At 36.4% G+C, this 46233-nt stretch carries 58 protein-coding genes (1 of these 58 cut by a window edge); 6 read left to right on the top strand and 52 right to left on the bottom strand.

Annotated elements, in window-relative coordinates; genetic code table 11:
* Together H6791_03550 and H6791_03545 are read right to left on the bottom strand one after the other, a co-directional pair.
* Positions 1-706, bottom strand: a 706-nt coding sequence (locus H6791_03550) for a phenylalanine--tRNA ligase subunit alpha (GenBank protein USN94804.1), incomplete at its 3' end; no start/stop codon positions are given.
* Positions 691-1692 carry a rhodanese domain-containing protein gene (locus tag H6791_03545; protein USN94803.1) on the bottom strand — a complete coding sequence of 334 codons (1002 nt, stop codon included), beginning with the start codon at positions 1690-1692 and terminating at the stop codon, positions 691-693. The genes H6791_03545 and H6791_03550, both read right to left, overlap by 16 nt.
* 78 nt (positions 1693-1770) lie before the next feature.
* On the opposite strand from H6791_03545, the gene H6791_03540 reads away from it, so the two are divergent.
* Positions 1771-2649 carry an alpha/beta hydrolase gene (locus H6791_03540; GenBank protein ID USN94802.1) on the top strand — a complete coding sequence of 293 codons (879 nt, stop codon included), beginning with the start codon at positions 1771-1773 and terminating at the stop codon, positions 2647-2649.
* Positions 2650-2810: 161 nt separating this feature from the next.
* Here H6791_03540 and H6791_03535 read toward each other — a convergent pair whose 3' ends face one another.
* Positions 2811-3185, bottom strand: a complete 375-nt coding sequence (locus H6791_03535; GenBank protein ID USN94801.1) for an MGMT family protein — start codon at positions 3183-3185, stop codon at positions 2811-2813.
* A 48-nt stretch (positions 3186-3233) separates the two neighbouring features.
* On the opposite strand from H6791_03535, the gene H6791_03530 reads away from it, so the two are divergent.
* Positions 3234-3512 carry a hypothetical protein gene (locus H6791_03530; GenBank protein ID USN94800.1) on the top strand — a complete coding sequence of 93 codons (279 nt, stop codon included), beginning with the start codon at positions 3234-3236 and terminating at the stop codon, positions 3510-3512.
* Positions 3513-3531: 19 nt separating this feature from the next.
* Here H6791_03530 and H6791_03525 read toward each other — a convergent pair whose 3' ends face one another.
* From H6791_03525 to H6791_03330, 40 genes are all read right to left on the bottom strand, one after another.
* Positions 3532-6507 carry an ATP-dependent helicase gene (locus tag H6791_03525; protein USN94799.1) on the bottom strand — a complete coding sequence of 992 codons (2976 nt, stop codon included), beginning with the start codon at positions 6505-6507 and terminating at the stop codon, positions 3532-3534.
* Positions 6508-6542: 35 nt separating this feature from the next.
* Positions 6543-7325 carry a hypothetical protein gene (locus tag H6791_03520; GenBank protein USN94798.1) on the bottom strand — a complete coding sequence of 261 codons (783 nt, stop codon included), beginning with the start codon at positions 7323-7325 and terminating at the stop codon, positions 6543-6545.
* A gap of 12 nt (positions 7326-7337) precedes the next feature.
* A complete protein-coding gene (locus tag H6791_03515) occupies positions 7338-7907 on the bottom strand; it encodes a DNA-3-methyladenine glycosylase I (protein ID USN94797.1) in 570 nt (189 codons plus the stop codon).
* Positions 7897-8169 carry a hypothetical protein gene (locus H6791_03510; GenBank protein USN94796.1) on the bottom strand — a complete coding sequence of 91 codons (273 nt, stop codon included), beginning with the start codon at positions 8167-8169 and terminating at the stop codon, positions 7897-7899. Before H6791_03510 ends, H6791_03515 begins: the two co-directional genes overlap by 11 nt.
* Entirely contained in the window at positions 8162-8422 is a 261-nt protein-coding gene (locus tag H6791_03505; GenBank protein ID USN94795.1) for a hypothetical protein, read from the bottom strand. Before H6791_03505 ends, H6791_03510 begins: the two co-directional genes overlap by 8 nt.
* Before the next feature lie 106 nt (positions 8423-8528).
* A complete protein-coding gene (locus H6791_03500) occupies positions 8529-9569 on the bottom strand; it encodes a hypothetical protein (GenBank protein USN94794.1) in 1041 nt (346 codons plus the stop codon).
* Positions 9559-12495: a C39 family peptidase gene (locus H6791_03495; protein ID USN94793.1), complete on the bottom strand. Its 2937-nt coding sequence runs from the start codon at positions 12493-12495 to the stop codon at positions 9559-9561. The genes H6791_03500 and H6791_03495 overlap by 11 nt, the downstream gene beginning before the upstream one ends.
* A gap of 148 nt (positions 12496-12643) precedes the next feature.
* A complete protein-coding gene (map, locus tag H6791_03490; GenBank protein ID USN94792.1) occupies positions 12644-13414 on the bottom strand; it encodes a type I methionyl aminopeptidase in 771 nt (256 codons plus the stop codon).
* A complete protein-coding gene (locus H6791_03485; protein ID USN94791.1) occupies positions 13415-14011 on the bottom strand; it encodes a nucleoside monophosphate kinase in 597 nt (198 codons plus the stop codon).
* A gap of 46 nt (positions 14012-14057) precedes the next feature.
* Entirely contained in the window at positions 14058-15332 is a 1275-nt protein-coding gene (gene secY, locus H6791_03480; protein USN94790.1) for a preprotein translocase subunit SecY, read from the bottom strand.
* Positions 15333-15334: 2 nt separating this feature from the next.
* Positions 15335-15775, bottom strand: coding sequence for an uL15 family ribosomal protein (locus H6791_03475; GenBank protein USN94789.1), 441 nt, complete (start codon positions 15773-15775; stop codon positions 15335-15337).
* A gap of 26 nt (positions 15776-15801) precedes the next feature.
* Positions 15802-16449, bottom strand: coding sequence for a 30S ribosomal protein S5 (locus H6791_03470; protein ID USN94788.1), 648 nt, complete (start codon positions 16447-16449; stop codon positions 15802-15804).
* 10 nt (positions 16450-16459) lie between these two features.
* Positions 16460-16810, bottom strand: a complete 351-nt coding sequence (locus tag H6791_03465; GenBank protein ID USN94787.1) for a 50S ribosomal protein L18 — start codon at positions 16808-16810, stop codon at positions 16460-16462.
* Between the two features lie 5 nt (positions 16811-16815).
* Entirely contained in the window at positions 16816-17349 is a 534-nt protein-coding gene (gene rplF, locus H6791_03460) for a 50S ribosomal protein L6 (GenBank protein USN94786.1), read from the bottom strand.
* A gap of 5 nt (positions 17350-17354) precedes the next feature.
* Positions 17355-17741, bottom strand: a complete 387-nt coding sequence (rpsH, locus tag H6791_03455) for a 30S ribosomal protein S8 (protein ID USN94785.1) — start codon at positions 17739-17741, stop codon at positions 17355-17357.
* 30 nt (positions 17742-17771) lie between these two features.
* Positions 17772-17957, bottom strand: coding sequence for a type Z 30S ribosomal protein S14 (locus H6791_03450; protein USN94784.1), 186 nt, complete (start codon positions 17955-17957; stop codon positions 17772-17774).
* 147 nt (positions 17958-18104) lie between these two features.
* A complete protein-coding gene (gene rplE, locus H6791_03445) occupies positions 18105-18647 on the bottom strand; it encodes a 50S ribosomal protein L5 (protein USN94783.1) in 543 nt (180 codons plus the stop codon).
* A 31-nt stretch (positions 18648-18678) separates the two neighbouring features.
* The gene (gene rplX / locus H6791_03440) at positions 18679-18975 is read right to left on the bottom strand and encodes a 50S ribosomal protein L24 (protein ID USN94782.1); all 297 of its coding nucleotides are present in this window, start codon (positions 18973-18975) and stop codon (positions 18679-18681) included.
* Between the two features lie 135 nt (positions 18976-19110).
* Positions 19111-19494 (bottom strand): 50S ribosomal protein L14, encoded by a 384-nt coding sequence (rplN, locus tag H6791_03435; GenBank protein USN94781.1) that lies wholly within the window; start codon positions 19492-19494, stop codon positions 19111-19113.
* Positions 19495-19504: 10 nt separating this feature from the next.
* Positions 19505-19747 carry a 30S ribosomal protein S17 gene (gene rpsQ, locus H6791_03430; protein ID USN94780.1) on the bottom strand — a complete coding sequence of 81 codons (243 nt, stop codon included), beginning with the start codon at positions 19745-19747 and terminating at the stop codon, positions 19505-19507.
* A gap of 5 nt (positions 19748-19752) precedes the next feature.
* Positions 19753-19935: a 50S ribosomal protein L29 gene (gene rpmC, locus H6791_03425; protein USN94779.1), complete on the bottom strand. Its 183-nt coding sequence runs from the start codon at positions 19933-19935 to the stop codon at positions 19753-19755.
* A gap of 2 nt (positions 19936-19937) precedes the next feature.
* Positions 19938-20354 (bottom strand): 50S ribosomal protein L16, encoded by a 417-nt coding sequence (gene rplP / locus H6791_03420; protein USN94778.1) that lies wholly within the window; start codon positions 20352-20354, stop codon positions 19938-19940.
* A gap of 10 nt (positions 20355-20364) precedes the next feature.
* Positions 20365-21039: a 30S ribosomal protein S3 gene (gene rpsC, locus H6791_03415; GenBank protein USN94777.1), complete on the bottom strand. Its 675-nt coding sequence runs from the start codon at positions 21037-21039 to the stop codon at positions 20365-20367.
* A gap of 4 nt (positions 21040-21043) precedes the next feature.
* A complete protein-coding gene (gene rplV, locus H6791_03410) occupies positions 21044-21367 on the bottom strand; it encodes a 50S ribosomal protein L22 (GenBank protein USN94776.1) in 324 nt (107 codons plus the stop codon).
* 17 nt (positions 21368-21384) lie between these two features.
* Complete coding sequence (gene rpsS / locus H6791_03405) at positions 21385-21720, bottom strand: 30S ribosomal protein S19 (GenBank protein USN94775.1); 336 nt, start codon at positions 21718-21720, stop codon at positions 21385-21387.
* Positions 21721-21889: 169 nt separating this feature from the next.
* Entirely contained in the window at positions 21890-22729 is an 840-nt protein-coding gene (gene rplB, locus H6791_03400) for a 50S ribosomal protein L2 (protein USN94774.1), read from the bottom strand.
* 7 nt (positions 22730-22736) lie between these two features.
* Positions 22737-23066 (bottom strand): 50S ribosomal protein L23, encoded by a 330-nt coding sequence (locus tag H6791_03395; protein USN94773.1) that lies wholly within the window; start codon positions 23064-23066, stop codon positions 22737-22739.
* A 4-nt stretch (positions 23067-23070) separates the two neighbouring features.
* On the bottom strand, positions 23071-23739 hold the full coding sequence (rplD, locus tag H6791_03390) for a 50S ribosomal protein L4 (GenBank protein USN94772.1): 669 nt from the start codon (positions 23737-23739) through the stop codon (positions 23071-23073).
* 2 nt (positions 23740-23741) lie between these two features.
* A complete protein-coding gene (gene rplC, locus H6791_03385) occupies positions 23742-24347 on the bottom strand; it encodes a 50S ribosomal protein L3 (protein USN94771.1) in 606 nt (201 codons plus the stop codon).
* A gap of 102 nt (positions 24348-24449) precedes the next feature.
* Positions 24450-24809 carry a 30S ribosomal protein S10 gene (rpsJ, locus tag H6791_03380; GenBank protein USN94770.1) on the bottom strand — a complete coding sequence of 120 codons (360 nt, stop codon included), beginning with the start codon at positions 24807-24809 and terminating at the stop codon, positions 24450-24452.
* Between the two features lie 36 nt (positions 24810-24845).
* Entirely contained in the window at positions 24846-26039 is a 1194-nt protein-coding gene (tuf, locus tag H6791_03375) for an elongation factor Tu (GenBank protein ID USN94769.1), read from the bottom strand.
* 226 nt (positions 26040-26265) lie between these two features.
* On the bottom strand, positions 26266-26967 hold the full coding sequence (locus H6791_03370) for an SDR family NAD(P)-dependent oxidoreductase (GenBank protein USN94768.1): 702 nt from the start codon (positions 26965-26967) through the stop codon (positions 26266-26268).
* Positions 26968-27029: 62 nt separating this feature from the next.
* Positions 27030-27461 (bottom strand): hypothetical protein, encoded by a 432-nt coding sequence (locus tag H6791_03365; GenBank protein ID USN94767.1) that lies wholly within the window; start codon positions 27459-27461, stop codon positions 27030-27032.
* Between the two features lie 225 nt (positions 27462-27686).
* On the bottom strand, positions 27687-29843 hold the full coding sequence (fusA, locus tag H6791_03360; GenBank protein ID USN94766.1) for an elongation factor G: 2157 nt from the start codon (positions 29841-29843) through the stop codon (positions 27687-27689).
* A 218-nt stretch (positions 29844-30061) separates the two neighbouring features.
* A complete protein-coding gene (locus H6791_03355) occupies positions 30062-30655 on the bottom strand; it encodes a hypothetical protein (protein ID USN94765.1) in 594 nt (197 codons plus the stop codon).
* A 96-nt stretch (positions 30656-30751) separates the two neighbouring features.
* On the bottom strand, positions 30752-31222 hold the full coding sequence (gene rpsG, locus H6791_03350) for a 30S ribosomal protein S7 (protein USN94764.1): 471 nt from the start codon (positions 31220-31222) through the stop codon (positions 30752-30754).
* Between the two features lie 13 nt (positions 31223-31235).
* Positions 31236-31655, bottom strand: a complete 420-nt coding sequence (rpsL, locus tag H6791_03345; GenBank protein ID USN94763.1) for a 30S ribosomal protein S12 — start codon at positions 31653-31655, stop codon at positions 31236-31238.
* Between the two features lie 94 nt (positions 31656-31749).
* Complete coding sequence (locus H6791_03340) at positions 31750-33648, bottom strand: tail fiber domain-containing protein (GenBank protein ID USN94762.1); 1899 nt, start codon at positions 33646-33648, stop codon at positions 31750-31752.
* Positions 33649-33714: 66 nt separating this feature from the next.
* Positions 33715-35331 (bottom strand): hypothetical protein, encoded by a 1617-nt coding sequence (locus H6791_03335; GenBank protein USN94761.1) that lies wholly within the window; start codon positions 35329-35331, stop codon positions 33715-33717.
* Between the two features lie 162 nt (positions 35332-35493).
* Complete coding sequence (locus H6791_03330) at positions 35494-36096, bottom strand: site-2 protease family protein (GenBank protein ID USN94760.1); 603 nt, start codon at positions 36094-36096, stop codon at positions 35494-35496.
* A 60-nt stretch (positions 36097-36156) separates the two neighbouring features.
* Here H6791_03330 and H6791_03325 point away from each other — a divergent pair, with 60 nt between their 5' ends.
* The gene (locus H6791_03325) at positions 36157-36399 is read left to right on the top strand and encodes a 50S ribosomal protein L28 (protein USN94759.1); all 243 of its coding nucleotides are present in this window, start codon (positions 36157-36159) and stop codon (positions 36397-36399) included.
* Positions 36400-36425: 26 nt separating this feature from the next.
* Here H6791_03325 and H6791_03320 read toward each other — a convergent pair whose 3' ends face one another.
* The 3 genes from H6791_03320 to H6791_03310 all read right to left on the bottom strand — a co-directional run bounded on the left by H6791_03320 (position 36426) and on the right by H6791_03310 (position 39246).
* The gene (locus H6791_03320) at positions 36426-37589 is read right to left on the bottom strand and encodes a hypothetical protein (GenBank protein ID USN94758.1); all 1164 of its coding nucleotides are present in this window, start codon (positions 37587-37589) and stop codon (positions 36426-36428) included.
* The gene (locus H6791_03315; protein ID USN94757.1) at positions 37579-38091 is read right to left on the bottom strand and encodes a sigma-70 family RNA polymerase sigma factor; all 513 of its coding nucleotides are present in this window, start codon (positions 38089-38091) and stop codon (positions 37579-37581) included. Before H6791_03315 ends, H6791_03320 begins: the two co-directional genes overlap by 11 nt.
* Positions 38092-38364: 273 nt before the next feature.
* Complete coding sequence (locus H6791_03310) at positions 38365-39246, bottom strand: MBL fold metallo-hydrolase (GenBank protein ID USN94756.1); 882 nt, start codon at positions 39244-39246, stop codon at positions 38365-38367.
* Between the two features lie 82 nt (positions 39247-39328).
* Between H6791_03310 and H6791_03305 the strand changes: the two genes are divergently transcribed.
* The gene (locus tag H6791_03305; GenBank protein USN94755.1) at positions 39329-39910 is read left to right on the top strand and encodes a hypothetical protein; all 582 of its coding nucleotides are present in this window, start codon (positions 39329-39331) and stop codon (positions 39908-39910) included.
* A gap of 3 nt (positions 39911-39913) precedes the next feature.
* A complete protein-coding gene (locus tag H6791_03300) occupies positions 39914-40417 on the top strand; it encodes a hypothetical protein (GenBank protein ID USN94754.1) in 504 nt (167 codons plus the stop codon).
* Positions 40418-40654: 237 nt separating this feature from the next.
* Here H6791_03300 and H6791_03295 read toward each other — a convergent pair whose 3' ends face one another.
* The 6 genes from H6791_03295 to H6791_03270 all read right to left on the bottom strand — a co-directional run bounded on the left by H6791_03295 (position 40655) and on the right by H6791_03270 (position 45393).
* Positions 40655-41425, bottom strand: a complete 771-nt coding sequence (locus tag H6791_03295; protein ID USN94753.1) for a hypothetical protein — start codon at positions 41423-41425, stop codon at positions 40655-40657.
* A gap of 91 nt (positions 41426-41516) precedes the next feature.
* Positions 41517-42083: a hypothetical protein gene (locus tag H6791_03290; protein ID USN94752.1), complete on the bottom strand. Its 567-nt coding sequence runs from the start codon at positions 42081-42083 to the stop codon at positions 41517-41519.
* Positions 42084-42358: 275 nt separating this feature from the next.
* On the bottom strand, positions 42359-44170 hold the full coding sequence (locus H6791_03285; protein ID USN94751.1) for a redoxin family protein: 1812 nt from the start codon (positions 44168-44170) through the stop codon (positions 42359-42361).
* Between the two features lie 67 nt (positions 44171-44237).
* The gene (locus H6791_03280) at positions 44238-44735 is read right to left on the bottom strand and encodes a thioredoxin family protein (protein ID USN94750.1); all 498 of its coding nucleotides are present in this window, start codon (positions 44733-44735) and stop codon (positions 44238-44240) included.
* Between the two features lie 79 nt (positions 44736-44814).
* Positions 44815-45186 carry a hypothetical protein gene (locus H6791_03275; GenBank protein ID USN94749.1) on the bottom strand — a complete coding sequence of 124 codons (372 nt, stop codon included), beginning with the start codon at positions 45184-45186 and terminating at the stop codon, positions 44815-44817.
* Positions 45187-45189: 3 nt separating this feature from the next.
* Positions 45190-45393 carry a helix-turn-helix transcriptional regulator gene (locus H6791_03270; GenBank protein ID USN94748.1) on the bottom strand — a complete coding sequence of 68 codons (204 nt, stop codon included), beginning with the start codon at positions 45391-45393 and terminating at the stop codon, positions 45190-45192.
* 92 nt (positions 45394-45485) lie between these two features.
* Here H6791_03270 and H6791_03265 point away from each other — a divergent pair, with 92 nt between their 5' ends.
* On the top strand, positions 45486-46233 hold the 5' portion of the coding sequence (locus tag H6791_03265) for a magnesium transporter (GenBank protein ID USN94747.1). It continues 512 nt past the right edge of the window; only the first 748 of its 1260 coding nucleotides appear in the window; it begins with the start codon at positions 45486-45488; its stop codon lies beyond the right edge, outside the window.

Genomic DNA, 46233 nt, shown 5'->3' with positions numbered 1-46233 from the left:
AAAGTCTTACATCTGGAATATTCCATTTGACCATTACAATACGGTCTAGTCCTCCACCAAAAGCAAATCCAGTATATTTTTCTGGATCAAGTCCTAGGTTTTTTAGTACATTTGGGTGGATTATTCCCGCCCCCATTACTTCAAGCCATCTATCTTGAAACTTAAGCCAGACCTCTAGTCCTGGTTCAACAAACGGAAAAAAACTCGGTCTTAGTTGTATATCAACATCTTCTCCGAGCATTTTTTTATAAAAGTGTAGAAGTGTACCCTTGAGTCTAGAAACACTGGCCTCCTCTGCCATCTCATTTGGAACAACGAGCATCCCATCTATTTGGAAGAACATGGCTTCATGAGTTGCATCTGTCGATTCGTTTCTGAAAACTTTTCCGATAGAAACAAACGCACACGGAATCCTACCATCTTTGCCGGCCTTTTCTACTGCTCGCGCAGTTGCAGAAGTTGTATGTGTACGCAAAACAAAACTTTCTCTTGAGTCTTCAGACCTTTCTTTTGATTTTATAAAGAAAGTATCTTGCATATCTCTAGCGGGGTGGTCTTTTGGAACGTTTAATGCGTCGAAACAATACCACTCACTTTCAAGCTCTGGTCCAGAAACAAACTCAAAACCGATTTCAGAAAAAACACTTATGGCTTCTTTCATCGCCAGTGTCATCGGGTGAAGAGATTGTTTTAAGTCCTTTTCCATTTTGATTTTAATTCTTTATATATATTAGCAAATATATTCTTTTTTATCTCATTACCACTTCTGTCATAATGGCATCCTGTTGGGCAAGAAAGCTTACCTCCGTTTTTTTCTAAACATTCTTTGCAACATAAAAAGTGTGCGTGACACTCAACATCGCTACAGTTTGTGTATTGTTCACAAGACTTTCCGCAAGATTCACAAGCACCTATAATTTCGTGGCTTGTATCATCTGTATAAAATCCCATAGTCTTCCTGTTGTCGAAAACATAGAGCTTTCCTTTGAAATCTTCATTGGGATACTTTTCCATATAAGAAACTATTCCTCCATCTAGTTGATATACGTCTTTGAATCCTTGGGTTATCAAAAAACCAGAAGCCTTCTCGCATCTAACACCTCCCGTACATACAGTTAGAACAGTCTTATCTTTGAGGTGAGAAATTTGATCGATGATGTTAGGCAGGTCTCGGAAGTTTTTTAGTGGTGGACATATAGAACCTTCAAATCTTCCAACCTTGTGTTCGTATATGTTTCTCATATCTATAACATAAAACTCTCTACCCTCTTTTATCCCTAAACCATTCTCCGAATGGTCGGGCGACCCACCATTGTTTTGTGGGTTTAGCCAACTGTGGAGTTCTTCTGGTTTTAGTCTTTTTCCTGTAACTTGGTTTGGATCAACGTCGCAAACTCCAAGTTTGAGTGCGACTATTTCTGGTCTGACTTTTACTGAAATTTTTGGAAAAGCTCTTCCCGTGCCTTCGCTTTTTTTCCAGTGTATATTTTGAAATCTAGGGTCTTTCTCTACTTCCTTTATGTAGTTTTCTGTATCTTCTTTTTTACCTTCTAGAGTTACGTTTATACCTTCTTTGGCAACAATCGTTCTACCGCGTAGAGAAAAACGCTCTTGGAGTTCCCTCTGCCAAGAAGCAACCTCCTCTGGGTTTTCTATAAAAACGTATTTATAAAAAAGTAATATCTGATACATAAGATAACAAACATATTATCACAAAAAGCGTTTTATGTTGATTTGACTTTGAGACTTCTGTGTTTTATAATTGAGCCCATGAAAAAGACATTGATATCGTTAATTGTTCTCTCATTTATCTCCATATTTTTTGGAAATAAAGCCGAGGCGGTTTTCACTACAGACATTATAAGAGACATACCTTTTGGAGAAGCTAGCGGACAAACTCTTTATCTAAACGTTATATATCCAGTTGGCAAACCTACCCCTTCCCCAGTTGTTATATGGCTACATGCTGGCGGGTTTATCTCTGGAACAAAAGAAGAAGCTGAGGACGGTGGAGCATATGATTTGGCAGAAGCTGGATACGTTGTTGTACCTATAGACTACAGGATTTCTCCTGTAGCAGAATTTCCAGCTCAAATACACGACATCAGAGGTGCGGCTAGATTTATGAGAGCCAACAGCGAAACTTATAACATAGACCCAGAAAGAATCGGTGTACTAGGAGTATCTTCTGGAGGATACCTGGCAGCTTTTGCAGCAGTTACAAACGACGAACCAGAATATTTTGGTGAAGTTGGAGGAAATCTAGATCAAAGTAACGAAATAAAAACAGCGTTAAACTTCTATGGATCAATTTCTACTAGTCACCTAGATGAGCTTGCTTCAAGCAAAATAGAAAGAATAGAAGACCTACTTTGGTGTGGAGATGATCTGTTTGCCCCAGAATGCGCGGCAGACTTGGAAGAATTTACAATTGAAAACCACGCAAACCCCGGAGACGCACCAATACAAACATTTCACGGAACAAGCGATACAAGTATCCCGTATAGCCAAAGCAAATACATGACAAAAGCTCTACTTCAGCATGGAGTAAGTGCAAGACTGTTTCTAGCGCCAGGATATGAACATGAAATGGCAATATTTGTAGATTATTTTAACAAGGTCAAGAGGTTCTTAAAACAAACACTATAAAAAATGAAAAAACATTGGAAATTAATATCTTCAATAATTGTTCTTATAATTCTTGGCATATATATCGGCTGGCTTGATAACGGCCCAAGAAAAGTAAATGTAGACGAACTGCCAAGCAGATTAGATCCATAAAATAAAAACTCTCCGGCATCGGAGAGTTTTTATTTGAATTCAAGAAGTATATCTTCAAAGTTTTTTATTTTTCCGGTCTTGGTATCAATATCTATTCCTTCTTTTTTATAAAGTGCCATTCTTTCTTTCTTGTGCGAGTCATCAAGCCAAACTTTACCGCTTGCATATACGATACGGTGCCAAGGTATTCTGTGCTCGCCATTATTCCAAGCTTTTGAAAGTATAGAAGTTATACTTTGACTTGCCATAGGACCAGCACCGCAAGCTCGAGCAATCCTACCATAAGTTGTAACTCTGCCTTTTGGTATAGAAAGCGCAACTTCTACGACTTTTTCGGAAAATGTTCTTGTCCCGTTAAAAGTCGTGAGGGCTCGCAACGGTTTTTTACTTTTAATGGGATTCATAAAAACAATAATAACACTTTGTTTGACAATAGTGCCAATATTGTTAAAATGACAAAAAACGAACAAGTTATGAAAAGAATATTTCGTTTTATGCTGGGAATTATAAGCTTTTTCCTTGCATCACTTGTGATCATTCAAAATGCCCCTTGGAATCCGATAGCAACAATCAATAAATCTTGGGCAGTAAGCTATATCAATTGGCTAACTGAACAAAACAAGCTTTTGATTGGCCTTGTGTCGGGATCAGTATTCATACTTCTATTTATGGTGGGGGCATTCTTGATAGGTTTTGATCTAAAAAACAAAGCAAGAAAAAAGGGCTATTAACTTAGCCCGTTTTTTATTTTTAGAAACTTTTTTTGTATATCTCTTTTGCGAGAGAGCAGTATTCACAATCACCTCTTCCAAACCCAGTATTATTACACTTCCTGTCAGTCCAAGATCTAGACTCCAACAAATCTCGGTAATCCTTGATATCTCTTTTAAGTAAATCCAACTCTTCTTGCCCTATGTGTTTTTGGTAAATCATATTTTTGTCTCCGTCTTGTGCCTCTAGAAAATAAAGTTTAGAGAGTGCCACTTCTTTCTTTTCGCTTCCTTCTATTAGATAAGAATACATAGCAAGTTGTCTCATGTAGTCAGATAGTCTATTTTCGTCATCCATTTTTTCTATTTGTGACGCTGGCTTTGGCTTACCCGTTTTGAAATCTGTGACAAAAATCGATCCGTCTGAAAACCTCTCTGTTAAGTCTAGTTTTCCATACATATTGAGGCCAGAAAAATCTTTATCCGAAAAAGAAACACTTCTTTCACTTTGTCTATCACTAGACAAGTCAGGAAGCGATTTTTCTTTCCAGTTTTTTACGACTTCAAGTGCTTCTTTTGAAAGTCTTTTATCTTCTTTGAAAAACTCTTTTCTAATCGATTCATTTATAACTTTTTCTATATCTTCATTTTTTGATTTAGGATTTTTTATAACTTCTTCTATACCCGCGTGTACTGCCGAACCAAAAACAAGTGACTCGTTTTTTTCTTCTGGAAGTTTCAAGAAATTTCTAAAGTACCATTTCCAAGGACATTCAAAAAAGTTATTTAGCATAGAAACAGTGACATTTATGTTGTCATATTGATCTTTGACAAAAGAAGTCAGTTCTTCTTTCTCATTTTTATCTTCGAGAATTTCGTTATCTTTTATATATATATCTGGACCCGCTTTCAGGATTTCTTTTTCTGTTTCTTCGGCGCTTTTCATAACAAAGTGACCATCCTCTATCTCTCTTATAACCTCCGACAGTTCCAAGTCTCCGCCTCTTATGTCGTGCCTTGGATAAGAGAGCGTGCAGTGTTTCTTGGCTCTAGTTATAGCTACATATATTTCTCTTTTGGCTGTATCTTTGTCTTTTCTTTCTATTTTTTCTTTTATAGAAAGTGGTAAACTAAACGCCTCTTTTTTACTAGACATGACTGATCTATCGTCCATGTGCGCTATCCATACATCTTCAAACTCTAATCCTTTTGACCTGTGTAGTGTCATAACCGAAATACCACCACTAGATAGGAGTGTTGCGATAGGTATATCCATTCCATAAGACTCTATTTTAGAAAGATAATCTACAAACTCCTCTAATGTCTCGTTTTCATTTTTCTGCATTCTTATCTCTCCTAGGTGAATCAGTGTTCGCAGTATCTCTACGTTTTGATACAGATCTCCTTGACCATTAGATTTTTTGACTAACAAATCTTCTCCTATATAACTTATCAGTTGAACAAGGTTTTTTTGAGATGATTTTTCTATGTAGTCTTTTAGTTTTTCTCCAAACAACGCGACTTGATTTTGACCAGCAAAAAGTCCGTCTTCCTTGGAAGAACCAGTAAGGTCAGACACGCTAAAATCTTTCCCTTTGAACTTCTTCAGGAATTCAAACGCTTGCATTCTATCGATAGAAGAAATACTTGAAAGAACAGACCTAGACAAAGACACATGATTGTTTGGATCTGAAACGACAGAAAGAACTGTTTTTAGTTCTCGAAACTTTGAGGAAGAAAAAAGTGACTCATTTCCCCCACCAGAAACCGGAAGACCCATAGACCTTAGTGTTCCTATAGCAGTTTTTACGTTGTGGTTTTTAGGTAAAAGGAGAGCGCACTCTCTCGGATCTCTACCGTTCTTTATTTTTTCTTGAAAATATAGTCCCGCGGCAATTATTTCGTCTCTAGGATATGTATATTCGAGAAGACTTACATCGTGTGACTCTTTGAGATTACTCCTGAGAGAACCCTCTGCGAGAGAACTAGAAAGTAGGTTATCAGCAAGCTTTAGTATGGTACCAGTAGAACGATAATTCTCGAGAAGAGTTATGAGTTTTGCCTTTCCAAAACTGGTTTTGAAATTCTCAAAATAAGAAAGTGATGCTCCACCAAAACCATATATAAGCTGCCTATCGTCTCCCACAACAAAAATATTTGGAGACTCTGTATCAGACCAAACGGCTTGCAAAAACTCGTTTTGAATATTTGATGAATCTTGGTGCTCATCAACCAATATATACTGATAATCTTCTCTTATGTCACTTCTCGCATCATCTGACTCCCTAACTATTTCAAGTGCATATTTGAGCAAGTCATCATAATCAACAAGAGCTCTCATTTCTTTTTCTTTCTCATACAGTTCATAGAAATCGACAACTTCCATTGTTCTCTCCAGAGACTCTATTTTGCCTTGTGCATCTTTTTTGAGACTTCCTTTTGTTGGACCTCGAGAAGATATATTTTCAGGATCAGACTTTATAAAATCTATTTCTTTTGAAATCTCACTCTGAAACATCTCTGGTGTATAGCCCTCTCGTTTTAGAAGTGATATCAAACTCCTTATGTCAGAAAAATACTTGGCAGAATCATGTCTTGGTTTTAGATGTTTCCAGTCTTTTGAATCCAAAATATCAGAAAATATAAAACCAACTTCTCTGTCCTCTATTATTTCAGGAGCTCTAGTAAAACCTAAAACAAGAAAATACTTATCCAAAATCTCTTTTGAGAAACTATGAAATGTAGATATTTTTACCTTGTTTGCTTCAGATCCTATATAGCTCTGAAGCCTCTTTTTCATAGAAATAACTCCGGATCGTGTAAATGTAAGGCAAAGAACCCCAGAAGCTCCAATATCTACGGTATTCAGTATGTTGGCTATTCTAAGCGAAAGAACCTCTGTTTTACCTGTTCCAGGCCCAGCTATAACCATAACCGGCCCCTCGATAGAGTCGACGGCGGTTTTTTGCTCTTTGTTTAGGAGTTTGTATTTTTCCTGGAATAGTTCTTTGGACATGAGGGTAGTATACAGTAGAGCGGCAAAATAATAAATTATTGCCCCTCTTCAGTATTTTCTACAACTTCGGCGTTTACCACTGTACTCTCACCCATATTTTCTGACGGAGTTTCTTCTACTTCAACACTTTGGTTATCGCCTGTCATTTTTCTAAACAAGATACCAGTTGCAAGCATGGTCATAGGAATCGTAATTATAAGGCCAATTCCAAAGAGTATTGCGCCAGCAAAGTTCAGTAATCCAACAAGAACAAAATATAGTATAAGTTCCCACTCTTTGCCTCTCGTCATGTTCCAACAAAACTTTACAGTTTCTTTTGGAGTAGTTTTTCTATCGACTACCACAAACTGGTACATAAACATTCTTATAAGCACAAAAAACACTCCTAGAACAAAAGCTAGAAATGCGAGTATGATTGCAATAATTCCAATATAACCGTTGAGTAGATATAGTCCAAATGCGATAGCAAAAGGCACGGCAACTAAAAGTCCTATAACAATAGCAGCGCCAAGATACTTCCAAATTATTTCATTGATAGAACTATCATATATATCAGAAAACTTGTATTCTTTGCCATCTACAACTCGGAGACTAATCCTGATAAATGACGCTGTTAGATAAAGTTGAACGATTATCGCACAAAGTGTGTAGATAAAAAACAATATTCCACCATCTCTTTGGAATCCTTCTTGGAGTGCAGAAACAGCAAAGTAAACTATTCCGACAAATATGCTGATAGTTATGTACTTTTTAAAGTTACTTTTAAATAGAGCCCATGACTCCTTGAATATACTGGTTATATTTAGTTCGTTTTCCATACTATAATTTTATCAATTTTTCAGGTTTTTGTACAAAAAACAATCTTTTGTATGGTCATGCACTATCCCAATACCCTGCATAAAGGCATAACACATGACTGGGCCAGTAAATTTAAACCCTCTTTTTTTAAGGTCTTTTGACATTTTTTCGGAAATAGCGGTTTTTGAAGGAATAGATTTTATATCTTTGAAGTTATTGAAAATAACTTTTTTCGAAGTAAAAGCCCAGAAATAATCTGCCGCGCTGCCAAACTCTTTTTGGATTTGTAGAAAAGCTTTGGCGTTTTCTATAGTCGCCCTTATCTTACCTTCGTGTCTTATTATCCCAGAGTTTTTCATGAGTTTCTTTATATCACTTTCTCCCATTTTTGATATTTTCCTAGGATCAAAATTACAAAAAGCTTTTGCGAAGTTATCTCTCTTGTTAAGAATACATGACCACGAAAGTCCTGCTTGGTTTGTATCCAAAACGATTGCTTCAAATATATCTATATCGTTTTTCTTTGGCCTACCCCAAACCTTATCATGATATTCTTTCATCAAGATATCATCTCCGTTGGCCCAAGCACATCTATTTTTCATTTCTTTTTATGGGCTTTCCATTCCATTGCCATCTTGGCTTTTCACCTTTCTTGTAACAAATAAATATAAGAATAAAAATAGAAAGTATAAACTGAGCAAAAAACCTGATCAAAGTATCCGAAGAAGAATGACTTTCTAAATCAATTCTTCTAAAAACAAAAATGTTTATTCCAGCCCAAACAAAAATAGTAAGCCATCCTTCCCAAGAATATGGATACCAACCCCAACCAAAATATTTTCTTTTAAACCAAATTTTACTCATCTTCTATAATTAGAATTTGTTTTGTGTTAGTGAAACTTTGACCATCTCTGGTGATACATCTTTCTGGGTAACTTTCCAAAACAGGATTTCCAGCCCTTACACACTCTTCAAAATTATCGATAACCAAAGGATCTTTTCCTATAACACCCTTTCTCTCGAGATCTATTCTCCCCCACAATGTCACTGCAAAAACAATTGCGACAATAAGTAGGGCGAGCCATGTTGGCATCTTTTTTGTGGAGTTATCTCTCATAATAACCAAATTATACACCACTATAACCCCTAAACCAAAAAACATAAAAACAACCAAAAGATAACACAAAACTACGATCGTAGTTTTGTGTTATCTTTTTACTTTATTAATTTACTTTGTATTGTTTTACTTCCCCGCTAGGAACAGTGTATTCTAGAGTTTTTTCGTCTATCCATTTTTGTCCTGGGTACCAAATAGCGTCAGAAAACTGCTCTAAAAGAATTTCTTCTTTTGTAAAAATGTTATAAAGCTTAAAATTTACCAACTTGCCTTGATCCAACCATTCATTTTGGTATTCCTCGTCAATATCTGCAAAACCACTCCACGGTGCTCCGTCGTCATATGTAACCCAGCCAGTTTCTATATTTAAAGGATCTCCTCCCATGGTGCCTTCTGGTGCCTGGTAAATATCGTATTTTCTATTTTCTATATCTACTTTTACATATGCGAGTGTATAAGCTTGATCATATAAACTGAACCAAAAATATTTTCCGTCTTGTGACCAATCAATAAACTCTATATCTCCCACATAATCTGGATAATTTTTGAAAAGTTCAGGCATACTCAAGACATAGTAGTCTTCTTTTGTATCAAGTTTCTTTATAACCAAAGAATAATCTTCACTGCCTAAATAGCCTTTTATTAAGGAGATATATTTTTCGTTTGGATCAACGGAGAAAATAAAGCTGTAAAATAATTCTTTTCCGTTCTCTTCAACATAAGATAATTTTTGTATTTTTTGATCTGTTTCATTAATAACTGAAATCATTCTTGCTTCTAACAATCTACTATTTTCAAATTCTTCTATAAATAAATAGTAAATATTACAATTTAAAACCTGAAAAGGTCTGTAGTGATTTGGTGGAATATTTTCTATGTCAAATTGATTTATTAATTCTTCATTTTTAGAAAAAACATTTACGTGTAAAATTCCATTTCTTTTTTCAATTTCTTCTATTTTTGTTTCTATTCTTATCCCATCACTCTGGCAAATATCACTTTTTATTTCTTGTTGTGTATTTTCAAAAACATATCCTTCTTTTATTTTTTCTTTATTCGCCAAGAAAAAAAACATAGCCAAAGCTGTAAAGCAAAAAATGCCAAGTATAACTAAAACTATAAAATGTCTGTGATTTCTAATACTCATATTTTATATCTCCCTTATCTGTTTTGACCTTAAGAGTCTTTATCCCTTCATAATAGTATACAAAAGATTCACCCGTAAAGAAATTTATTTTTACTTGTGTTTTGTTTGTATTTTTATGATACTCAAGTCTTATATTATATTTCCCATGTACACACAAAATCTGAGTGAGTTGGTGAATATTTCCAGACTTAGATTTTTGCCAATCTACACCAAAAACATTCTTTGGATATTTATATATTTCTCCATCATAAACTACGCCCCTGATAGATCTTTTTATGTCGAAATCTGACAAATCACACCCTGCAAATCCTTGATTTTCTTCCAAAAGAAGAGTTGTTATATTATCTTCTAAATCTATGTTTATAAAATTTTCATTTTCAGAAATTTGAGCATTTTCAAAATTAGAACCATAGATACTAGTTTCGCTTTCTGGATCAAAATATATTTCTCCTTCCAAGAAGTTGGTCTTCTCTAGATCCATATTTTCATCTAGATCAAAATCTATAATTTCTCCGTTAGTTATATTTGATGAAAAAGAGCTATTTATATCTTCCCCGACTTCATTTTTACCAGAATACTCCAAGGTATATTCGCCATCTCCTGTACCAAAAACCTGTATATCGATATTTTCATCTTCCAAATCTTCTAAATAAACAAATTTCCACTCGTGATCAGATAAGTCTCCACCTTCTGGAGAATCGTAAACTTCTGAAACATAAGAAGACCCTGGTATTTCCCTATACTCTTCACCCGTACTGGAGTTTTTTCCAACTCTTCTACCATAACTATCTGTTACGAGAATATCTGCCGGAGAAGACATACTTATTGTTGTATAGTTTTGTGCGATACCATCGCTCGCCCTGAATAGCCTCAGACCGTCAAATCCGCCCTCATAATCACGAACTTTTACGGTGGCGCCACTTTCGCTAGTGTAGCCATCATTCAGGGTTTTTGTGTTGTACCATGCGGGATCAAGAACTTCGTAAGAAGAATCCAGCTTATTTGATATCACGACAAAGTGTTGTGAATTTGCACCTCTACCTCTATCCATCCGAGCAATCACTGGCATATCTGAATCCATATATTCATCTAGAAGTTCAAACTTGTCAGTATAGTTACCAGAACGATTGTCATAAGATAGAATGCCTCCTGAATACTCAGATACTTTATACCAAGACAAAGCACCGCCATGAGAATAGCCATTGTTTTCTTCTAGCCAAGTATTAAGAGTTCCTGGATCAGTATTTACACCATTTTTTTCAAGAATATCACTATATCTTAAAACCATAACAGCTGATGTTATAGCACATCCACAAGCACCAATATTTAAACCGCAAGAACTTGGCCCAGAAGCCTTACCTTCTGCATAAACTTCAGTAGACCACAAATCAGAATCCTCCAAAGAAGGATATATGGATCTCGTTTGCGTATAATGCGGAACAGTATTCGCAACAAAATCAGTATTTCCGGAAACCCCAAACTCTTCCCATTCACCTTCTTCTCCGGAATCCAAAACCGCACGACTTCTCCAGTGATAATTACCTCTTGGTATTTGTTCAACAAATATTTCGGCGACTTCACCAGCAGAAACAAAGTCCGACTCGTGTAAATCTAATCCATCGAAATCGCTATTCGATTCTTTTATTTCTATTTGCATTTTTGCAGGAGAATCAGAATTGAAAAGTTCTCCTTTAAAATAAAATCTACCGCTCATATTTTCACCCCCCTCTGGCACGACAGATGTCCCGTCAACTTTATATTGTCCCAATTCAGAAAAATGCGCACTTAGATAACCTTCACAATTATCATCATATATCGGGTCACAATTTAACCACGGATAAAAAACCTGTTTTTCAGAAACAGAAGCCACACTTAGACCTTTGGCTGTTTTATTAAAACTTGGATGATTTGGTCCAGCGGCATCACCCCACCAATTATATCTAAAATCTAGATTGGAAAGATCTGTATAATTTTCTACCCAGATTCCCCTATTACTGAGCTTCAATGTATTGTTTTTAAAATTAGTAGGTCTAGACTCATCAAAAGAAACGGCCGAATAATTATGCCCTTTGAAAACTGTATTGGAAACACTGTTTTCAACAAAACCCTCCGGGATAAAATTATCCGAATAATTAAAATCTATGCCACGTACAGGATTTTCAAAAAAAGAGTTTTTTATATCTATAGATCCATTGTCTGTAACATAAATACCCTTACTATCTACAAGAAATGTGTCTTGAATAAAACAATCATCACATACAAGCCTTCCATTTCCAGCAACCTTAAAATTGACCGTATTTGTTACAACATGAGCATCAAAAATATCTAGAAATCCTTCAACCAAAGCCCCGACCGGACCAGAGCTCGTCATCCAAAAATCACTTATGGAAACATTGGCATCCGGACCGACATATAATGAACCGTTACTACTTCCTATTGTCAAATCTGTTGAATCAAGTTCTCCAAAAACTCGAAGCGCCTGATCATACTCTGTGTCAAAACCTGGAACAAAAGCACCTCCGGAATATCTTATAAAAACACTATCCATTACATTATTTTGTCCGTATAAGAACAATCCTACCCAATAACCTTTATACTTGCTACCAAAAACCCCGTCTGTATTTCCACCATAATCATCGTCAGAATAAGCTGTAAAAACTATCTCAAAACCATCTACACCGTTAGCTATTATGTCTCCGTAAAAGACTAAAAGTGAGTTTTCTGTAAACTTTACAGTAACATCTGGATCTATGGTTACGATTGTCCCAAAATCAGTAGTAATTGCTCCATCTATAACATATGGGCTTCCCTCTAGTGTCCAGTGTTGATCTTCTGTTATGTCGGAATCGATAAAAGTAGCAGCTTCTGCTTTTTGAAAAAACAAAAGGCATAATATCAAGCAAAGTAAAAATAATACTTTTTTCATTAATAAAATTATAACAACAATATTTTGTTATATAAAATCTTTTCCCCAGTCAAATTTATTCAAAAGGTAACACAAAACTACGATCGTAGTTTTGTGTTATCTTTTGGTTTTAAACTTTATAAATTTGTAAAGTTTTAGTAATTAAATTTTAGACTTCCGTTAGTACTTCTACTCCATCGTCTGTCACTACAACCGTATGTTCAAAATGTGCCGACAAGGATCCGTCTTGTGTAGAAAGAGTATAGTCATCTTCTAGTAGTGATATTTGTGGTGAACCCAAAGAAAGCATGGGTTCTATTGCAATAACCATCCCCGGTGTAAGTTCTGGGCCAGTTCCACGCTTGCCTTCGTTTGGCACATAAGGGTCTTCGTGCACAGAATATCCAACACCGTGTCCAGCAAGATCTTTTACTATCTTGTAAGAAGTTCCCTTGATACACTCCTCTACCGCAGCACCTATGTCTCCTATGTGAGCGCCGGGTTTTACTTCCATAATTGCAGAATCTAAACATTCTTTTGTTTTTCTGAGAAGATCTATTTTTTCTGAAGAAACTTTTCCGACAGGAAGTGTAACGGCGTGATCTGTAAACATGCCAGAGTGATTCAATCCGAGATCTATAGTAACGATGTCACCCTCTTCCAAGATTCTGTCTTCGCTTGGTATACCGTGAACTATCTCTTCGTTTATAGAAACACAAAGAGCCGTAGGGTATGGGTAACTCGCCCCCTCCGGAGTGTAGCCTTTGAATGCTGGCTTGTCTCCAAGTTTTTCTATCTCAGAAATAGCAATAGCCTCCAGTTCAGAAGTTCTAATCCCGGGTCTCACTGACTCTCCGACTTTTTTCAAAATCGTACCAAGTCTTTTTCCGCCTTCTCTAAGTAATTCTATTTCTTCTTTTGTTTTTATACTTATAGTCATTTAAAAAATTTGTTTTATGATATCTTGATGAACTTCCTCTATTGTTTGCTCACCATTTATATCTAGAACTTCGTATCTTTTTGCATCTCTGAAGTAATCTACTATAGGTAGAACTTCTTTCTTGTACCAAGTTAGTCTTTTTTCAACTTCTTCTTTATCTTTGTCGTCGAATCTTCCTCTCTCACTAAGTCTCTCTCTAGACCAATCATCAGAAACGTTGAAGTGTATAACAAAAACTTTTTCTATCCCATAGAAAGAAAAAGCTCCATCCAAAACTTTGGCCTCATCTAGAAGTCTAGGTGTTCCATCGATTATAAGATGCTTGTTGTCATCCATTTGTTCAATCATAAGATGCGACCACACGTGTACAGCCAGAAAAGATGGTTGAAGCTCGCCAGTATTCATAACTTTTTTAGAAAGTTTAGCCGTATAACCACTTTGAGAAATAAAATCTCTAAAATGTTTACCTGACTCTAGGTAGAAAACAGATCTTTTCTCTTGATCATTTTCTTCCATATATTTTTGCAAGAGTCCTACCTGTGTACCCTTACCACATCCAGAAGGTCCGATAAATATTATTGTATATTTGCCATTCATATAAAAAGTATATCAACTGGTGAGAAATAAACAAAAGAGAGTACTTTTAGTACTCTCTCATTGTCACTTGTGCGTCTAGTTTCTTTAGGAAATCGGTTACCACGTTCACAACGATCAATATGGCAGTACCTCCGAGTGCTATGGCTGTAATACCCGTAACTTGCTGAACTATTATAGGCAAGACCGCGATAGTTCCAAGGAATAATGCTCCGACTAGAGTGACTCTAGTAACAATACTAGAAACATATTCTTCTGTAGCTTCTCCTGGTCTAATTCCCGGTATAAATGCTCCGCTTCTCTGAAGGTTCTTTGACATAGATTCTGGATCAAACGTAATAGCTGTATAGAAGTAAGTAAATAGTGCAACCAATACAAAGTAGATAACCGCATACCAAACAGAAGCTTGGTTAAATGCCATCATTTTTTGAGCCAAAGATGCAAGAGTCTGATTGTCAGAGTTTACTAGGAAGTTACCTATGATTTGGGGAAATGTCAGGATAGAAAGCGCAAAGATGATAGGCATAACACCCGCTTGGTTTATTCTTATAGGTATATATGAATTCACACCACCACTTGTTTTACCCATAGATCTAGATTGTCTAGCGTAAGTTACAGGAACAGATCTTTCTGCTTCTGAAATAGCAACTATTCCACCTATAACAAGTAGAGAAAGTAGACCGAAACCTATGTAAGTTGTTATCTGTGATGGATCATAAGCAAATACAAGTTGTCCAAGTTGAGTTGGAAATGATGCAACGATACCTGCAAAAATAAGAAGTGACACACCGTTACCTATACCGTATTCAGAAATAAGCTCACCGATCCACATTATAAGGATAGATGTCGCAGTTATAAGTATTATGTTTTGAATCTTGTCGAATAGAGTCAGATATTCTAGTATCCCTTGTCTTTCTAGGATGAAAAGAAGTGATGTACCCTGAACTACAGCAAGAGGTACTGTTATAATTCTTGAAAGTTGAGCGAATCTTCTTCTTCCTGTTTCTCCTTCCTCATGATAGAGCTCTTTTAGTCTAGGGATCATGATTGTCAAAAGCTGCATGATAATAGAACCTGTTATGTAAGGACCAACTCCAAGCATACCTATAGAAAGGTTAGCCAAACCACCTCCAGAAAAGATGTTTAGTATTCCAAATAGTTGATTTCCTTCTAGGAAGGATTGCAATCTAAATGTATCAACTCCTGGAACAGGTATAGATGTAAGTAGTCTAAAAAGGAAAAAGGCAAACACAACAAAAAGTATTTTGCCTCTTAGCTTTTTATCTTTAAAAACTTTTCCTGCTTTTTTGAAAAAATTGTTCATTTTTATGATACTTTACCTCCGCTTTTTTCTATCATTTCTTTCGCAGTCGCAGAGATTTCGCAACCTTCTACAGTAAGAGCTTTTTTGATCTCACCGTTGGCTAGGATTTTTACCTTTGGTATTTTAGCACCTTTCTTTTCGATTACACCCTTTTCAAATAGAGTCTTAGGTGTTACAACTTCTCCTTTGTCGAAGTTATTCTCTAGAACAGTAAGAGAAATAGGTATTCTCTTTTCTGTAACGCTAGTGTTTAGGTTTATTCCTCGTCCTCTTCTCTTTGGTATTTTCTTTAGAGTATCTCTTAGTTGTGGTCTTAGTTTTCTACCACTTCTAGCCTTTTGACCTTTCATACCTCTACCAGAAGTTTTACCACGTGTTCCACCTCTACCAACTTGTTTTGACTTTCTGTTTTTGCTATTTCTTTTTATTTCGTGTATTTGCATAAGCGTATTTTTAGGTGATTAAGGTTTTATTTCTTTTCTTCTTTTTGAGGAGCATCTTTTGGAGCCTCTTTCTTTTCTGGAGCTTTGTATCTTGTAGAGATTGGTTCAAGCGCCTTGATAGCTGCCTTTGCGTTGTTTAGTTTGTTTTTGCTTCCTGAGTGTATTTTTGAAGTAGTATTTTTTACTCCAGCAAGAGCTAGTATGTCTCTAACTGAGCTACCAGCAACAAGACCCTTACCAGCATTTGGGAAAAGAATAACAGATGAACTCTTGTATTTTGCCTTTAGTTCAAATGGGATTGAACCGTCCTTTCTAAGTTTAAGAGTAACCATGTTTTTCTTTGCTTTTCTAAGAGCTTTCTCTATCGCAAGTGCTGTGTCTATAGACTTTCCAGTACCTACACCGATAGAACCCTTTTTGTCTCCAACTGCCATAACAATCGCAAAAGAGAATCTTCTACCTCCGGCAACAACTCTAGTAACTCTTCTTATATCCAAAATCTTTTGTTCAAAATCACTTTTGAAATCATCTCTTCTCTTTCCTCTTGGAGAGAAAGGTCTTCTTGGAGATCTTTTGCCATCAAAAGGAGCTCTTTTTGTATCTTTTGAATCTGCAGCTGGCTTAGCTGTAGATACTGTTTCTATATTTTCTTTTTTTGTTGTATCTTCTGTCATAATATTTTGTTTAGAATTTTAGACCAGCACTTCTAGCCTCATCTGCAAGAACTCTTATACGACCTATATAAGAAAATCCATTTCTATCAAAAACAACCTTGCTTATTCCTTTTGCCTTAGCTGCGTCTGCTATCTTCTTTCCAACAAGCTTTGCTCTTTCGTTTTTTGTTCCTTTTGTTTCTTTGATATCAGAAGCTTCTGCCAAAGTAACCCCAGCCTGATCATCTATAATCTGAGCATAAATGTATTTGTTTGATCTAAAAACAGATAGTCTTGGCATTTCTGGTGTACCAAAAATCCTAGATCTTATCTTTCTTTTTATTCTTAGTCTTTTTTCTGTTTTTTTCTGTGAATTATTCATAAGCTTTATACAGATTTCTTACCTTGTTTTCTTCTGATAACTTCTCCGTCATATCTAAATCCTTTTCCTTTGTAAGGTTCAGGTTTTTTCAGTGCTCTTACAGAGGCAGCAAAGTTTCCTACCAATTCTTTATCTATACCAGATATAGTTATAACATTCTTTTCAGCTGTTGCAGTAATGCCTTCTGGAACTGGTACTCTAACTTGGTGAGAAAAACCTAGTCCAAACACAAGTTCTTTTCCTTGTAGTTCTGACTTGAAACCAACTCCTTCTAGGATCAATTTCTTTTCGTAAGGCTTTTGTACACCTTCAACCATGTTTTTTACATGAGAAGCATATGTACCCCATAGAGATTTTGAGAATTTGTCTTCTTTGTTTGGTGTAAATGTAACCATGTCAGAATTTATGTTTATAGTTACTTCATCTCTAACTTCTCTTTGTAGTTTTCCAAGTGGGCCTTCCACTGTCAAAACATTGTCTTTTAGTTCGACTTTCACTCCACTCGGTATTTTTATTTCTTGTTTACCTACTCTAGACATAAGCTTTACATTAGTTGGAATAGTGCTTCACCACCAACATTTTCTTTCTTAGCGACCTTACCTGACAAAACACCCTTTGGAGTTGAAAGAACCAAAATACCTCTTCCGGCCATAATTGGTCTTATCTCTTTTGCGCTCATATAAACTCTTTTAGAAAGTTTTGAAACTCTTTTGAAATCTTTTATTTTTGGTCTTCCGTCTACATAAAGAACCTCTACTTCAATAGTTGGGTGATTCTTTAGTGTTTTCTTTTCGTATCCAGAAACAAAGCCTTCTTTCTTTAGGCATTCTAGTATTCTTTCTTTTACGCCAGAATAAGGAACTGTTATAGTTTTCTTTCTAACCATTCCACCAGTCTTTATGGCGTTTAGCATGTTTGATATCTGATCCATAATTTCTTATCTTATAGTGAGCCTGCCGAACTACCAGCTAGACTTCTTAACTCCAGGTATTTGACCTTCGTTTGCCATTTCTCTGAAACAAATTCTGCAAATACCAAAATCTCTCATGAAGCCGTTTCCACGACCACATTTAAAACATCGGTTTTTTGACCTTGTAGAGAATTTGGGCTTCTTTTGCGCCCTTACATGTGTTGAAGTTTTTGACATAATTATTATTAACTAAAAATAGACCTATGAAGGAGCAATATCGCACTTAGTTTCTTGAACCTCCTCCTAGAAGGAAGTTCAAGGAGCAAAGTGGATTGACTCCCATAGGTAGTGCCTATACTAACAAAAAGACCGTTTTCTGTCAAACTAATCTTTTTTGAAAGGAACTCCTATTATTTCGAAGAATCTTATAGCTTCTTCCTTTGTTTTTGCAGTAGTTACGATAGTAACTCCTAGTCCAAAAACATCTCTCAATTCTTCATCTCCTGTCTCTGGGAATATAGTGTGTTCCCTTATACCGATAGTTATGTTTCCTATCTTGTCGACAGTTGTTTTTGCGATACCTCTGAAGTCTTTTGTTCTAGGTATTGCGATATGAACCAGCTTGTCTACAAAAGAGTACATTTTGTCACCTCTTAGAGTAACAACGACTCCAACAGGATCACCAGTTCTTATTTTGAAACCAGCAATTGATTTCTTTGCACTTCTTATAGAAGCTTTTTGACCTGTTATTTTTGATAGTCTGTCAGAAACAAAGTCATTTCTATTTCTATCTACTTTTTGTTCTTTTCCAGTACCAACTGAAACAACAACTTTTACAAGTCTTGGGGCTGAAAGGGCGTTTTTGTAACCAAACTCGTCCTTCATCAGCTCATATGCTTTTTTTTCTATCTCCTTGACGCTTTCCATACGTAAGTAATTATTGATTTATATTTATAATTTAGATCTTTTGACCGCTCTTTCTAGCTATTCTGATCTTTTTTCCATCTTCAACCTTGAATCCGATTCTTGTAGGTTTGCCACCTTTTGGATCAAGAATCATAACGTTTGATACACTGATTGGAAAAGATTTATCTATCACTTCTCCCTTACCTTCTCTTTTCTTGTGAACCTTTTTCATATTCACTCCAGAAATAAGAACCTTGTCTAGAGAAGTAAAAACTTTTTCTACAGTTCCCTTCTTTCCTTTGTCTTTTCCGACAGTCACTATTACATTGTCTCCTTTTCGTATTTTCATCCCGTTACGAAATCAAACGTAAACTTTTTAAAATTTTGTTTGATTATATTATTTATACATTCTTATAATTAATTATCAACCTTCCCGTATTTTTACAATATATTCGTTTACTATTTCGTACGGGATTCATAAGCTTTATATTACTTCAGGGGCTAGTGATGCGATTTTTTGAAAACCTCTTTCTGATATTTCTCTTGGTATAGGACCAAAGATTCTACCACCTACTGGTTCAAATCTGTTCTTTGTCTTTGCCTTACCAACGATCACAACAGCATTCTCATCGAATCTTATATAAGAACCATCTTTTCTTCTAAAAGCATTCTTTTGTCTAACAACAACAGCGTGGTGAACGTCTTTTTTCTTTACAGTCTTTCTAGGTTCAGCGCTTTTTACAGCAATAACAACAACATCTCCCAATTGAGCATATCTTCTCTTTGAACTACCAAGAACCTTGAAGACTTGAGCCATCTTTGCACCTGTGTTGTCTGCTACTTTTACCATTGTTTGAGGTTGTATCATAAGCCTTTTGTTATTTTATAACTATAAATTTCTTATCTTTTGAGATCGGTTTTGATTCGACTATCGAAACCTTATCTCCAACTTTGTGAGAGTTGTCTTCGTCGTGAGCTTTAAACTTCTTTGAGATGTTTATAAACTTACCGTATTTTGGATGCTTCACGAACCTGTTTACTTTTACAGTAACAGTCTTGTCCATTTTGTCTGAAACAACAACTCCTTCCAATATTTTCTTGTTATCTTTATCGTTTGTCATAAGCATTATCTTGTTTTTAGTTCAGTCAAAAGTCTAGCGATATTCTTTCTCATCATTCTAACCTCATGAGGTTTTTTCTCTTTTGCAGAACTCATATTGAATCTATGATTCTTCAGATCCTCTTTTAGAGAAGAAATCTCCTTTAGAATATCTTTTTCTTCTTTTGTTTTGTAATCAACCTTTTTCATAATTAATTTCTAGCTATTACTTTTGTCTTGACTGGCAATTTTGTACCAGCTTTTCTAAGTGCTTCTTTTGCTATTTCATCAGAAACTCCGTCAACCTCGAAAAGAATTTTTCCAGGCAAAACTTCACAACAGTACCCTTCTGGTTCACCCTTACCCTTTCCCATAGGAACCTCAGCAGCCTTTTTTGTAAAAGGTCTATCTGGGAAAATTCTTATCCAAACTTTTCCTGTCTTTCCAACTGTTCTTGAAGCAACTTTTCTGGCAGCCTCAATTTGTCTTGAGTTTATTCTGTTTGGACTTGTAGCCTTTAGACCAAAAGATCCAAAAGAAACAGCTGTACCTCTTGTAGCAATTTTACCGTCAAGAGACTTTCTTCCTGTTTGCCATTTTCTAAATTTTACTTTCTTTGGTAACAACATAAGCAAAAAATTAATTTACATTCTTATCAGCGTCAGCAAATACAAGACCTTTGTAAACCCAGACCTTTATACCAATATCTCCATAAGGAAGACTTGCTCTTTCTCTTATGAAATCAACATCAGCTCTAAATGTTTGTAGTGGGATAGAACCCTTCTTGAATTCTTCTTTTCTAGCCATTTCTGCTCCTCCAAGTCTTCCAGAAAGAACGATTCTTACTCCTTTTACATTTCTTTGTGAAGAAACTTTTTCTACTGCTTGTTTAGCAACTCTTCTGAATGGGATTCTCTTTTCTAATCCTTCTACGATTGAAGCTGCGATTATAGCAGCGTCGCTGTCAGGGTTTTTTGTTTCAACGATATCTAGCTTGAACTCATTGTTAACCTTGATACCTTTCTTTGAAAGATTCTTGATTATTTCTGCTCTAAGTTTTTGTGATCCCTCACCTTGTCTTCCGATAACCATACCCGGTCTTGAAGTGTTGATGATTACTCTTGTAGCTTTTTGGCTTCTTTCGATTTCAACTAGAGAGATGAAGTGTCCTTTCATCTTTTTTGAAATAACATCTCTTATGACAATATCTTCTTTTAGATTATTGAAATATTTTTTAGGATCACTGAACCACCTGCTTTTCCAGTCTCGCAGTATTCCTAGTCTATGTGCATATGGGTGTACTATCTTTGTCATAATATTATTTGTTTTCTTTTTGTTTTAGTTCCACTGTAACGTGAGCGTTTCTCTTGTTGATACGGCTAGCTGAACCTCTAGCTCTTGGTCTGAATCTCTTGAATACAACACCCTTGTCTACTCTCATAGAAGAAACTACAAGATCTTTCCCGTCTGTTCCAGAGTTTGCTACAGCTGACTCGATAAGCTTCTTTAGTGGGTCTGCTGCTCTCTTTGTCAAAAAGCCAAGAGAAACAAGCGCTTCTCTTACGCTTTTACCTTGAAGAGACCTTGCTACAAGTCTTACTTTTCTAGGTGATTGTCTGTAGTTTTTTAGTGTTGCTTTCATAAATCAAACTTAACAATTTATTTCTTATCAGAAGCTTTTGCTGCTTTTGCCGCTGAAATTTCTGCTTCTCTTTTCTTCTGTTCTAGTTCTTTTTGCATCTTACCTCCATGTCTTAGGAACTTACGTGTAGGAGAAAACTCTCCTAGTCTGTGTCCAACCATGTCTTCAGATACAAGAACTTCTATGTGTTGTCTTCCGTTGTGAACTCCAAAAGTGAATCCAACCATCTCAGGACTTATAACACAAGCTCTTGACCATGTCTTAATAACACCAGTGTCGCTTGGCTTCTTTCCTTCTATTTTCTTGAGAACCCTAGGGTCCACATATAGTCCTTTCTTTAGTGATCTAGTCATGTATAAAAAATGCCCTTAAACGAGGCAACGAGACGATATTATCAGAAGCCGGAGCTAATGTCAAATAAATATTAAGGAAATTAAGGGGTTTTCTGAGAAATAGCCAAAAGTCCACAAAAAATACCTAGAACAATCAAAAAAGCCAGCAAATGCTGGCTTTTTTGGCTTTTTATCTCTTCTTTCCTGTCTTTCTTCTTGAGACAATAAGGTTGTTTGAGTACTTCTTTGGAGTTCTTGTTTTCTTTCCTCCTGTGATTTTACCCCATTTTGTCTTAGGTCTTCTTGTACCTCTTCCTTGTCTACCTTCACCTCCACCGTATGGGTGATCTACTGGGTTCATGGCAGTACCTCTAACTGTTGGTCTTATACCCTTCCATCTACTTTTTCCGGCCTTACCCCAGTTTTGTAGTTTGTATTCAGGGTTTGAAACTTCTCCTATAGTTGCCCAACACTTATCTTGAACTTTTCTAACTTCAGTTGAAGGCATTTTCAAGTTTGAGTAGTTGTTGTCATGCGCTACAACTTGAATAAATGTTCCTGCGCTTCTAGCAAGCTTTGCACCTCCATTTGGTTTTATCTCAACATTGTAAACAAATGTACCAACTGGAATATTTTTTAGCGGAAGTCTGTTTCCTGGCTTTATTGGAGCTTCTTCTGAAACAATCATCTTTTCTCCAACCTTGATAGATTGAGGAACGATAACGTATCTTTTTTCTCCGTCTGCATAAACAGCTAGTCCGATAAACGCATTTCTATTTGGATCGTATTCTATAGTCTTGATTGTTGCTGGAATATCTTTCTTGTTGTACTTGAAATCTACAAGTCTGTAATTTTTCTTGTTTCCACCTCCCTTGTGACGAGTTGTTATCCTACCTTGGTTGTTTCGTCCAACGCTTTTTTTACCTCCTTTTACTAGAGATTTTGTAGGCTTGTCACCAGAAAGTACTTTCTTGTACTCAACTGTAGACATTTGTCTTCTTGATGGAGTTGTTGGTTTATACTTTTTCATATTTAAATTATAGAACTGTTATGGAGTCTCCTTTCTTGAAATATACGACCGCTTTCTTGCCACCACTTTTCTTTCCCAAGTTACCTCTTCTAAAGATAGTTTTTGGTTTTATAGTAGTAACGCTTATCTTTACTGGTGTTTTCTTGTAAAGAATTTCGATAGCTTCTTTGATTTCTGTCTTTGTACTTCTAGGATTTACATCAAATGTGTAAGCATTTTGAGCAACTCCGAAAGAAGCCTTTTCTGTAACTCTAGGGTTCAAAATAACATCTCTAGGATCTCTTCCAGAAACTATTTTTGCTTTCGATACTTCTTTTGTTTTGTCTTTTGTAGCCATAATATTATTTCTTGTTTACTTTAGCTTGTAGTGACTCAACAAACTTTTCTGGATTAGCAACTATAAGATATCTTCTGTTTGCAAGCTCAAGAGCATCTAGAGAAGAAACATAGTCCAAAGAAACCTTTGGTATATTTCTGAAAGCTAGGTGTGTACCTCTGTTAGTTTCACCCAAAACGATATAACCAATTGGCTTTCTAGCTGCCTTTAGTTTTTCAAAACCAGAAACAGTTGCTATGTTTTTTAGAACTTGATCAGCACCCTTTGTCTTACCGTCTTTGATATCGAGACTATCGATAAATATAACTTCTCCGTCTTTTAGCTTCTTAGAAAGAAGAGTAAACAGTGCTTTTGTCTTTGCTTTCTTGTTTATCTTTCTAGAGTAGTCCTTTTCTTTTCTTGGTCCATGAGTAGTACCTCCACCAACCCATATTGGGCTTCTTGAAGAACCGTGTCTTGCTCTACCTGTACCTTTTTGTCTCCAAGGCTTCTTACCACCCCCAGAAACTTCTCCTCTATCTTTTGTATGAGCAGTTGTTGGTCTTCTGTTAGCTGCCATAGATAGAAGTGTCTCGTGAACAAGATCTCCATTCCAAGAAAGACCAAATATCTCTACTGGAAGTTCTAGATCTTTTACTTTTTTACCTTCTTGATTGTATATTGGTGTTTTCATATTTATTTCTGTACTACTCTAAGAACTGTACCCTTTCTACCTGGAAGAGCACCTCTTATAACTAGTTCTTTTGTTTCATTGTGGACAGCTACGACCTCTAGGTTTTTTACAGTTATAGTATCTGTACCCATTCTACCTGCCATTCTCATACCTTTCATAACTCTCTGAACACCACCAGCTCCGATAGAACCTGGCTCTCTCTCTGAGTGCTTTTGTCCGTGACTTCTTCTTCCTCCGTGAAAACCGTGTCTTTTTACAACACCTTGGAAGCCTTTACCTTTTGATGTTCCAGTTACTTGTATAACGTCTCCTTTTTCAAATTGTGATACATCTAGAGTATCTCCAATATTTACTCCTTCTACAGCTGGGATCTCTTTTACAAAACGGAAATTACCCTTCTCGCCGAAGAGTCCCTTTTGAGGCTTGTTTATCCTCTCTGCTTTTTGATCACCAAATCCAACAACGAAGGCTTGGTAACCATCTTTTTCTGTGTTTTTCTCCCTAAGAACAGAAGCAGGCATAACCCTTACCACTGTTGCTGGGTGGACCTTACCTTCTTCATCGAAGTATTGGGTCATTTTATCTTTTGTAGCGAATAATATCTTCATATAATTTGGAATTTCGGAGTATTGCTTCACGCCTAGCAAAAGCTAGGCGTGAAGATTTCTCCTTTTGTCAGAACTAATAGAGTCCAAACAGTGGGCCTTAGATTACATCATTTTGACGGAAACATCAACCCCTGATGGAAGTGCTAGGTTTGTGAGTGCCTCAACCACCTTTGCATTTGGATTCAATATATCGATAAGTCTCTTGTGAACTCTTATCTCAAATTGTTCTCGTGAATCCTTGTACACGAAAGATGATCTGTTAACAGTGTACTTTTTGATTTCTGTAGGTAGTGGAACTGGTCCTCTAACAGTAGCATCATATCTACGAGCTGTATCTATGATTTGCTTTACAGAAACATCTAGTACCTTATTTTCATAGGCACGAACCTGTATCCTAAGCTTAGAAACAGCTTCGGATTTCGATGCTTTAGTTTTTTTTGTTTTTGTCGTGCTTTCAGTCATAAAGAGCTAAATAATTTGATAATGATTAGGTTAGTGTTAGGCGATGACCTTTGTAACAACACCGGCACCAACAGTCTTTCCACCTTCTCTTATCGCAAATCTTTGTTGTTCTTCTAGAGCAACTGGTACAACTAGTTTTGCTTTTAGTTTTACAGTGTCACCAGGCATAACCATTTCTGTTCCTTCTGGAAGAGTAACTTCTCCTGTAACGTCTGTAGTTCTTACGTAGAACTGAGGCTTGTAACCGTTCATAAATGGAGTGTGTCGTCCACCTTCTTCTTTTTTAAGAATGTAAACTTCACATTCAAATTCTGTGTGAGGATTTACAGAACTTGGCTTTGCAAGAACTTGTCCTCTTGTTATGTCGTCTTTCTTGATACCTCTTATAAGGATACCTGCGTTGTCTCCAGCAAGACCTTCTTTTAGTTGCTTGTTGAACATTTCAACTCCAGTAACTGTAGTCTTTGATGTTTCTTTGATACCAACGATTTCTACTTCTTCTCCAACTACAACCTTACCTCTTTCGATTCTACCTGTAACAACAGTACCTCTACCTTCGATAGAGAATATGTCTTCGATAGGCATAAGGAATGGTTTGTCTACTTCTCTTTCTGGAAGTGGAATGTAAGTATCTAGAGCTTCGATAAGTTCCATAACTTTCTTAGCCCATTCGTCATCGTTTGAAGCTGATTCAAGAGCCTTAAGACCTGATCCTCTTATAACAGGACAGTCTTTGTCGAATCCTTGCTTCTCTAGAAGCTCTCTTACCTCTTCTTCAACAAGGTCTAGAAGATCTTTGTCATCTACCATGTCACACTTGTTTAGGAAAACGATTATCTTAGGCACACCAACTTGTTTTGCAAGAAGGATGTGTTCTCTTGTTTGTGGCATAACACCGTCTGTTGCTGCAACTACGATAACAGCACCGTCCATCTGAGCTGCACCTGTAATCATGTTCTTGATGTAGTCAGCGTGACCTGGCGCGTCAATGTGAGCGTAGTGTCTTGTTGGTGTCCAGTATTCGTTGTGAGAAAGAGAAATTGTTATTCCTCTCGCTTTTTCTTCTGGCGCCTTGTCGATTTGATCGACACCTTTAATAGCTGCACCGTATTCTCCACCTGCTCTAGATAGAACGTGCAAAATAGCCGCAGTAAGAGTTGTCTTACCGTGGTCAACGTGACCAATTGTACCTACGTTTACGTGAGGTTTTGATCTGTCAAAATCTGCCATAAATTTATTTTAGTCTTATAACGTCTACGTATTTCGCGAACATACGAGAACTCAGTACTCGCGGAATACGACGACGAAAAGAACGATTTAGTTAATTGATTAGTAATATACGACTAGTAAAAAAACGCGTAATTCGCGCTAGAACATATTAGCGAAATAGAGTCGATAAGTCAAGAGGAAAAAGCCTAAAAATGCTCAAAAAAGAAAAAACCGGGAGCTAACCGGTTTATTGGAAAATTTCTTCGAGATCTTCTTTCCAGAAGATATTTGCATAATCTTCCGGTTTTAGAGATTCTCTCTGCCAATCAGGTTCATAACCGAGTCTTTCTTTGGTGAACTTTCTTCTGGCCATAGCTGTATCTATCAACCCTGGTTCAGATATCAAAATGGTATTGTCGATATCTTCTCTCTTTTTTTGGGCAACCCACTTGCGTAGGTTTTTCATAGCGTAAGCATAAGCTACTTCACCGAACTTTTCGATATCAGAGTCAGAAAAAAGTTTTTCGTCGGCAATGTGAGATCCGACAAATTTGAAAACCACCCCTTTTGGTTTGAAAACTTCTTTGAAAGAGTCGTAAAACCTCGCCTTTGAGTCGAAGTTAGCTTCGGAAATCTTTGATATCGCAGAGAGCAAACTCGGGGACTCGTTGTCCCACTCAAAGAAACCTGCTGCTCCTACAACAAGATCAATTTTCTTGTATTGAAGTTTGATGTCAGAGATCATCATTTCCAAATTTTCAGTGTCACGAAGATCAACTGAGAAAGTTGAGACGTTTTCTCCTAGATCTTTCTTTAGACTTGAGAGTTTTGTCTTGTCTCGGCCAAAGCAAATCACATGGAAGTCTTTTTCTACAAGGAGCGAAGCTATAGCTCCGCCGATCTCGCCAGTCGCACCGACTACTATAGCTGTTTTCATGTCTTTGTTCATTTTGAAATCATACTACACTAAAAACAAAATTGCACAAATAAAAAAGCTACCCCTGGGTAGCTTTACAAAACATTTTCTTCGATGTTTTTAATGGAAATGTTTATTTTACTTATAACCCTTTTGTTACAATACTTATTTCTATCAGCCCCAATGCAAATAAGGAACTTCAATATTTCCTCGTAATAACTTAGAAGATATTTGTCTTTTGTGCGCATATACAAGCGCACATACTTCAAATACTCCTGATTACCCTCAAATTTTGTACTGGTACCTTCTACAAGATCCCTAAAAACAAGGATAAGGTGTTGTCTTTCTATATCAACAGAGGCGCCAGATCCTTGTGTATGAAAAGGGAGATCAAAAACATTTCCAGTAATCAATACAAAACGAAGATGTTCCAGTAACCTAGCAGATGGCTTTGTGGGCCACGTTATAAGGTCAATAAGAATTTTGTCCAATTCTTTTTTATTCGGATGCTTTTTTCTTTTTGACAAAATTGTACTTTTTATTTAAACAAAAGATTACACCAAATCAAAAAAACCGCAAGGCGCGGTTTTTTTGATTTATTTTTATATTATTTTCTAGATTTTATGATTTCCCACCCAAGGCGAACAGGCATCCGCAACGTTTTGTGGAACCCCAGAACAAAAGAACCGCATGAATTCATGCGGTTCTTTGTACGGGGCGAGAATTGATTATCTAGCCTTTTCTAATTTCAATTATTTACGTGATTTGATTATTTCATCCGCAACGTTTTGTGGAACAATATCATATCTTAGGAATTCCATGTTGAATGATGCTCTACCTTCAGTCATAGATCTAAGTGTTGTCATGAATCCGAACATTTCAGAAAGAGGAACAACAGCTTTTACAACTTTGTTCATACCTCTATCTTCCATACCTTCGATAAGACCACGCTTAGAAGAAAGGTTTCCAGAAACGTCTCCCATGAACTGGTCAGGAGTTACAACTTCTACCTTCATCATAGGCTCTAGGATAACTGGTCTAGCTTTTTGACAAGCTTCTTGAATAGCCATAGAAGCAGCGATCTTGAACGCCATTTCGTTTGAGTCAACTTCGTGATAACTACCGTCATATAGATCAACAGAAACATCTACCATCTTGAATCCTGCAAGTATTCCTCTGTCTAGACCTTCTCTAAATCCTTTTTCACAAGCAGGAATGTATTCTTGTGGAATAACACCTCCCTTGATGTTGTTGATGAATTCGAAGTGGTCTTCTCTCTTTACGTTCTTCGGTAGTTTTTCTATATCTTCCTTTGTCATCTTCTGATCTAGTGGTTTTACTTTGATCTTTACGTGACCGTAGTTACCTCTACCTCCAGATTGTTTGATGTATTTTCCTTCTACATCAGCGTCACCTGTAATTGTTTCTCTATAAGCAACTTGAGGTTTACCGACAACTGTTTCTACTGAGAACTCTCTCTTTAGTCTGTCTACGATTATGTCTAGGTGAAGTTCTCCCATACCAGCGATGATTGTTTCGTTTGTTTCAGAGTCAGTTGAAACTCTAAATGTTGGGTCTTCTTGAGCAAGTCTAGAAAGTGACATACCGAGTTTCTCTTGATCAGATTTTGTCTTTGGTTCGATTCTAAGAGAGATAACTGGTTCTGGGAACACGATTCTATCTAGTTCGATTGGGTGTTCTTCGTCACAGAGTGTGTCAGATGTAATAGTATCTTTTAGTCCAACAGCTGCTGCGATTTCTCCAGCGTAAACTTTCTTTACTTCTTCTCTTTGGTTTGCGTGCATACGCAAGATTCTACCGATTCTTTCTTTTGAACCAGTTCTAGGGTTGTAGACATAGCTACCAGCGGAAAGGGTTCCAGAGTAAACTCTGAAGAATATAAGTTGTCCTACAAATGGATCTGTAGCAACTTTGAAAGCAAGTGCAGAAAGAGGTTCTCCGTCTTCTGTCTTTCTCTCTACTACCTCTTCTGTTTCAGGATCAATTCCTTTTACAGGAGGAACATCTAGAGGAGAAGGAAGAAAGTCAACAACTGCGTCTAGAACTAGTTGAACACCTTTGTTCTTTAGGGCACTACCGCAATAAACAGGAAAGATCTTGTTTGCGATAACTGCCTTTCTAAGTGTTGCTTTTAGAACAGCTAGTTCTGGCTCTTTGCCTTCTAGATAGTCGTTCATCATAGTCTCATCGTTTGAAACGATAGACTCTACAAGTTCATTTCGGTATTTCTCAACTTCTTCTTTCATGTTTTCTGGGACATCACCTTCTATGATTTCGTCTCCCATTTTTCCTGAGAATCTGTAGCTTTTTCTTGTAAGAAGATCTACTGCACCTTCGTGCTGATCTTCTAGTCCGATAGGAAGCTGCATTCTAACTGCACTCTTTGAAAGTCTATCTATAATAGATTGATATGACTTCTCAAAAGAAGCACCTGTTCTGTCTAATTTGTTTATAAAACAAACTCTTGGCACGTTGGCTTCGTCGGCATATCTCCAGTTTGTTTCTGATTGTGGCTCTACACCAGCAACACCGTCAAACACAACAACTGCTCCGTCCAAAACTCTCATAGATCTTTTCACCTCAACTGTGAAGTCGATGTGTCCAGGTGTGTCGATTATGTTGAACCTAAATTTGCTTTTTTTGTCTTCTTTGTCGCCTACGTATGTAGGTGTCCAGAAACAAGTAGTAGCAGCAGAGGTAATAGTAATACCTCTCTCTCTTTCTTGTTCCATCCAGTCCATTGTAGCTTCACCTTCGTGAACCTCACCAATCTTGTGAGAAACACCGGTGTAGTACAAAACACGCTCGGAAGTAGTAGTTTTTCCGGCGTCGATGTGGGCAATAATCCCAAAGTTCCTTACTTTTTCTAGTGGATAATCTCTTTCCATCCCGTTACGAAATAGGACGCGGACCCTTACCTATAGTGCGGGTTTTATCCTAATTTCCAATTAAAATAATAAATTGACCTTGATTTTTATTTGCATGATCGCGTCCGCTATTTCGTACGGGATCCGTGAATAAAAACCTACTAAATAAAAAATGACCCTTTCCTAAGTCAAGGCTATATTACGCCAAAAAGTTAGTTTTGGCAAATAAAAAGCGCGGTTTAAACCGCGCGTAGTGCATCCTTGAGAAAAATGCTTTCAAAATCCCCGTTTCTTTTCCATGGAAGAAACCATCCTATCTTGTCCTTGTCCATGTTCTTGAGGAAAAAAACGGCTTCCTCTAGAGTGTTGGCGTGAACAATAGAGTTCAATTTATTGAATCTCCTTTCGACAGATATGTCTTCTCCTACGACAACAGCAAACGAAACCTTTTGATAGATAAGTTCCCTTATTGGTAAAATATCTTTTTTTCTCATGTTTGATGGTAAACCATATGTTATGAGAACCAAAGATCCGTCTTTTACCGAATTACTGCTTAGAAAAGAGAATATTTGATTTACTCCCTCTCCAAAAGAAGAGTGGTCTATAACGACCAGACCTTCCTTTTTGATCAAAAAATTCTCTGGGTTTTCTGGAGGGGAAAAAGCTTCTTTTAAAAAAGAGTTTGAAAGGTTATGGCTTTCGTCGGCAACGATTTGCACCAAACTTTTTCTCTCTTTTTCAATTCTCACTGGCGGGTCTCTCTTTATTTCTTTTATAAGGAGACTCTCTGAAGGGACAGGGTGCCCATTCTTATAAATTTTGAATTCTCCCATTTTGGTTCTTTTTTTGTAAATCTACACCCAACACCAAAATTTTGCAAATAAAAACCTCCCAACAGGGAGGTTTTTATTTTTTGACTTTTTAGTTTATTACCAAGCGAAGTGAGCAAATGCTTTGTTTGCTTCTGCCATTCTGTGAGTATCTTCTTTCTTCTTTACAGCAAATCCTTCGTTGTTTGAAGCTTGCAAGATTTCTTCAGCTAGCTTTTGTTCCATAGGCATACCTTTTTTGCTTCTTGCTCCTTCTAGTATCCATCTTATAGCAAAAGCTTGTCTTGCTTCTGGTCTAACCTCTACAGGAACCTGATAGTTAGCACCTCCGACTCTTCTAGATCTAACTTGAGTAAGCGGTCCAGCGTTCTTTAGAGCTAGATCAAACACTTCGATAGGGTTTGGATTACCAGTTTTTTCTTTTATGATATCAAGCGCACGATAAACTATTCCTTCTGCAAGAGATTTCTTACCGTCCCACATAACACTGTTTATAAGCTTAGAAAGTTTTTCTGAAGCATAAACTGCGTCTGGTCTTGGCTTGTTTCTATTTGTAACTTTTCTTCTCATATCTATCTAAATATTATTTGTCTTTCTTAGGTCTTTTAGCACCGTATCGGCTTCTTCCTTTTCTTCTCTTTTCTATACCTGTTGTGTCAAATACACCTCTAACTACGTGATATCTCACACCGATAAGGTCTTTTACTCTACCTCCTCTTATAGCAACAACTGAGTGTTCTTGTAGGTTGTGTCCTTCTCCTGGAATATAAGCTGTAACTTCTTGTCCATTTGTTAGTCTTACTCTGGCGATTTTTCGAAGCGCTGAGTTAGGCTTTTTAGGAGTAGTTGTTGTAACTTTTGAACAAACACCTCTTTTGAATGGTGCTGGGTAGAAAACTGGCTTGTTTTTGATGTGGTTAAAACCCCTACTTAGTGTAGGAGATTTTGACTTCTTAGTCTTTGATTTTCTGTTCTTTTTTATTAGCTGATTTATTGTCGGCATATTTAATCTAAAAAACGGGACCACTTAAAGCCACGTCCGAGATACTCTACTATATATCTATATTTTTTGCAAGCAAAACCTGAAAGAATAAGGCTTATTCACCTTCTGGAGAGGTTGGCTCTTCGAACTCTACTGGTATTTCCTCCTCTACTACCGGTAACTCCTCTATAACTTCTTCTATAGGCTCTTCCTCTATGACTTCGTCTTCTACTGCTCCATCTTCTACTGCCTCTTCCTCTATATTGTCTATTTCTTCACCCAAAACTTCTCCTTCGCCATCTTCTACATCGCTCTCTTCTTCATTACCACCAGAAGATGATCCTCCGCCTACGTATATAACAGTGTTACTTCCACTATTTTTTTCTAGGAGATTCTTTAGGTCATTCTTGTCGATACAAACATCTTCCAGACAAAGTTCTTCTGTAACAAGTTTCTTTGAAAATATTTCTGCAATACCATTTGCTCTATCACCAAGCCAAGAAACCAAAGTGTTATAAAAACTTCCTTTTGTTTCTATGTCGAAAGAATTGATATCTGTGATTTCTTGATCCAATTCTTGTATTGCTTTTACTAGTGTCCAAGAGTTTGGGAGGTCAACAGTATAGTATCCGTCTGGACCAAGATTTACTATTTCTGGATGAGTTTTGAGAGCTTCTTGCGCAATAATTCCCACAAGGTGATCACCCGAAGCAATAACATCATATTCTCTTATCCTGTATTTTCGGAGAGAAGAAAGTACGGAGTCTGCATCTTCTATATTTGTCTTTAGTCTTTCATCAGAAGAACAACTTACTGTTTCGGCTCCAGACTCTGGATTGTGTAGACAAGCACCGTCAGAGTCTCGCAGAGAAAACAAGTCGGTGTCTACCGATGCATTTTCTACATCTAGAAGATAGTCCGGTGTCGAATCCCCGATACCAGTATCCCCCGCCAAATAATTGTCAGCAGTTCCAGACATATATAGGTTCCACTTGTTTCCACCAGAAGAAACTTCTCCAACAAAACCAAAGTTGCTTGTACCTATAGTCAGGTCTTCTGTATAGAAGCCGTAGTAAGTGTTTATAGTTGGTGAGCCAGAAGAAGAATTTGTTCCGTTGTTTGCATAAAAGTTATACATACTTCCAACAGTGCCAGTCCAAGAACCAGAAGTGTTTATAGTCGATCTGTTGGCGATAAGGTTTGTCAAAGTTATCCCCGAAGCAGAGCCGGCTATGTTCATGTTGTTATTTATAGCAAATATGTTTGAGATGCTAGTTGTCGGTTGGATTGTGTTGTTTGTACGAATAGTTTGAAACGTAGTACTTGGAGAAAATAAGCCGCCAAAATCCAGAACCGCGCTCGGAGATTCTGTTCCTATACCAAATAAACCTTCTGATGTAATTATTGCCTTGGCAGTAAGTGATGTAGAACCTATGTTTGTTGTTCTAAAAGAGATATTTGTTCCAAAAGAAGAATCATCGAAGTCTTCTGCGGCGATCATTCTAATTGAGCCAGTAGAAGAAGCAGAAAATCCAGTGTCTCCATAACCAGCACCTGCAAACTCTGCGATTATATCGTTTTGAAGTGTATTACTTGGCGAAGCGGTTGTACCGTTTACTGATCTACCACCAAAGACTGGTTTTTTACCAGCATATGCATCTATATTTATAACTCCATCAGAAGTAGCGTCGACAACTGATATCTCAAAACTTGGAGTAGTTGTTCCGATACCAAATCTGTTATTTGTATCATCCCAGAAAAGTTTAGAGTTATCTTGAGCAAGATTACCAGAAGAATCCGCAAAAAGTATAGAGCCACTTGTAGAAGAACCTATTTCGTCTCCTATGCTTAGAGGTACGACGCTACAATTTGTATCTCCCGGAGAACAAGTTGGGTTTAGAGTTTCCCCTGCAGTATATTTTGAAGAAGGAGGAGTTGCATAAGAAGAGTACACAGCAAAACAAAAGAACCCTATCATAAGTAGCGTTACAAAAATCTTTGCTCTTCTAAACATACACATATTGTAACACCAAAATTAGTGTCAAAATAACAGAAAAATTAGTTTTTAACAGTTAAGTTCTTAAAAAGATATTTTTTGGTCTATATAACCAGTTTTTGCCTCAAAACTGCTTGTTTTGTGTACTTCTTGATAAGTACCGTCATCTAGTTTTTTGTCGATAGTTAAGTAATATGTTCCCTTTCCTACTAGTAGATAGAATGCTCCATTTTTATTTGTAGGTTTTTTACCAATCATCATGCCGGTGTTTGCGTCATAAACTTTTACAATAGCAAAAGCAAGTGGTTCACCTCCAAAAATTATTCTTCCTTGTGGTTTTGGTCTCAAAACAGTTTCTTTCAAAAATAGCATGACTACGTATAGAGACATTATGATTATGTTATACAAAACAGGAGAAACGGTTGTAGCAATTATAGAAATAGCAAAACCTAGAACAAACAACACGTCTGAAAATACTGCCAAGAATTTATCCATTCTAGAGTAGAATAGATTCAGATTTTTTTGACTCTTTGCATATTCATTCCAGTCAAAACCAACTGGATCCATAGGAATGTTTTTTGTAATAATAGATTCATCACTTGTGATTTCAAAAATTTCTCCGTGATATATATCGTTATAAAGTTCGTCTTTGTCTTTGCCGGCCATAAGACTAGACGGAAAACTATAGTGAGTTTTACCAGGTACTACTCTGTATCTACCACGACTAACAAAGAATCCGTATCTACCGTCAATATCAGTTATAGTGCTCCCAACTTCGCTATTCATCTCGTCAAAAAGAGTAACGTAAACCGGGTCTAGTGGTTGCTTTGTTACAGCATCATATACAACACCCCAAGGTTTGTTTTTCTTTCTTATACCAAGAGCAGTCAAAAGAAGTGACCAAAGTCTAACTGGTATCAAAACTATCTCAGATATAGATAGAGGGTTGGCAAACATTACAGATATCATAGAAGAAATACCTGCAAAGATAATACCTAGAGTTGTTACTATTTTTACAGTTGTATCTCCTTCTGGAGAAGACACTATGTTTTCAGCAAGCGAAAGTGTGGAGATTATTATATCTTCAAGTATAGAAATGCTACTCAAAACTGCGTCCGAAAAAGGATTGAAGTTATCTGGAACATTGTCCTCAGTAGGAAGAGGAATATCTGGTTCCTCTATAGGAGGAATTGGTGGTACGGGAGTATCTATATCTGGGCTAGAGATGTCTCCATCGTTTCCAGGATTATCATTGTTGTTTATAGGAGTAGTATCTCCAGAATCTACTGGTGGATTCTCTACAGTAGGAGGTATTACGGGCGGCTCTTCTGTTGTAGTAGAAGATCCGCCACCAGATGAACCTCCGCCGCCGCCAGATGCACCGTTAGATGTCCACTGTGATCTAACTTTGTATGTGTCACAGAGTGTTGATTCGCTACAGTTGAAAGCAATCCATCCAACTTTCTCGCTCCATGCATAACCGTGCCAATATCCGTCAGAATCTATTGTTACTCCACCATTTGTTGGAGCAAAGTTTATCCATCCTAAATTTTCTCCCCAGGCGTAGCCAAGAAGTGTTCCGTTGTTGTTTTCTACACCCTCATCACCAGAAGGATCGAAGTTTATCCATCCATAATTTTCACTCCATGCATAACCGGTAACAGAGCTATTGTAAACATTTACACCGTAGTCGGTTTTCATATTTATACGACTACTATCTTCCAGTATCACTGCATACCTGTAATCATCGTATATTTCTGCTGCAAAAACTTTCGAAAAAGGCAGTGCTATAAAACAAGTCAGAATAAAAATTTTTAGTAAGTTTTTTCTAGAAAAAATATACATAAGTTCCTATATCTAAAATTATACAAGAAAATCAAATATTATGCTCACAAAAGAAGAAATAAAAGGCCACAAGAAAATAACGAAAGCAATAACCAATAAAAAAGAATACTTTTCAAACTTATAAAGAATCATTTCTCCTCTAGCTCCGAAAAATGAAGCTAGTATTTTAGACCCATCAAGTGGAGGAATAGGCATAAGGTTGAAAACTGCCAAAATAATGTTGATCATTATAATGGAAGAAAATATATATGTTATGGCGATAGAGGCTAATCCAATTATTGCAAAAAGTTTTAAAACAAGCGCAAAAACAACCGCCACTGTAAGATTCACAAATATACCTGCAGCAGAAACAAGAAAAAGTGCACCCTTTTTACCTCTTATGTTGTTTGGATTATAAGGAACCGGCTTTGCCCAACCAAACAAAAAACCTGTCCCGCTAATAACAAGGAGTGCCGGCAAAATAATAGAGCCAAACATATCTAGATGTTTTATAGGATTGAGAGTCAGTCTCCCCTGATAATACGCGGTCATATCACCGAGTTTATAAGCCACATATCCATGGGCGACTTCATGTATAACTACAGAAAATATAATTATTGCTATAAGAAAAATTGACTCCATAATCCATAAAACTACAGGCTATTGCCTTGTATCAGTACTTATGATAACATAATCCCTCGTATGGCAAAGAAATGTCCAATAACTGAAAAGTCCTCAAAAGTAGCTGGCGGATACTCAAACAGAGTTCGTGCTACTAAATTCAATCCAACTGGAAAAAAGAGGAAGTATGCAAACCTTCAAAAAAAGAGGATTTTTGTTCCTGAAATAGGAAAAACTCTGACACTCAATATTTCAACAAAGGCGATCAAAACTATAAACAAAAATGGCGCCTACAATACACTAAAGAAAGCAGGTCTTATATAAAAATCCGAGTTAGATACTCGGATTTTTTAATTTATAGAAGCGTTTCTTGTATCGACTGTTTGTGAGTTTATAACAGAAGCTTCTTTTGGTATTTCGGTTATATTATTTTCTTCTGGCTTTTCGTCTACTGCTGGTTCTACTATCTCAACTGGAGTTTCTTCTATCACCTCTTCTTCTCCAACAACCTCTTCTATTTCCTCTTTTGGAGCTTTTGGTTTTGAATTTATATTGTCCATTTCTGTTTCTAGAGAAATCAAAGCTTTGCTTATGATATCAAACGCTTGCTTGTACATATCTATAGCATCGTTTATTTCTGAGTCTTGATATAACTCGTCAGCCTTATTTGCAAGATCTCTCGCTTCCTCGAAAAGAAGATCAATAGACTCTTCGAACTCTGGATCTATCGAGCTTTGTGTCTTTGGCAAGTAATATAGTCTAGAAAAATCTGAAAATGTAGAAGAGAGTTTCTCTTGAATCGCGGACAGGTCTTCTTCTATTTTTATGCTGTCTCCTGTTTTGATTTCAGAAACTATATTGTTTGATTCCTCTACAGCTTCAGTACTTACTTCTGCCATAGATTTCTTGAATCCATCTACTATTTCTACGATGTTTTGATCATCACTATTTTCTCCGTCAGAAGAAATAGAGTTTGATTTTACTTCGATAACCTTTTCAGCTTCAGATAGAAGGGTTAGAGCCTTGCCGCTTTTTCCTTCTTCTCTCAAGATAGATACATTTTTGACTACTCTATCTTTGTGCTTCTTTACATCATCCTGAAGACTAGAAACGAGTTCTGCCTTTTGATCATTTGAAATACTTTCTTTTTCTAGAACCTTTTTTACTTCTTCAAATCTTCTTTCGATAAGTTGTGTTTCGTGAGCAGTTTTTGCTTCTGTTGTTAGTTTAAATGCATTTACAACTCTTTCGTTAACATTTGTTTTTACATTATAAAAAGTCTCTCCGGGAATAGCCTGTTCTGCAAAAGCAGAAACTGTTCCTCCAAGAGTGAAGAAAACCAAAACAACTGCACCTACAATTCTAAACATCGGGTGTGCGGCAAAAAATGAGAAACTAGAAACACTCCTTCTTTTTGAAGAAAGAATTTGATTTCTTAGTCTGATAGACCAATACATCTGATTTTTTTCATCAGATGAAAGCTTTATTTGGTTTTTTTGGTCTTTAAATGTCATGATTTTCTAATATTGTTTTTATCTTTTGAATCGCCCTGTGAAGTCTTACGGAAACAGAGTTTTCTGTCTCTCCTAAAATTTCAGAAATTTCCTTGACCGAATATTCATCAACAAGTTTCATGGTCAGAACTTCCCTATATGAAGGCTTTAGTTCTTCGAACAGCTTGATTACTTCTTCGGTAGAAATGTTATCAAATATATCTTGCTCGGTTTCTCCTTCTACGTCGAAACCTTGTTCCATAGATTCCTCTAGGGATCTATGGTTTTTTCTATCTCGGTATTCGTTTACATATAGATTGTGAGCGATTTTATAAAGAAAGCTCTTTGGATTATCTATAGCTTCTCCAGAAGACATAGTCTTCCAGAGTCTCATGAATACTTCTTGAGTTAGTTCTTTGGACCGATCTCTATCACTTATTTTGAAGACAAAGTGCCTAAAGATACTATCGGAGTAGTCCTCAAATATAGACTCAAATGTTTGTATTGTGTAGTCCTCCTCCATAACAAAAGACACTTATAAGGGGAAAATCTTACATTATCCCTAAAAGTCCTTATATTATAGCATTTTATAGGGTAAAAAGTTATTTTTGTAAAAAGTGTAAGATTTATAAATCTGTTGTGTCTTATAAAGTGTACGCCGAAAAAGGCAATCTGCCAGTCGAGAAATCGACTCTTGCGACACCGGCGGACAGGTTTAAAATATTACTAGTTTCTCGGTCTCCTATCCCGAGATAAAAGAAAAAAGCGTCTTTAGAAGGTAAGACGCTTTTTTCTTTTATTTTATATCCAAAGTATGTCCATCCGACAAAATTGTAATAGTGCCAAGTTTAGCAGTAAGTAAAGTTTCTACTTCAAAATCGTTTAATCTATCTATAACTTCTTGGTGCGGGTGCCCGTATCGATTGTTTTTACCAGAAGAAATAACGGCAATTTCTGGAGTTATTTCACGAAGAAGGGACACTCCCGTAGAAGTCCTAGATCCATGGTGTCCGACTTTCAGTATATCGACACCTTCTAAATTCTCGTTTTTCAAAAAAATATCTTCTGTCTTTAGAGTTGCATCTCCCGTAAACAAAACATCGACATCTTTATACTTCAAAACTCCAACCAAAGATCCATCGTTTCTTTCCCAATAAGAAACATCTCTGTCTGGGAAGATAACGTCGAAATAGACTCCACTTTCTTTGTCCAAAATAATATCTGTTGAACTATTTGCAACTATATACTTCACATGCTTTTCGTTTATCTTTTCTCTCAAATCTTTGTATGTTTTGGTGTCAGACTTTGTTCCGGGCTCTACAACTAAACCAACATTGTAGTTATCTAAAATATAAGAAAGTCCGGCAATATGATCTGCGTCTGGATTTGTAAGAACAACAACGTCTATATAATCATCAAAAGCTGGTATAACTTTTTTGAGTGGAGAGGCAATGTTAGAAGAAGGTCCAACATCGACAAGCATCTGATTTCCGTTTGGAGCCTCTATATATATTGCATCACCCTGCCCTATGTCCAAAAAAGATATCTCCAATATGTCAGAACTTTCTGCGTTTGTTTTTGTTGTAGAAAAAACATAAAAATAAACAAAATATATTACTGCCCCAAGAAACGCGAGGAAAATAAGTGCTGATTTAGTTTCTTTTGTAAGATTAGTCATTATTTAGATAATAAAATCTAAAGAGGCTACATACAAGCTTTATATGTTAGAATTGAAGTATTAGAATTAACACCACAAAAACATGTTTAGTCCCAAAGAGTTTAATATCCCAAAACTAAAAGGAATTTCCGAAAAAACAATAGAAGAACACATAGGTCTATATAACGGTTATGTCAAAAATGCTAACGGTATAATAGATATGATGTCCAAGCTTGATAGCGAAAAAGATCCTTATATAACAGCAGAACTCTTCAGAAGATTCAGTTTCGAATACAACGGCATGAGAAATCATGAGATATACTTCTCTTCTCTTCAAGGCGGACCAAGGGCACTTGATCCAGAAAGTACTCTTGGGAAAAGATTAATGGAACTTTTTGGTTCTTATGAAAAATTTGTAAAAGAATTTACATCCCTTGCTATGACTCGTGGTGTTGGTTGGGCTGTACTTTGGTACGACAAAAAAGAAGACAAGTTTCTAGCAAGCTGGGTGGACGAGCAACACTTGGGACAACTTGGTGGTGCTGACATGATACTTGCTATAGACATGTGGGAACACTCTTTCGTGGCCGACTATCAGCCAAGCGGTAAGAAGCAATATATCGAGGACTTTTTCGAAAATTTAAACTGGGAAGTTATTGAAAATAATTTTTCAAAACTCATATAAAAAATGAAAACAATAAATAAAAAAGACTGGTTAGTGATAATTATCGTAATTCTCAGTTTGGCAATTATATGTGTAGCTATTTTAATTCTCACAAGGAGGGGTTCACAAAACTCAAAAAATAACACGTATTCGATTCCGTTAGATTTTCCTATTCCTGAAACCCCTACCACTGAAACAGAAGTAAGTAACACTTCTGTTTCAAACGCTAGTGCAAACGAAAGTACTGGGGTTATCTCACCTTCAGATAGTGGTTGGTCATTTCAAATAAACGAAATCGAAAAAAGTACAAAATTTAGTGATGTTTATGCCGGATACCAAAAACCAATCACTCTTATAATAGAAGACCCTGTCAGCGGCGCGACTATTCTGGAAGTACAAGATTTGACTAGTAAATCAACCAACTTGAATGAACTTGTACCAAATGGAACAGAATATTACTTACGTTTTTATGATGCCACTGGAACACTCATGGAACCAGCGTGGCCAAACGTGAAAACCACTCATTAATAAAAAGCTCGGATCACTCCGAGCTTTTTATTATTTATAATCAGCATAAGATTGTATAAAATCCCTGATAGTAGTAAACTCTATTACTTTTTCTGAACCACAAGGAGGAACTAGACACTGAGCAAACTCTTCTTTTATCTGTACCTTCACTGGAACAAAGAAGACAATAAATAAACAGGCTATGAGTATAGTAGTTGTTATCAATAGTAATTTAAATATACTTCTTAACTTCATATTCTAATTCCCATTTAAACCATCAAAATATAAGGTCATAGTGGTGTGATCTTTGAAGATGATACTTATATCTGCTCCGGTTGGGCGGTGGATCATCTTTACGCCAAAGTCATATGTATGACTATTTCCAATATAACTCCCCCACTTCTCCCAAAGAAGCTCGTTGGTGTTAAATATTGTTCTTTTTCCATCTACATACCAATTAAATATATCTTTATATACAACTTCTTCGCCGGTAGCGGGTAGTGTTATGTAGAAATCCACTAAGTTTAGATCTATGTCGTAACCAGTCTCGGCTTTTACATATGGGATGATAGTACGGATAAATTTTGGCGTTATCTGGTGATCAAATATAACTACACCGTCCGCGCACTTGAGAGTGCCGTCTGGATTGATAAATCTTTCTGGGTGTAGGTAATCGTCGTTCTTACCACCATTACAATCTTTGCTTGTGCTTTCGCTTGGAGTCGTGTCTATGCCATAACCTGGATTATAAACATCACTACCTGTATCCGTATTTTGGTTTTCGGTATCATCTTCAGAGTTTTGATTCCAAAAATTTTCTAAGGTATTTGGATTTGGAAAAAGATTATTTGTATATTTTTTGCCGCCAAAGAATCCGCTAGCAAATAAAAATACAAGCAGGAACAAAACTAAAGCAAGAAGGGCTATTATAGATATCTTTAAGAAGTCTTTTTTATCGTTTTGTTGTATTTCTTGTACTACTTCGTAATTTGGTTCAAAGTTATTTTGAGTATTTTCTATATTGTCCATATATCAATTATAAACAGAAAAATAAATAAATACCAAACCCATACAAAAAGAGGCCGTGTGGCCTCTTTTTGTAAAATCCTCAAGAATTAAATTATTGTAGACCGACAAAGTAAAGTGTCATAGTGTCGTGGTTTCCGAAAACGATACTAACATCTGTTCCAGTTGGTCTGTGGATCATAGAAACACCAAAATCGTGTGTTCTATCTCCTTCTAGGTAAGGTCTCCACTGTTTCCACAAAAGTTCGTTTGTGTTGAAAATAGCTCTTTGGCCATTTTCTGTCCAGTTGAATATATCTTGATAAACAACTTGTTCTCCTGTTTCAGGTAGAGTGATATAAAAATCAATGTCATTTAGATCAATTCTAACGCCTGTCTGTTCATAAACATAAGGTATTATTGTTTTAATGAACTTGGGTGTTATATGGTGATCAAATATAACAACACCATTTTTACATCTGACAGAACCATTGGCTCTGAGAAATCTTTCAGGGTGAAGATAGTCATCGTTTTGTCCTGTTTTACAAGGATCAGCTGTTCTTACAAGAGCCATTATATTTCCTGGCTCGATTCCTCCTATAAATTTATCTGTTGAAAAGATATAAGAGAAAGATAGGACAATTGCCACTACAGAGACAATTGGTACTAAAGTTTTTTTCATTTGATAATATTAAAGAATCTTTTTTGATTCTAAATTAATTTCTAATAATTTATTCTTGGGACGCACTTCCCTTTATACAACAGGAAGATACTGGTTTTCCACCACCACACGGGCAGGGGTGCTCGCTATTGCAACAGTTGCCGGACGGCTTTTCACTGCCACAAGAACAAGACTCTTTTAGTTCATCCATTGTCATACTTAAAGAAAGATTATTTTTTTATAAACGACCCGATAATACTATTATATCAATCAGTTCTCTAATATATGCATAGTTTTTACACACCAAAAGTAAGTGTATAAATATCTAGATTTCCACCTGAAGTAGTCTTGATTTCTAGTGTATGTATAGCTGGACCACTAGAAAGATCAACAACTTCATATAATCTTTGTGAATCTATGGTCAATGTACCTCCAGAAACTACATCTTTACCCTTATCAATGTCAGAAATTATGTTTCCATCTATGTAAACTTTCGCAACAGATGTTGTTGTGCTTGGTCCGGCGACTAAAAATACCTTTTTGGAATAAAACTTGAATCCAAAACCAGAATTTGTCGATTTTGATTCAAGATACTCAGGAAAAACTTGCCAATCTCCAAAAAGAGCAAATTTGTTCTGGGAAATATTATTTGCATCATAATCAAAACTACAACCAAGTAATACCAAGCATGAACCAAGGTTTGTATCTACATATGCAGAATTTCTTCTTGATCCGAAATATGTTTCTGGGCTTTGTCCAGAAATTGTAGATTTTTCAGAACTTACTAGTGTTTCATTTATACTTAGACTTTCTCCAAGTACAGTTGCTCTCTCTTCTAGAAGATCTATTATTTTTTGTTCTGTTTCTTCATATGCGCCCTCGCCCGCGTGGTCATATACCACAAAACCATCTATGTCGATCAAATACTTTCTCGGCCAGAAAGAGTTTTCCCATGCGCGCCAAGTAGAATAATCGTTATCCAAAACTACTGGAAACTTTATTCCATAGTCATTCAAAGCTTCTGTTACGTTGTTTATATCTTTCTCAAAAGCAAACTCTGGTGTATGAATACCTATAACAATTAGCCCGTCATCTTCATATTTGTCATACCACTCGTTTACATAAGGAAACGTTCTTATGCAGTTGATACAACTATAAGTCATAAAGTCGATAAGAATAACTTTTTTTCCAATATAATCTGAGATGCTTATACTTTGTCCATCTGTATTTACAAAACCAGACGGATTTACTATCTCGACATATCTATCGTATTTTTTAGATTTTTCTTCAAATCTACCGAGTGACTCTTCTGTTAGATTTTCTCCAAAAATAATTTCTTCTTGTGTTTTTTCTATATCAGTACTTTCTTTTTCATTGTTTATGGTTTGATCTATGAGTTTGTTTTCAAAAGATGAAAGATTACCATAAACTCCACCTTCTATGAGACGAGTTTGTACAACCTTGTCTAATCCAGAAAATACAAATATACCTACAATCACAAACAACACGCCGATCCCCCTCTTGAACCAACCTCTTGGATTAGCCAAAATATCAAGCTTTGAGACAAATCTTTGACCTATTATAGAAATGAGAAGTAGCACAATTCCAAGACCCAAAGAATATGCAAAAAGAGCAAATAGTCCTCTTATGAAACTCTCTGGCAATACAGTTGCAAGTATCACAAAATATGTAGGTGAACATGAAGAAAAAACTGGACCGAGTGCTGCTCCTATAAGCACATCTCCCCAAAAATTTTTCTTTTGAAATCCTTTTCCTACAAGCTTGTTTCCTCCTATGTTCATTTTGGAAACAAAAGGTAGTTTTTCCCAAAGCCCGGGGAAAAACATAAATAGACCCAAAAGCACCAAAATACTTCCTGAAATATATGACCAAAGTTCGGCTGGCACTCCTATAAGAGCAGTGCTCCACTTCAAGATAAGTGTAAAAAGTACGATCGAAAGAATAAGAGAGGTAATTATTGTATAAGGTTTTCTTTCCCCTTCTCCAGAGGTGATAGATCCTCCTATAATAACTGGCAAAAGTGGCAAAATGCACGGCGCCAAAACCGTAAGCGCTCCCGCCAAAAATGATATAAGAAATATTGTCATATAAAAAGTATATACGAAAGAAAAAGAATGTAAAGTACTCTTTACATTCTTTTTGTGGAAAATATTTTTATATTATTTTTTCTAGTATGGTTTCTAACGTATCTCCTCCTGACCATTTTTCTATCATATTTCCGTCTTTATCTACCAGAACAAGCGTATGCTGGTAAGTTACTCCGTATTTTTGTTTAAGTTCTGAAGAAGTATCGTAATCTACTTTTAATATATGAACCCCCTCTGGAATACTAGAAAGATTTGCCTCTATGTCCTTGTTTAGAAGCGAACAAGTAGGACACCACGGCGCATGAAAGAATAGAACTACTTTTCCATCTTCAGCCAATGCAAGTTTTGCTGGATCATAAGCTTCATAAGTTCCCTCTGAAACCATATTTTCTCCTTCTTCCATCATTTCTCCTTCGTGGTCAAAAACCATAGAATCCTGACTCGCATTTTCTTCTACAAAAGAATCTGCAACTTCTGACACTTGATCTTTCTTGTTGGAAAAAGAAATCAAAAGTGATCCTGCTACTAAAATCAATATTACAATTATTATGTTTTTGTTTGACATATGTTTTTTAAAAATTATTTTTACAAAAATATAATATCAGTTATGATTTATAATGTAAAGTATTCTTTACATTATAAAATTATCTATATTTTCTCGACCACGCCCTAGAAAGTATCTTCCCGAGTATCATCGCGAGTAGCGTAAGTGGTAGCCAGTAATCTAATGGATTTCCAGTAATACTCTGCATAAGAATTCTAAAAGTTATAAAAGATATACCTATAGTAAAACCAACTCTTCCGGCGCTATCCCTGTGTATCAACTCTCTTTCATCTGTTATCTTTTCATGTACAACAAAACCAGCAAAAAGCGCGACCACTGCAACGAGTGCTCCAAGTAGCATCATGTGGAACATGTCCAACATATATAGATCAAGTGGATTGATCAAACAAACTATTAGAAGCACGAGCAATATTCCGTATACTAATTCTTTTTTTGTTATGTATTTATGCATATATTATTTATACCAAAAAATTTTTTCCAAAGGTTTCTGAAAAAAATTTGCAATTTTTAATGCAAGTAAAACAGATGGAGTGTAGTTTCCCTTTTCTATGGCAATAATTGTTTGTCTAGAAACACCAACACCTTCGGCAAGATCTTCTTGCGTAATACCAGAGGCGGTTCTTTCTTCGTGAACTCTGTTTTTTACTTTTTCTTTCACAAGAAAAATATATTATTTTTCGGGACAAATGTCAAAGATTCTTTACATCAGAAGACTATACTAGAAGCTTTTTTCAGAATATAATATTACTTATGAGCAAAAGAAAAGATCCGTTCGACGAAGTACTCCATGAGCTTAGGTTTGGGAATAAACCAAGAAAAGAGGTTTTCTTGTCACTTCCACATAACGAACAAGCAGAAATATCTCTTATACTAACAAAACACCTTCTTTTCCAGATCTTAAAAGATCTATCCAACGAAGAAATATTAGGCTTTATAAGCCACCTAGATCCAGACGACGCAACAGATGTACTTCAGATACTTTCAAAAGCTAGGCAAAAAACAATAATAGAATCTCTCGAAACCGATTTAAAAAAATCTATAGAGACACTTCTAGAATTCCCGTCTGAAACAGCGGGAGGAATAATGAACATCGACTATATACAAATAGACGAAAACTCAAAAATAGGTGATGTGGCAAACGAATGCAAAGTACACGAAAAAAGAACAGGTAGACTCCCTGCAATACTTCTAACTAGAAACTCACTTGTTACAGGTTATATCCCTGGTCACAAGTTGGGATTTGCCTCTCCTGGAGAGCCCGCTAAAAAGTACTCTAAAAGAATTCTTTCTATCAAGGCTGACGCTGGGCACGAAGAAGTCAGAAGTCTTTTCAGAAAACACCCTCACGACAAGGCAGTAGTTTTAGGAGAAGAAGGAAAAGTTCTAGGTATTATATATTCGGACGACGTACTAAGACTTTTCCACGAGCACGAAGATGAGTCACTTTATGACTTTGCTGGTGTTTCTGACGAAGAAAACGTTTATGATAGTGGTTTCA

It is taken from the genome of Candidatus Nomurabacteria bacterium, assembly GCA_023898605.1.
GTDB lineage: Bacteria > Patescibacteriota > Minisyncoccia > Phycocordibacterales > UBA9973 > HK-STAS-PATE-34.
The sequence above is the reverse complement of the archived record's forward strand: the minus strand, read 5'-3'. Positions and strand labels throughout refer to the sequence as shown.

What these genes read in the sequence shown, in the direction of transcription:
- H6791_03355 (USN94765.1), bottom strand. Translation starts at nt 30,655, where the DNA reads ATGGGAGAATTCAAAATTTATAAGAATGGGCACCCTGTCCCTTCAGAG.
- H6791_03450 (USN94784.1), bottom strand. Translation starts at nt 17,957, where the DNA reads ATGTCAAAAACTTCAACACATGTAAGGGCGCAAAAGAAGCCCAAATTC.
- H6791_03370 (USN94768.1), bottom strand. Translation starts at nt 26,967, where the DNA reads ATGAACAAAGACATGAAAACAGCTATAGTAGTCGGTGCGACTGGCGAG.
- H6791_03295 (USN94753.1), bottom strand. Translation starts at nt 41,425, where the DNA reads ATGGACAATATAGAAAATACTCAAAATAACTTTGAACCAAATTACGAA.
- H6791_03315 (USN94757.1), bottom strand. Translation starts at nt 38,091, where the DNA reads ATGGAGGAGGACTACACAATACAAACATTTGAGTCTATATTTGAGGAC.
- H6791_03285 (USN94751.1), bottom strand. Translation starts at nt 44,170, where the DNA reads ATGACAATATTTCTTATATCATTTTTGGCGGGAGCGCTTACGGTTTTG.
- H6791_03545 (USN94803.1), bottom strand. Translation starts at nt 1,692, where the DNA reads ATGTATCAGATATTACTTTTTTATAAATACGTTTTTATAGAAAACCCA.
- H6791_03275 (USN94749.1), bottom strand. Translation starts at nt 45,186, where the DNA reads ATGCATAAATACATAACAAAAAAAGAATTAGTATACGGAATATTGCTC.
- H6791_03540 (USN94802.1), top strand. Translation starts at nt 1,771, where the DNA reads ATGAAAAAGACATTGATATCGTTAATTGTTCTCTCATTTATCTCCATA.
- H6791_03305 (USN94755.1), top strand. Translation starts at nt 39,329, where the DNA reads ATGTTTAGTCCCAAAGAGTTTAATATCCCAAAACTAAAAGGAATTTCC.
- H6791_03485 (USN94791.1), bottom strand. Translation starts at nt 14,011, where the DNA reads ATGAATGGCAAATATACAATAATATTTATCGGACCTTCTGGATGTGGT.
- H6791_03500 (USN94794.1), bottom strand. Translation starts at nt 9,569, where the DNA reads ATGAGTATTAGAAATCACAGACATTTTATAGTTTTAGTTATACTTGGC.
- H6791_03530 (USN94800.1), top strand. Translation starts at nt 3,234, where the DNA reads ATGACAAAAAACGAACAAGTTATGAAAAGAATATTTCGTTTTATGCTG.
- rpsQ (USN94780.1), bottom strand. Translation starts at nt 19,747, where the DNA reads ATGACAAACGATAAAGATAACAAGAAAATATTGGAAGGAGTTGTTGTT.
- rplC (USN94771.1), bottom strand. Translation starts at nt 24,347, where the DNA reads ATGAAGATATTATTCGCTACAAAAGATAAAATGACCCAATACTTCGAT.
- H6791_03465 (USN94787.1), bottom strand. Translation starts at nt 16,810, where the DNA reads ATGAATAATTCACAGAAAAAAACAGAAAAAAGACTAAGAATAAAAAGA.
- H6791_03515 (USN94797.1), bottom strand. Translation starts at nt 7,907, where the DNA reads ATGAAAAATAGATGTGCTTGGGCCAACGGAGATGATATCTTGATGAAA.
- rpsL (USN94763.1), bottom strand. Translation starts at nt 31,655, where the DNA reads ATGCCGACAATAAATCAGCTAATAAAAAAGAACAGAAAATCAAAGACT.
- H6791_03280 (USN94750.1), bottom strand. Translation starts at nt 44,735, where the DNA reads ATGTCAAACAAAAACATAATAATTGTAATATTGATTTTAGTAGCAGGA.
- H6791_03520 (USN94798.1), bottom strand. Translation starts at nt 7,325, where the DNA reads ATGGAAAACGAACTAAATATAACCAGTATATTCAAGGAGTCATGGGCT.
- H6791_03535 (USN94801.1), bottom strand. Translation starts at nt 3,185, where the DNA reads ATGAATCCCATTAAAAGTAAAAAACCGTTGCGAGCCCTCACGACTTTT.
- H6791_03330 (USN94760.1), bottom strand. Translation starts at nt 36,096, where the DNA reads ATGGAGTCAATTTTTCTTATAGCAATAATTATATTTTCTGTAGTTATA.
- rplD (USN94772.1), bottom strand. Translation starts at nt 23,739, where the DNA reads ATGAAAACACCAATATACAATCAAGAAGGTAAAAAAGTAAAAGATCTA.
- H6791_03325 (USN94759.1), top strand. Translation starts at nt 36,157, where the DNA reads ATGGCAAAGAAATGTCCAATAACTGAAAAGTCCTCAAAAGTAGCTGGC.
- H6791_03300 (USN94754.1), top strand. Translation starts at nt 39,914, where the DNA reads ATGAAAACAATAAATAAAAAAGACTGGTTAGTGATAATTATCGTAATT.
- rplB (USN94774.1), bottom strand. Translation starts at nt 22,729, where the DNA reads ATGAAAAAGTATAAACCAACAACTCCATCAAGAAGACAAATGTCTACA.
- H6791_03525 (USN94799.1), bottom strand. Translation starts at nt 6,507, where the DNA reads ATGTCCAAAGAACTATTCCAGGAAAAATACAAACTCCTAAACAAAGAG.
- H6791_03505 (USN94795.1), bottom strand. Translation starts at nt 8,422, where the DNA reads ATGAGAGATAACTCCACAAAAAAGATGCCAACATGGCTCGCCCTACTT.
- fusA (USN94766.1), bottom strand. Translation starts at nt 29,843, where the DNA reads ATGGAAAGAGATTATCCACTAGAAAAAGTAAGGAACTTTGGGATTATT.
- rplF (USN94786.1), bottom strand. Translation starts at nt 17,349, where the DNA reads ATGTCTAGAGTAGGTAAACAAGAAATAAAAATACCGAGTGGAGTGAAA.
- H6791_03320 (USN94758.1), bottom strand. Translation starts at nt 37,589, where the DNA reads ATGACATTTAAAGACCAAAAAAACCAAATAAAGCTTTCATCTGATGAA.
- rplN (USN94781.1), bottom strand. Translation starts at nt 19,494, where the DNA reads ATGATACAACCTCAAACAATGGTAAAAGTAGCAGACAACACAGGTGCA.
- H6791_03495 (USN94793.1), bottom strand. Translation starts at nt 12,495, where the DNA reads ATGAAAAAAGTATTATTTTTACTTTGCTTGATATTATGCCTTTTGTTT.
- tuf (USN94769.1), bottom strand. Translation starts at nt 26,039, where the DNA reads ATGGCAGATTTTGACAGATCAAAACCTCACGTAAACGTAGGTACAATT.
- rpsG (USN94764.1), bottom strand. Translation starts at nt 31,222, where the DNA reads ATGAGAAGAAAAGTTACAAATAGAAACAAGCCAAGACCAGACGCAGTT.
- rplP (USN94778.1), bottom strand. Translation starts at nt 20,354, where the DNA reads ATGTTGTTACCAAAGAAAGTAAAATTTAGAAAATGGCAAACAGGAAGA.
- rpmC (USN94779.1), bottom strand. Translation starts at nt 19,935, where the DNA reads ATGAAAAAGGTTGATTACAAAACAAAAGAAGAAAAAGATATTCTAAAG.
- H6791_03310 (USN94756.1), bottom strand. Translation starts at nt 39,246, where the DNA reads ATGACTAATCTTACAAAAGAAACTAAATCAGCACTTATTTTCCTCGCG.
- secY (USN94790.1), bottom strand. Translation starts at nt 15,332, where the DNA reads ATGAACAATTTTTTCAAAAAAGCAGGAAAAGTTTTTAAAGATAAAAAG.
- rplE (USN94783.1), bottom strand. Translation starts at nt 18,647, where the DNA reads ATGGAAAGCGTCAAGGAGATAGAAAAAAAAGCATATGAGCTGATGAAG.
- H6791_03335 (USN94761.1), bottom strand. Translation starts at nt 35,331, where the DNA reads ATGAAAACCGACTACGGTGTAAATGTTTACAATAGCTCTGTTACCGGT.
- rplX (USN94782.1), bottom strand. Translation starts at nt 18,975, where the DNA reads ATGAAAATACGAAAAGGAGACAATGTAATAGTGACTGTCGGAAAAGAC.
- H6791_03475 (USN94789.1), bottom strand. Translation starts at nt 15,775, where the DNA reads ATGCAAATACACGAAATAAAAAGAAATAGCAAAAACAGAAAGTCAAAA.
- rpsJ (USN94770.1), bottom strand. Translation starts at nt 24,809, where the DNA reads ATGACTGAAAGCACGACAAAAACAAAAAAAACTAAAGCATCGAAATCC.
- H6791_03340 (USN94762.1), bottom strand. Translation starts at nt 33,648, where the DNA reads ATGTTTAGAAGAGCAAAGATTTTTGTAACGCTACTTATGATAGGGTTC.
- H6791_03290 (USN94752.1), bottom strand. Translation starts at nt 42,083, where the DNA reads ATGAAAAAAACTTTAGTACCAATTGTCTCTGTAGTGGCAATTGTCCTA.
- rpsH (USN94785.1), bottom strand. Translation starts at nt 17,741, where the DNA reads ATGGATCAGATATCAAACATGCTAAACGCCATAAAGACTGGTGGAATG.
- rplV (USN94776.1), bottom strand. Translation starts at nt 21,367, where the DNA reads ATGAAAGCAACACTAAAAAACTACAGACAATCACCTAGAAAAGTAAGA.
- map (USN94792.1), bottom strand. Translation starts at nt 13,414, where the DNA reads ATGACTATAAGTATAAAAACAAAAGAAGAAATAGAATTACTTAGAGAA.
- H6791_03470 (USN94788.1), bottom strand. Translation starts at nt 16,449, where the DNA reads ATGACAGAAGATACAACAAAAAAAGAAAATATAGAAACAGTATCTACA.
- H6791_03395 (USN94773.1), bottom strand. Translation starts at nt 23,066, where the DNA reads ATGGCTACAAAAGACAAAACAAAAGAAGTATCGAAAGCAAAAATAGTT.
- H6791_03510 (USN94796.1), bottom strand. Translation starts at nt 8,169, where the DNA reads ATGAGTAAAATTTGGTTTAAAAGAAAATATTTTGGTTGGGGTTGGTAT.
- rpsS (USN94775.1), bottom strand. Translation starts at nt 21,720, where the DNA reads ATGACTAGATCACTAAAGAAAGGACTATATGTGGACCCTAGGGTTCTC.
- rpsC (USN94777.1), bottom strand. Translation starts at nt 21,039, where the DNA reads ATGACAAAGATAGTACACCCATATGCACATAGACTAGGAATACTGCGA.